Origin of the sequence: Azospirillum lipoferum (assembly GCF_024170005.1) — a bacterium.
Taxonomy (GTDB): domain Bacteria; phylum Pseudomonadota; class Alphaproteobacteria; order Azospirillales; family Azospirillaceae; genus Azospirillum; species Azospirillum lipoferum.
The window spans coordinates 1-56,133 of sequence record NZ_JALJXJ010000025.1 but is presented as its reverse complement, the minus strand read 5'-3'; the positions used below and the strand labels follow the sequence as shown (position 1 = coordinate 56,133).

The 56,133-nt window shown below is 68.4% G+C and carries 54 protein-coding genes and 2 pseudogenes (1 of these 56 only partly in view); 33 read left to right on the top strand and 23 right to left on the bottom strand.

The genetic code is table 11. The features are described 5' to 3' along the window. Positions 1-58, top strand: the 3' portion of a protein-coding gene (locus J2848_RS33975; protein ID WP_149235544.1) for a DUF2249 domain-containing protein. 473 nt of this gene lie to the left of the window's left edge; only the last 58 of its 531 coding nucleotides appear in the window; its start codon lies off the left edge, out of view; the stop codon is at positions 56-58. A gap of 105 nt (positions 59-163) precedes the next feature. Continuing rightward, a complete protein-coding gene (locus J2848_RS33970; protein WP_149235543.1) occupies positions 164-1,066 on the top strand; it encodes an SDR family oxidoreductase in 903 nt (300 codons plus the stop codon). Between the two features lie 12 nt (positions 1,067-1,078). Here J2848_RS33970 and J2848_RS33965 read toward each other — a convergent pair whose 3' ends face one another. Beyond that, a complete protein-coding gene (locus tag J2848_RS33965) occupies positions 1,079-1,231 on the bottom strand; it encodes a hypothetical protein (protein ID WP_170307310.1) in 153 nt (50 codons plus the stop codon). A gap of 217 nt (positions 1,232-1,448) precedes the next feature. Between J2848_RS33965 and J2848_RS33960 the strand changes: the two genes are divergently transcribed. The 8 genes from J2848_RS33960 to J2848_RS33925 all read left to right on the top strand — a co-directional run bounded on the left by J2848_RS33960 (position 1,449) and on the right by J2848_RS33925 (position 9,474). Beyond that, a complete protein-coding gene (locus tag J2848_RS33960) occupies positions 1,449-1,874 on the top strand; it encodes a VOC family protein (protein WP_149235542.1) in 426 nt (141 codons plus the stop codon). A 111-nt stretch (positions 1,875-1,985) separates the two neighbouring features. Continuing rightward, positions 1,986-2,483, top strand: coding sequence for a hemerythrin domain-containing protein (locus J2848_RS33955; protein WP_149235541.1), 498 nt, complete (start codon positions 1,986-1,988; stop codon positions 2,481-2,483). Between the two features lie 346 nt (positions 2,484-2,829). Continuing rightward, positions 2,830-5,019 carry a glycosyltransferase family protein gene (locus J2848_RS33950; protein WP_170307309.1) on the top strand — a complete coding sequence of 730 codons (2,190 nt, stop codon included), beginning with the start codon at positions 2,830-2,832 and terminating at the stop codon, positions 5,017-5,019. A 14-nt stretch (positions 5,020-5,033) separates the two neighbouring features. Further along, positions 5,034-6,332 carry a glycosyltransferase family 4 protein gene (locus tag J2848_RS33945; protein WP_170307308.1) on the top strand — a complete coding sequence of 433 codons (1,299 nt, stop codon included), beginning with the start codon at positions 5,034-5,036 and terminating at the stop codon, positions 6,330-6,332. Continuing rightward, positions 6,332-7,129, top strand: coding sequence for a methyltransferase, TIGR04325 family (locus J2848_RS33940; protein WP_170307307.1), 798 nt, complete (start codon positions 6,332-6,334; stop codon positions 7,127-7,129). Before J2848_RS33945 ends, J2848_RS33940 begins: the two co-directional genes overlap by 1 nt. Continuing rightward, positions 7,126-7,557, top strand: coding sequence for a hypothetical protein (locus J2848_RS33935; RefSeq protein WP_149235538.1), 432 nt, complete (start codon positions 7,126-7,128; stop codon positions 7,555-7,557). Before J2848_RS33940 ends, J2848_RS33935 begins: the two co-directional genes overlap by 4 nt. A gap of 34 nt (positions 7,558-7,591) precedes the next feature. Further along, complete coding sequence (locus tag J2848_RS33930) at positions 7,592-8,695, top strand: DegT/DnrJ/EryC1/StrS family aminotransferase (protein WP_149235537.1); 1,104 nt, start codon at positions 7,592-7,594, stop codon at positions 8,693-8,695. Continuing rightward, positions 8,692-9,474 (top strand): class I SAM-dependent DNA methyltransferase, encoded by a 783-nt coding sequence (locus J2848_RS33925; protein ID WP_149235536.1) that lies wholly within the window; start codon positions 8,692-8,694, stop codon positions 9,472-9,474. Before J2848_RS33930 ends, J2848_RS33925 begins: the two co-directional genes overlap by 4 nt. A 6-nt stretch (positions 9,475-9,480) precedes the next feature. Here the strand turns inward: J2848_RS33925 and J2848_RS33920 are convergent, their stop codons facing one another. Next, entirely contained in the window at positions 9,481-10,299 is an 819-nt protein-coding gene (locus tag J2848_RS33920) for a sulfotransferase domain-containing protein (protein ID WP_149235535.1), read from the bottom strand. Between the two features lie 281 nt (positions 10,300-10,580). On the opposite strand from J2848_RS33920, the gene J2848_RS33915 reads away from it, so the two are divergent. Genes J2848_RS33915 through J2848_RS33905 form a run of 3 tightly spaced genes read left to right on the top strand, consistent with a single transcriptional unit; the run spans position 10,581 to position 13,820 of the window. Continuing rightward, complete coding sequence (locus tag J2848_RS33915) at positions 10,581-11,843, top strand: tetratricopeptide repeat protein (protein WP_149235534.1); 1,263 nt, start codon at positions 10,581-10,583, stop codon at positions 11,841-11,843. A 17-nt stretch (positions 11,844-11,860) separates the two neighbouring features. Beyond that, positions 11,861-12,784 carry a radical SAM/SPASM domain-containing protein gene (locus J2848_RS33910; protein WP_149235533.1) on the top strand — a complete coding sequence of 308 codons (924 nt, stop codon included), beginning with the start codon at positions 11,861-11,863 and terminating at the stop codon, positions 12,782-12,784. A 52-nt stretch (positions 12,785-12,836) separates the two neighbouring features. Beyond that, a complete protein-coding gene (locus J2848_RS33905; RefSeq protein ID WP_149235532.1) occupies positions 12,837-13,820 on the top strand; it encodes a hypothetical protein in 984 nt (327 codons plus the stop codon). 40 nt (positions 13,821-13,860) lie between these two features. Here J2848_RS33905 and J2848_RS33900 read toward each other — a convergent pair whose 3' ends face one another. Continuing rightward, on the bottom strand, positions 13,861-14,079 hold the full coding sequence (locus J2848_RS33900) for a hypothetical protein (protein WP_211103365.1): 219 nt from the start codon (positions 14,077-14,079) through the stop codon (positions 13,861-13,863). A gap of 425 nt (positions 14,080-14,504) precedes the next feature. On the opposite strand from J2848_RS33900, the gene J2848_RS33895 reads away from it, so the two are divergent. Continuing rightward, positions 14,505-15,740 (top strand): hypothetical protein, encoded by a 1,236-nt coding sequence (locus tag J2848_RS33895; RefSeq protein WP_149235531.1) that lies wholly within the window; start codon positions 14,505-14,507, stop codon positions 15,738-15,740. A gap of 56 nt (positions 15,741-15,796) precedes the next feature. Here the strand turns inward: J2848_RS33895 and J2848_RS33890 are convergent. After that, a pseudogene (locus J2848_RS33890) lies at positions 15,797-16,093 on the bottom strand (transposase); the annotation flags it as partial. Positions 16,094-16,287: 194 nt separating this feature from the next. On the opposite strand from J2848_RS33890, the gene J2848_RS33885 reads away from it, so the two are divergent. From J2848_RS33885 to J2848_RS33845, 10 genes are all read left to right on the top strand, one after another. Continuing rightward, the gene (locus J2848_RS33885; protein WP_170307306.1) at positions 16,288-16,425 is read left to right on the top strand and encodes a hypothetical protein; all 138 of its coding nucleotides are present in this window, start codon (positions 16,288-16,290) and stop codon (positions 16,423-16,425) included. Positions 16,426-16,526: 101 nt separating this feature from the next. Continuing rightward, positions 16,527-17,204, top strand: coding sequence for a ubiquinone anaerobic biosynthesis accessory factor UbiT (ubiT, locus tag J2848_RS33880; RefSeq protein WP_149235530.1), 678 nt, complete (start codon positions 16,527-16,529; stop codon positions 17,202-17,204). Positions 17,205-17,210: 6 nt separating this feature from the next. Then, positions 17,211-18,209: a ubiquinone anaerobic biosynthesis protein UbiU gene (gene ubiU / locus J2848_RS33875; RefSeq protein WP_149235529.1), complete on the top strand. Its 999-nt coding sequence runs from the start codon at positions 17,211-17,213 to the stop codon at positions 18,207-18,209. 13 nt (positions 18,210-18,222) lie between these two features. Then, positions 18,223-19,119, top strand: a complete 897-nt coding sequence (gene ubiV, locus J2848_RS33870; protein ID WP_149235528.1) for a ubiquinone anaerobic biosynthesis protein UbiV — start codon at positions 18,223-18,225, stop codon at positions 19,117-19,119. A 456-nt stretch (positions 19,120-19,575) separates the two neighbouring features. Continuing rightward, positions 19,576-19,884 (top strand): hypothetical protein, encoded by a 309-nt coding sequence (locus J2848_RS33865; protein WP_149235527.1) that lies wholly within the window; start codon positions 19,576-19,578, stop codon positions 19,882-19,884. Positions 19,885-20,529: 645 nt separating this feature from the next. After that, a complete protein-coding gene (locus tag J2848_RS33860) occupies positions 20,530-21,216 on the top strand; it encodes a DUF1826 domain-containing protein (RefSeq protein ID WP_149235526.1) in 687 nt (228 codons plus the stop codon). Continuing rightward, positions 21,203-21,334: a hypothetical protein gene (locus J2848_RS36065; protein WP_281288686.1), complete on the top strand. Its 132-nt coding sequence runs from the start codon at positions 21,203-21,205 to the stop codon at positions 21,332-21,334. Before J2848_RS33860 ends, J2848_RS36065 begins: the two co-directional genes overlap by 14 nt. After that, positions 21,331-22,101, top strand: a complete 771-nt coding sequence (locus J2848_RS33855) for a metal ABC transporter ATP-binding protein (RefSeq protein ID WP_246194515.1) — start codon at positions 21,331-21,333, stop codon at positions 22,099-22,101. Before J2848_RS36065 ends, J2848_RS33855 begins: the two co-directional genes overlap by 4 nt. Next, positions 22,098-22,982, top strand: coding sequence for a metal ABC transporter permease (locus J2848_RS33850; RefSeq protein ID WP_149235524.1), 885 nt, complete (start codon positions 22,098-22,100; stop codon positions 22,980-22,982). Before J2848_RS33855 ends, J2848_RS33850 begins: the two co-directional genes overlap by 4 nt. A gap of 41 nt (positions 22,983-23,023) precedes the next feature. After that, positions 23,024-23,947, top strand: a complete 924-nt coding sequence (locus J2848_RS33845; RefSeq protein ID WP_149235523.1) for a metal ABC transporter solute-binding protein, Zn/Mn family — start codon at positions 23,024-23,026, stop codon at positions 23,945-23,947. 36 nt (positions 23,948-23,983) lie between these two features. Here the strand turns inward: J2848_RS33845 and speB are convergent, their stop codons facing one another. From speB to J2848_RS33820, 5 genes are all read right to left on the bottom strand, one after another. Further along, on the bottom strand, positions 23,984-25,033 hold the full coding sequence (speB, locus tag J2848_RS33840; RefSeq protein ID WP_149235522.1) for an agmatinase: 1,050 nt from the start codon (positions 25,031-25,033) through the stop codon (positions 23,984-23,986). 40 nt (positions 25,034-25,073) lie between these two features. Continuing rightward, on the bottom strand, positions 25,074-25,871 hold the full coding sequence (locus J2848_RS33835; RefSeq protein ID WP_149235521.1) for an ABC transporter permease: 798 nt from the start codon (positions 25,869-25,871) through the stop codon (positions 25,074-25,076). Continuing rightward, a complete protein-coding gene (locus J2848_RS33830) occupies positions 25,871-26,722 on the bottom strand; it encodes an ABC transporter permease (protein ID WP_149235520.1) in 852 nt (283 codons plus the stop codon). The genes J2848_RS33835 and J2848_RS33830 overlap by 1 nt, the downstream gene beginning before the upstream one ends. After that, entirely contained in the window at positions 26,719-27,819 is a 1,101-nt protein-coding gene (locus J2848_RS33825; RefSeq protein WP_149235519.1) for an ABC transporter ATP-binding protein, read from the bottom strand. The genes J2848_RS33830 and J2848_RS33825 overlap by 4 nt, the downstream gene beginning before the upstream one ends. Before the next feature lie 124 nt (positions 27,820-27,943). Next, complete coding sequence (locus tag J2848_RS33820; protein ID WP_211103364.1) at positions 27,944-29,044, bottom strand: ABC transporter substrate-binding protein; 1,101 nt, start codon at positions 29,042-29,044, stop codon at positions 27,944-27,946. Positions 29,045-29,290: 246 nt separating this feature from the next. Here J2848_RS33820 and J2848_RS33815 point away from each other — a divergent pair, with 246 nt between their 5' ends. From J2848_RS33815 to J2848_RS33780, 8 genes are all read left to right on the top strand, one after another. Continuing rightward, the gene (locus tag J2848_RS33815; RefSeq protein ID WP_149235518.1) at positions 29,291-30,199 is read left to right on the top strand and encodes a LysR family transcriptional regulator; all 909 of its coding nucleotides are present in this window, start codon (positions 29,291-29,293) and stop codon (positions 30,197-30,199) included. Positions 30,200-30,301: 102 nt separating this feature from the next. Beyond that, positions 30,302-31,018, top strand: coding sequence for a GntR family transcriptional regulator (locus tag J2848_RS33810; RefSeq protein ID WP_149235517.1), 717 nt, complete (start codon positions 30,302-30,304; stop codon positions 31,016-31,018). Between the two features lie 44 nt (positions 31,019-31,062). Then, on the top strand, positions 31,063-31,914 hold the full coding sequence (locus J2848_RS33805; RefSeq protein WP_211103363.1) for a transporter substrate-binding domain-containing protein: 852 nt from the start codon (positions 31,063-31,065) through the stop codon (positions 31,912-31,914). Positions 31,915-32,042: 128 nt separating this feature from the next. Then, positions 32,043-32,708: an amino acid ABC transporter permease gene (locus J2848_RS33800; RefSeq protein ID WP_149235516.1), complete on the top strand. Its 666-nt coding sequence runs from the start codon at positions 32,043-32,045 to the stop codon at positions 32,706-32,708. A gap of 12 nt (positions 32,709-32,720) precedes the next feature. Beyond that, positions 32,721-33,386 carry an amino acid ABC transporter permease gene (locus tag J2848_RS33795; RefSeq protein ID WP_149235515.1) on the top strand — a complete coding sequence of 222 codons (666 nt, stop codon included), beginning with the start codon at positions 32,721-32,723 and terminating at the stop codon, positions 33,384-33,386. A gap of 26 nt (positions 33,387-33,412) precedes the next feature. After that, positions 33,413-34,255 (top strand): amino acid ABC transporter ATP-binding protein, encoded by an 843-nt coding sequence (locus tag J2848_RS33790; protein ID WP_149235514.1) that lies wholly within the window; start codon positions 33,413-33,415, stop codon positions 34,253-34,255. 73 nt (positions 34,256-34,328) lie between these two features. Continuing rightward, positions 34,329-35,252, top strand: coding sequence for an aminotransferase class IV (locus tag J2848_RS33785; RefSeq protein ID WP_149235513.1), 924 nt, complete (start codon positions 34,329-34,331; stop codon positions 35,250-35,252). Positions 35,253-35,300: 48 nt separating this feature from the next. Beyond that, positions 35,301-37,079: a chloride channel protein gene (locus J2848_RS33780; RefSeq protein WP_149235512.1), complete on the top strand. Its 1,779-nt coding sequence runs from the start codon at positions 35,301-35,303 to the stop codon at positions 37,077-37,079. A 50-nt stretch (positions 37,080-37,129) separates the two neighbouring features. Here the strand turns inward: J2848_RS33780 and tatA are convergent. The 10 genes and pseudogenes from tatA to J2848_RS33730 form a co-directional block, all read right to left on the bottom strand. Further along, positions 37,130-37,270 (bottom strand): annotated as a pseudogene (gene tatA, locus J2848_RS33775) (twin-arginine translocase TatA/TatE family subunit); the annotation flags it as partial. 17 nt (positions 37,271-37,287) lie between these two features. Next, positions 37,288-38,277 carry an FAD:protein FMN transferase gene (locus J2848_RS33770; protein ID WP_149235510.1) on the bottom strand — a complete coding sequence of 330 codons (990 nt, stop codon included), beginning with the start codon at positions 38,275-38,277 and terminating at the stop codon, positions 37,288-37,290. Then, on the bottom strand, positions 38,277-38,810 hold the full coding sequence (locus J2848_RS33765; protein WP_149235509.1) for a nitrous oxide reductase accessory protein NosL: 534 nt from the start codon (positions 38,808-38,810) through the stop codon (positions 38,277-38,279). The genes J2848_RS33770 and J2848_RS33765 overlap by 1 nt, the downstream gene beginning before the upstream one ends. Continuing rightward, positions 38,810-39,634: an ABC transporter permease gene (locus J2848_RS33760; protein WP_149235508.1), complete on the bottom strand. Its 825-nt coding sequence runs from the start codon at positions 39,632-39,634 to the stop codon at positions 38,810-38,812. Before J2848_RS33760 ends, J2848_RS33765 begins: the two co-directional genes overlap by 1 nt. Then, on the bottom strand, positions 39,631-40,569 hold the full coding sequence (locus J2848_RS33755) for an ABC transporter ATP-binding protein (RefSeq protein ID WP_149235507.1): 939 nt from the start codon (positions 40,567-40,569) through the stop codon (positions 39,631-39,633). Before J2848_RS33755 ends, J2848_RS33760 begins: the two co-directional genes overlap by 4 nt. Continuing rightward, positions 40,566-41,957, bottom strand: a complete 1,392-nt coding sequence (locus J2848_RS33750) for a nitrous oxide reductase family maturation protein NosD (RefSeq protein WP_149235506.1) — start codon at positions 41,955-41,957, stop codon at positions 40,566-40,568. The genes J2848_RS33755 and J2848_RS33750 overlap by 4 nt, the downstream gene beginning before the upstream one ends. 187 nt (positions 41,958-42,144) lie before the next feature. Next, positions 42,145-44,106, bottom strand: coding sequence for a TAT-dependent nitrous-oxide reductase (gene nosZ, locus J2848_RS33745; RefSeq protein ID WP_149235505.1), 1,962 nt, complete (start codon positions 44,104-44,106; stop codon positions 42,145-42,147). Between the two features lie 85 nt (positions 44,107-44,191). Continuing rightward, positions 44,192-46,534, bottom strand: a complete 2,343-nt coding sequence (locus tag J2848_RS33740; protein ID WP_149235504.1) for a NosR/NirI family protein — start codon at positions 46,532-46,534, stop codon at positions 44,192-44,194. A 192-nt stretch (positions 46,535-46,726) separates the two neighbouring features. Further along, complete coding sequence (locus tag J2848_RS33735) at positions 46,727-47,611, bottom strand: ParB/RepB/Spo0J family partition protein (protein ID WP_246194513.1); 885 nt, start codon at positions 47,609-47,611, stop codon at positions 46,727-46,729. Next, entirely contained in the window at positions 47,601-48,614 is a 1,014-nt protein-coding gene (locus tag J2848_RS33730) for an AAA family ATPase (RefSeq protein WP_149235503.1), read from the bottom strand. The genes J2848_RS33735 and J2848_RS33730 overlap by 11 nt, the downstream gene beginning before the upstream one ends. Before the next feature lie 235 nt (positions 48,615-48,849). On the opposite strand from J2848_RS33730, the gene J2848_RS33725 reads away from it, so the two are divergent. Further along, a complete protein-coding gene (locus J2848_RS33725) occupies positions 48,850-50,295 on the top strand; it encodes an MATE family efflux transporter (protein WP_149235502.1) in 1,446 nt (481 codons plus the stop codon). A 19-nt stretch (positions 50,296-50,314) separates the two neighbouring features. On the opposite strand, the gene J2848_RS33720 is transcribed toward J2848_RS33725, so the two are convergent. From J2848_RS33720 to J2848_RS33705, 4 genes are read right to left on the bottom strand one after another with little or no spacing between them, the layout of a single operon-like run. Continuing rightward, positions 50,315-52,921 (bottom strand): putative bifunctional diguanylate cyclase/phosphodiesterase, encoded by a 2,607-nt coding sequence (locus J2848_RS33720; protein WP_149235501.1) that lies wholly within the window; start codon positions 52,919-52,921, stop codon positions 50,315-50,317. Positions 52,922-52,955: 34 nt separating this feature from the next. Next, positions 52,956-54,698 carry a methyl-accepting chemotaxis protein gene (locus tag J2848_RS33715; protein WP_246194511.1) on the bottom strand — a complete coding sequence of 581 codons (1,743 nt, stop codon included), beginning with the start codon at positions 54,696-54,698 and terminating at the stop codon, positions 52,956-52,958. Continuing rightward, complete coding sequence (locus J2848_RS33710; RefSeq protein ID WP_246194510.1) at positions 54,695-55,213, bottom strand: DoxX family protein; 519 nt, start codon at positions 55,211-55,213, stop codon at positions 54,695-54,697. The genes J2848_RS33715 and J2848_RS33710 overlap by 4 nt, the downstream gene beginning before the upstream one ends. Further along, complete coding sequence (locus tag J2848_RS33705; protein ID WP_149235500.1) at positions 55,210-56,034, bottom strand: HvfC/BufC N-terminal domain-containing protein; 825 nt, start codon at positions 56,032-56,034, stop codon at positions 55,210-55,212. Before J2848_RS33705 ends, J2848_RS33710 begins: the two co-directional genes overlap by 4 nt. Positions 56,035-56,133: the final 99 nt, after the last annotated feature.

Sequence of the window (56,133 nt, the reverse complement as noted above, 5' to 3'; positions counted from 1 at the left end):
GTATGAGCGGCTGCTGGCCCGGCGCAACGGGTCCTGCTGCGGCGGCATGTGCGGCTGAGCACCCTCTGGGCCAGAAGGTCAGGGTTGCGGCAACCATTCCCGTCCCGCCCGGTTCTGTGTGTGAGGCATCGCCGCTTCGCACACGCCGGATCAGGAGACAGCCATGGACCGCAAGGACGACACCGTCACGCCGCAGGACCCGCGCGGCAAATATCCGCGCCCGCCCTTCAACGGCCAGTCGCAGCCCTGGCCGGGGCTGGCACGCGACATGGACCCGCCGCCCGACCATGGCGAGACCAGCTACAAGGGCTCCGGCCGGCTGGCGGGGCGCAGGGCGCTGATCACCGGCGGCGATTCCGGCATGGGCCGGGCCGCCGCCATCGCCTATGCCCGCGAGGGCGCCGACGTCGCCATCAACTATTTCCCGACCGAGGAGCCGGACGCCCAGGACGTCGTCGCCCTGATCGAGGAGGCCGGCCGCAAGGCGGTGGCGATCCCCGGCGACCTGCGCGACGAGGCCTTCTGCCGGAAGCTGGTGGACGATGCGGTCGCCGGGCTGGGCGGGCTGGACATCCTGGTCTGCAACGCGGCGCGCCAGCAGGCCTTTCCGTCGATCCTCGACGTCAGCAGCGAGGAGTTCGACGCGACGATGAAGACCAACATCTATGCCCCCTTCTGGATCATCAAGGCCGCCCTGCCCCACCTGACGCCGGGATCGGTCATCATCGGCACCACGTCGGAACAGGCCTACGACCCGACGCCGGATTTGTACGCCTATGCCCAGACCAAGGCGGCGACGATGAACTACGTCAAGTCGCTGGCCAAGCAGCTGGCGGAAAAGGGCATCCGCGTCAACGGCGTGGCCCCCGGACCGATCTGGACCCCGCTTCAGGTCAGCGGCGGCGCCAGCCAGGAGAAGCTGAAGCAGTTCGGCAGCCAGACCCCGTTCGGCCGTCCCGGCCAGCCGGCCGAACTCGCCAGCATCTATGTCCAGCTCGCCGCGGAGGATGCCAGCTTCACCACCGGCCATGTCTATGGCGCCGCGGGCGGCAGCGGCCAGCCGTAACGGGGGCCGGCCCTATCCCATCATGTCCTCGCCGGACCGTTGGCGGCTGGATTGGGCGCTCCTTGCCCCGGCGATATCCGACGGCAGGGCGGCACAGAGATCGAATCCGGCCAGCAGACCCAGGCTGAGGAGTGACGTGGCGGCGGTGATGCAGAGGATGGTCATGGGATCGCTCCGTCCGAAGAGGCTCACATCTCGGTGCCGTCCATTTGCCCGAGGGCGGTTGGCGGCGTTGGAGCGATCCTGGGCGAATTTCAGTCCCGCTGCTGTGAGGGGCGCCACAGGCCGGTTCAAGTCGGATCGCTCCTTGAGCCGGCCGGCGGTCTTATAATAAAATCCGCCACCTGATATTTTTAAGTCCTTAGATTTGTAAGGAATTCCGATGGTGGATACTGCACCAACTCTGAACGGCGTGCTCGAGACCGGCCTCTATGTGGACGACCTTGCAAAGGCTCGTGCCTTCTATGAGGGCATCGTTGGCCTGCGGGCGATGTCCCTGAGCGACCGGCTCGCCGCCTATCCCGTCGGACCACGGAGCGTGCTGCTGCTGTTCCAGAAGGGGCTGACCGACCAGCCGCTCGACACGCCCGGCGGGACGATCCCTCCGCATGGCGGGAACGGACAGCTTCATTATGCGTTCGCCATCTCGGCCGATCAGGTGGATGGCTGGCTGGCAAGGCTCGCGGACCATGACGTCGCGGTCGAAGGCGACGTGTCCTGGCGCAAGGGCGCGCGCAGCATCTATTTCCGCGATCCCGACGGGAATCTGCTGGAACTCGTGACGCCCGGGCTGTGGGAGAATTACTGACGGACGCTGGCGGAAAGTTGTTTACGGTGGCGCAACGATGCCGGACCCGCCCGCCGGCATGCTGGCTTCAACGCCGCCCAATCAAGGGCGGCACCGGTTGGAGACAGCATCATGACCAAAATTGCCCTCAACACCGCGCTCTACCGCGACCACCATGCCAATGTCGGCCAACTGGTCGGCCGCATCGAGGCGCTGCTTGCCTCACGCTCGGTGGAAACCGACCCGGCGGCGCTGATCGCCACGGTACGGGAGCTGTTCGGCATCTTCGCCGTCCACCTGTCGCTGGAGGACAGCGCGCTCTATCCCCGGCTGCTGGCCCATCCGGACGCCGCCTTGCGCGGCACGGCGGCGCGGTTCCAGGCGGAGATGGGCAATCTGCGGGCGCGGTTCGACCAATACCGCACGCGCGTTTCCGGTCATAGCGTGCGCCAGTCGATGGCGGGCCGTGTCACTGATCGAGCGGGCGCCGTGCCACGCGCTGGAGTTGATCAGGCCACGTCGCATACGCACCGCTTCTTAACTGTTTTGTGCAACCGGCGGCGATCGATACACGATGAGCCATCTTCTCCATGCCTATTGGTTTGCCCGTGGAGGAGCGCAACAGGTTGACCGCCCCCACGCTCACCCTCAGAGATCACGTGCTGCCTCACTGCGCCGTCCTCGCCCCTCACCTCCATCATGACCCGCCACTTCATCGCGCCCTTGGCTCGCTGACATCCGAGCGCCCTCCGCCATTCGCCCCCAGGTTTGCGACGGCTTCATTTGCCACGGCGGCACGAGCGGCGGAGGAATGACCCATGTATTTATCTTTTATTAACAGGCCGGCACCGAGCATGGTCGTACACCCACAGTTTCCCCGGCCGCCGATCCGGCCCAACAGGTGAGAGCACGCCCGGTTCATGCAATCGATGCATCCCGCCGCGATTCCTGCTGCGGACAGCGCGAGGGTCGCGCGGTGACTGGCAGGCGTTCCAACGGCGTGCTGCGCGTCGCGCTGTTCGAACCTTTCGCCATAGATGCCGAGTGGGCCGAGCGCGAACTGTCCTTGCGAATGCTGTCTGCCCTGGGCGCCAAGGGCTGGGAAGCCGCCATGGTCCGTCGCGCGGCGGAGATCGAGAGTTTCGATCCCGATCTGGTCATGTCGCTGCATCCCCAGGTCGCGCCGAAGCTGACCGGGCACCTGACCATGGCGTGCGACTGGAACCCGCCGCAGCTTCACGCCTCGCACCGCTTCTTCGCCCAGAACGAACGGTCGTATGACGGCTGGCTCACCGCCAATGAGGGGATGCGGCGGCGGATGGCGGACCTGTTCTGGCCGACCGCGCGCCCGCTGCTGACCGCCCCGATGTATCCCAGCTCTCCCGCACTGGCGCTGGAACCGAGACTGGGTCCGGACAGCCGGCTGTTCTACATCGGCTCCAACTGGGACGGCAGGCGCTTTCCGCTGATGCTGAGCCTGCTGGCAAAGGAGGGCGTGCTGGCGCTGCATGGCCGCCGCGACCGGTGGGAGTATATGGCCGATGCCTTCGCCGGCGAGTTGCCGTTCGACGGGCATTCGGTGATCGAGCGTGCCAACGCCTGCGGGATGGGGCTGTGCCTGCATCTTCAGCCGCATGTCGAAACCGGCATCCCGAACATGCGCATCTTCGAACTGTCGGCCGCCGGGGCGCTGACCATCGCCGGCCATCATCCCTTCATCATGGAGGCGTTCGGCGACAGCGTCCTTTATGTCGACACCGCCGCCGGCGAACTGGAGACGGCCGAGCAGATCCTCGCCCATGTCGCCTGGGCGCGGGCCAACCCGGCGCGCGGCCGGGCGATGGCGCGGGACGCGCAGGCGATCTTCCTGGAGAAATTCAGCCTCGAGGTGCTGTTCGATCCCCTCCCCGAGCTCGTGGCCGACGCCCGGCCGAGGCTCGGCCTGACGCCGGCCCGCAGCGGAGCGCCGCCGGTTCCCGTCGATCTGGTGCTGCCGGTGGAGGAGGACGGGTGGGACGACGCTCTCCAACGGCTGGAAGCGGTGGCCGGGCAGACGGCCGGCCCTGTCGGCGTGGTGCTCGTCCTGCCGGACGGCATGCGGGAGACCGTGCCGGACAGGCTCGTCCGCCGGCTTGCCTCCCTGCGCGTCCTGGCGATGGCGACCGCTCTGCCGTCGGGATCCCGCCTGTGGGCCGGTCTGCGGGCCGCGGAGGCCGGGTGGGTCGGCATCCTGCCGCCCGGGGCGCGACCCTTTCCCAACCATGTCGCGGCGCTGCTGGCCGCGGCGCAGGACCTCGGCGTCGACGCCGTCCATGGCGGGGCGCTCCAGCCGATGCTGCCGGAGGAGATGGTGGAGCTTTACCAAGCGGAACTGCGGCCGACCGCCATCGGCTTCGACGCCATCGACGCCACCAGCCCCGCATCCACCGCGGCTACCCTGCATCCGGCGAGCCTGCTGGTGCGGCGGGAGCGTCTTAAGGCCATCCTGCGCCGCGATCCGGAGCTTGGCGGCGCGGCGGCGGCCTTCCTGGCCCATCGGGTCGCCGCGCAGGCTCCCCTGGGATGCAGCGGCCTGCTCACCCTGCGCGCCGCCGAGCGGGCGGATGCCGGGCTGGCGGCAGAGCAGGAGCGGCTTTGCCGCCTGACAGCCCTCACGCCCGCTCCGTCCACTGCCACGGCCGCACCGTCGCCGCCTCCGGAGCAGGTGACCTGCTACTTCGACTTCGATCCGAAATTCGCCGCGCGCCTGCCGCGCCTGTGCCGGGATGCGGACTTCGCGGCCCTTCCCGGCGACCGGCCCATCTACCTCTACGGCGCGTCGCGCGGCGGGCGCATCCTGCAGATGGCGCTCGGCAAATGGGAAAACCTGACGCTGGCCGGCTTTCTGGACGGGATGCGCAAGGGCAAGGCGTGGGACCTGACCGTGACGACACCGGAGGCCGTCGCCGACGTGCTCCGCGATGCGACGGTCATCATCTCCAGCCAATATGTCTCGGAGATCGCCAAGCGCCTGCTGCGGGTCGGTATCGCCGATCCCTACAACGCCTACCCGTTCATCGTGCAGCATATCCGGTCGGAGGCCCAGCGGAAGGCCCGGTCGGAGGTGGAGCAGCAGTTGCAGGACGCATCCGTGCATCCGTCCGAAGAGCCATCCCGCCGGGGCTGAAGAGGAGTGGGACCATGCGCGTCGGCGTCTACAGAGGGTTTCCCGCATCGGCGGGAGGTGGCTTCCAGTACGAGGCGTCCCTGCTGGACGCCCTGTCGGACCTGACCCCGCAGGTCCTCTATGATCTGGTCTGCGTCAATCCCGCGGGGGAAAGCCTGCGCGGGATCCTGCAGTCCCGCCATCTCCATTACGGCCGGATGCCGATCCTGCCGCTGGGCGATCTGGACATCCAGCAGGGGCCGCCCGAATCCTATCTGTCCACCGATGGCGAGGGTGGGCGCCCGCCACCCCCGACGGAAGAGATCGTGCTGAACACCGCCATGGGACGGGCCCTGCGCGAGGAAGACGTCGACCTTCTGCTCACCCTCCACCCGTCGCTGATCGGGCCGGAGGCGCTGATCCCCTTCATCGTGCCGATCCATGACCTGCAACACCGCCTCCAGCCGGAGTTCCCCGAAGTCAGCGCCGACGGAATCACTGCCCTGCGGGAACAGGCCTACCGGACGATCTGCCGCTACGCCACCCTGGTTCTGGTCGATTCCGAGGCGGGACGGCAGGACGTGCTTCGCTTCTACGGCGACCTGATCGACGGCGACCGCATCCGGGTGCTGCCCTTCTTTCCGCCGGTCCGCCGGTCCCGCCCACCGACGGAGAGGGACCTCGCCAGGGCCCGGACTCGGTACGGCCTGCCGGAGCGTTATTACTTCTATCCGGCGCAGTTCTGGATGCACAAGAATCACCGCCTGATCGTCGAGGCCCTCGCCCGTCTTGCCGATGATGGCGACGCCGCCGTCAGGGTGGTGTTCGCCGGAAGCTACACGGAGAAATGGCGGGCGCGGAATTTCATCGATGTGATGGCCCTGGCGGACAGGCTGGGGGTACGCGACCGTATCCACTATCTCGGCTTCGTACCCGACCGCGACATGCCGGCGCTCTACAGCCTGTCGGCCGGGCTGGTCATGCCGACCTTCTTCGGTCCCACCAACATGCCGCCGCTGGAAGCCTGGAGCTTCGGCCGGCCGGTCATCGTCAGCGATCTGCCCAGCATCCGCGACCAGCTCGGCGACGGCGCCCTCTACATCGATCCGCGCGATGCGGCCTCGCTGGCCGGCGCCATGCGCAGGCTGTGGCATGACGACGCCCTGGCGGCGACCCTGGCCGCCAACGGCGCCCGCCGCCTTGCCGGCTACCGGCATGAGGATTTCCTGGCGCTTCTGCGGAGCATCCTGGATGAAGCGGTGGATCGTGTCCGCACCCGCCGCACTCCCGCCTATCCGATCGCATGGCCGCAAGAAGCCGGGGGAGTGGGGTGATGGGCCTGTTCAGCGGCATCTACGGCGACCATGCCGCTGCCCGGCCGGGCACCCGGACCTACGACGACCCGCGGGTGGTGGCGAGGCTGGTGGAGGCGCGGTCGGCGTTCCGCTGGGACGGGGTGCTCGCCCCCCTGTACCAGCAGCTTGCCGCCGCACTCCTGGCCGCAGCGACGCGCGGGGGAGGCTTCGACGGCCGGCTGAGCGTCTGCGATTTCGGTGGCGGGCTGGGAAACGGGCATGCCGTGCTGTCCGCCATCCTGGGCGAGGCCGTCCGGCTGGAGTGGGACGTGGTGGAAACCCCGGCCCTGGCGCAGGCCGGCAATGAGCGCTTCGCCGGCGGCGGCCTGCGCTTCCATGACTCGCTCGACGCGCTGGAGGGTCGGGTCCACGACCTGATCCTGGTTTCGGGCGTGCTGCAATATCTGCCCGATCCGCAAGCGGTTTTCGCCCGGCTGGCGCACCGGCCGCACCGCCACATGGTGATGAACCGCTTTCCCGTCCGGCAGGCGGCGGAGCCGGTGGCCGCCGACCTCTGCACGGTGCAGGATCTGGCGCTTCTCCAGCCCGGGGTGTCGGTGCCGCACTGGTGCTTCTCCGAGGAGCGTTGGCGTCGCATCATCGGCGCCACGCACGCCACCGTCATGCGCTGGAGCGATGATTTCGACGGGCGGCACGGGCTGGACGACGGCAGCGAGCTGTCGTTCATCGGCATGCTGCTGTCCCGCCATCCCGCCCCAGGGCCCGCCCCAGAGCCCGCCCCGAGCCCCGCACCAGCCTGGATGCCGCCGCCATGATCGAAACCATCGACCATGACGGCCGCACCCTGGCGATCATCGTCCGCGCCGAATTCCGCGAGCCGGGCATCACCTTCTTCACACCGTCCAGCTTCTCGCAGCAGCTGGCCTTCATGCGCCACCCCGCAGGAAAAGCGATCACAGCGCACCTGCACAACCCGGTGCATCGGGAGGTCGATTACACCCAGGAGGTTCTGCTAATCCGGCGCGGGCTTCTGCGGGTCGACTTCTACGACGGCGACCGGACCTATCTGCACAGCCGGCTTCTGCGGGCCGGCGACGTCATCCTTCTCGCGTCGGGCGGACACGGTTTCCAGGTGATCGAGGAGGTCGAGATGGTCGAGGTCAAGCAGGGGCCCTTCGCCGGTGCCCCCGACAAGAGCTGCTTCGACGGCGCCGGCCCCGAGCGGATCGTGATGGAACAGTGAGCGCCGCCAGCCGGCAGGGAAAGGACAAGTCTCCGTGATCGTCGTGAGCGAGCCGTTGCTGAACGGCAGGGAACTGGATTACGTCCGTGAAGCGGTCGAGACCGGCTGGATCTCCTCGGAAGGCCGGTTCATCGCGGAATTCGAGCGCCGCTGGGCCGAGTATTGCGGCGCGGCGCATGGCGTGGCCATGTCCAGCGGCACCGCCGCCCTCCAACTCGCCATGCGCGCGCTCGATCTGGAGCCGGGGTCTGAGGTCATCCTGCCGAGCTGCACGATCATCTCCTGCGCGGTGGCGATCATCGAGGCCGGCTGCGTGCCCGTGCTGGTCGACAGCGACCCGGAAAGCTGGTGCCTCGACCCCGATCAGGTCGCGGCGAAGATCACGCCGCGCACCCGTGCCATCATGCCGGTCCATCTCTTCGGCCATCCCTGCGACATGACCCCGCTGTGGGAACTGGCGGAGCGGCACGGGCTGCACATCGTCGAGGACGCCGCCGAGGCGCACGGTGCCGAATACCGTGGACGCCGTTGCGGCGGGCTGGGAACGCTCGGCTGCTTCAGCTTCTACGCCAACAAGATCGTCACCACCGGCGAAGGCGGCATGGTCGTCACCAACGATCCCGCCCTCGCCGACCGGCTGCGCTCGCTGCGCAACCTGTGTTTCCGCCGCGACCGGCGCTTCCTGCACAGCGAACTGGGCACCAATGCCCGGCTGACCAATCTCCAGGCCGCCATCGGTCTGGCCCAGGTCGAGCGCATCGGCGACCATATCGCCCGCAAACGCCACATCGCCGCGCAGTATGGCGCGCGGCTGGCCGGACTGCCGCTCGCCTTGCCGGTCGAGCGCCCCTGGGCGCGCAGCGTGTACTGGATGTACGGGATCGTGCTGGATGACGCGGTGCCGTTCGACGCGGCCGAATGCGCGCTCCGCCTGCGCGCGCTCGGGGTGGACAGCCGCCCCTTCTTCCTCGGCATGCATGAACAGCCGGCCCTGCTGGAGCGCGGCCTGTTCCGCGGGGAGCGCTATCCGGTGGCGGAAAGGCTGGCGCGGCGGGCGCTGTATCTGCCGTCCGGCCTCACCCTGTCCGACACCGATCTGGAACTGGCGGCCGACGCGGTGCGGGAGGTGCTGGCATGAGCGGCATTTTCGGACCCGCCTACGCGGCGGTCTATGACGCGCTGTATGGCGAGAAGGATTATGCGGGCGAAACCGACCTGATCGCGCGCCTGTTCGCCCTGCATGCGGACGGCCCCGTCGCGAGCGTGCTGGACCTCGGCTGCGGGACCGGTGGGCATGCCCTGCCGCTGGCGGCGCGTGGGCTGCGCGTGACGGGGGTGGACCGTTCCCCGGCCATGCTCGCCCGCGCCCGCGTGAAGGCGGCGGAGATCACCTCAGCGGCCGTCGCCCCGCCCGAGTTCATCGAGGCCGATGTCCGGACGCTTCGCCTTGGTCGGGTCTTCGATGCCGCGATCATGATGTTCGCCGTGCTCGGCTATCAGCAGGACGACGAGGCGCTGCTGGCCACGCTGGCCGCGGTCCGGCGCCATCTGCCGCCGTCCGGCCTTTTCCTCTTCGACATCTGGTACGGCCCCGCCGTCCTCGCCCAGCGGCCGGGAGATCGGGTGCGGATGATTTCCCAGGCGGACGGGCGGATTCTCAGGACCACGCGGTCGGACCTCGACATCCGGGCCCAGATTTGCCGGGTCGACTTCCATGTGCTCAGGCTTGCCGGCGACCGGATCGTCGGCGAGGACCGGGAGACGCATGCCATGCGCTTCTTCTTCGACCGGGAACTCGGTCTGGCGCTTGCCGCCTGCGGTTTCCGGCTGGAGGCGCTCCGTGCCTTTCCGGACGTCGGCCGCGAGCCGGACGAAACGACATGGACCGTGATCGGTGTCGCGCGCGCCCTGCCGTGACGCCGGTCAGCCCGCCGCCGCGCCGGCGCCGGGGAAATAGGTGGACAACTCGGTACCGAAAATCCGGTCGGCCAGCGCCCGTTCCTCACCGGTCAGCAGGGTGGCGTAGCAGTCGCGATGGCCTTTGTTGACGAAGCGGCGCCCACCTTCATAGCTGCGCGCGAGTTCCGGCCGGTAGAAGACGCCGGTGCGCCGGTTGCGGACCTCCTCCGCCTCCAGCGCGGCCATCGCCGCCATCCCGCTGCGTTCGACCGCCATCGCCTGCCGCTCGGCCGGAACCGGCAGGTCGAGGAAACGCAGGATGGCCGCCAGTTCACGGCTGGGGTGGTCGACCAGATCGGTGTAGGTGACGAGATGCACCGGGATTTCGCTTTGGTCCATCCAGGAACGGACATGCCGCAGCCAACTCCCGGCAACCTCGAACTCCTCCCCGCCGGTCGCCAGCCAGCGATGGACGAAGTGACGGAACGTGGTGCCGTCGGTCGGATTGCCGTCCCCGTCGGCGCCGGTCATGCCGGGGTTCAGGAACCGGCGGTAGTCCCACGCCGACATCATGACGTCGACGGGGTGACGGATCAGATACACCGCCTTGGCCGTCCGCCGGACGCCGGGTCGGCCCGGTGCGAACGGGAAATGCGACTTGATGATCCGCCGCCCCTCCGGAGCGGCGAACCGCAGCGCCGGCCATGCGTGGATGTCGATCACGTAGGTCTTTTCGAGGTCGCCGATGTCAGCCACGTCGCCGAACAGGCAATGGAACATCAGGAATCCGAGATATGTCACTCCCGACTTCGGGAAGGCCGAAAGACTGATCAGGTCCCGCATGGATCGCCACCTCTCCACACCAGCTTCCAACCTCTCCCGACATCCTAAAAGAGAATAATATCAAAATCTACACAACCGAATTATCCGTCCAGTCTTCGCAAGAACCGGAAGATAACATTCATTTCTACAATCTCAAATTGCGATATCATCGTGTAGGATAATTCAGCCGCTGCGTTTCCGATAATTAATTATACGGGGCGGAATTTCCCTGATCCATTGAAATGCATAAAATGCTAAGCTTTTGGTGTTTTCCATCGTTGTGAAGGTGGACGAGGATACGGATGATCCGACCGGCATCGTCATTCCCAGGCGACACGACTGAGGAGGAAAACGGGTTCGACGGGTTCGCCGTCGGGAATTGGCGGGAGGAGATCCGCCGGTCCACCCTGTCCCATTACCATCATCGGATGGGTTTGGCGCTGGAGGCTTCTGGAGACCGCGATGCCGCCCTGAGGGCGTACGGACTGGCGGTGGCGGTGGATCCGGGCCGTTACGCGTCCGTGCTGCGCCTTGGCCGCCTGCTGCAGGAGGCCGGCGACCTGGAGCGCGCGCACTCCGTTCTGGCGCATGTCGATCCGGCCCATGGCGACGACCCGGATGCCCTGGCACGGGCGCTGGTCGACGAGGCGGAGGCCGCCAGGGACGACGGAATGACCGACGACGCGCTCGCCCTCATGGCCCATGCCATCGCCGTCAGCCCATGCGCCGCCTCCCATCTGCCCGATCTCACCGTCGAACTGGCCGGCCAGCTCCGCAACCGTCATGAGGATGCCTTGCACTGGTGCGACCTTGCGGCTCCCCATGCGCTGGACCTCTACGGCCTCCACCATCAGCGGGGCTTTTCCCTGCTTCTGCTGAACCGGCCGGACGAAGCGAGGCAGGAATTGGCGGCCTCGATCATGCTGGCGCCGGACCGGATACCGTCCTGGTATGTGCTCGGCCAATATCATCGGCTCCGCTTCGAAACCGAAGCCGCACTGGCGGCTTACCGGTGCGTTTGGGAAAGCGACCACGGTCTGCGCTGGTGGGCCGGTCTGATGATCGCGCAGACACTGCTGTCTGACGGCCGGCTTGGTGAAGCGATGGCCGCCTGCGACGCCGTCCGCCTGCGGAATCCCGATATGGAGTGGGCGATCATGATCCGGGGACTGGTGCAAATCCATGCGGGAGACCTCAACGAGGCTGCCCGTGCCTTCGACGGGGGCCGGCTGAACAATCCCGATACGGCAAGGGGACGCGTCTTCCGCGGCATACTTAGGCTTGCATGCTGCCGGCCACAGGCGGCGCTGGAGGATTTCGACGGCGGGCGCGGGGACTTCGTTTGCCTTGCCCTGCCCCGCCTCGGGCGGGCGCGGGCGCTGTTGGAGTTGGATGAGGAGGAGGAGGCATGCCGCTTGATAGGCTTGGCGGTGAAGGAGGAGGGCCAATGGGTCGCCGCCACGCTGCGGCTGCTGGGATCGCTCGGGCAGGCACTGGTTCCGCTCGTCGCCATCGTGGGGGGCGAAACCTCTCCCAAGGTCGCCATCGGTGAAATGCCGAATTGACGACGGACGCATTGACGATGGACGCACTCGCCCCGCTACCCACCGCCATACCCGGCGACCCGACGGTGCTCGACACGCCCTTCTCGGTTTTCAACATCGAGCTGACCAACCGCTGTCCCTTCAGATGCGTCATGTGCGCGCGCACCGGCAACATGACGCGCCCGCAGGGGATGATGGACTTCGGCCTGTTCCGCAAGGTGATCGACGAATATGTCCAGGAGAACCCGAAACAGGCGGCGAAGGCCGATTGCTGGCTCCACCATTTCGGCGAAAGCCTCGTTCATCCGGATTTCGACCGCTTCGTCGCCTATGCCTCGGCACGCGGCGTGTCCGCTGCCCTGTCGCTGAACCCACTGATGCTGAAGCGGCCGACGGCGTTGGCGCTGCTACGTGCCCGTCCTGCCAAGCTCTATCTATCGATCGACGGCCATGACGATGCGTCGTTCGAACGCATCCGCGGCGTCGCAGGTGCCTATGACACCTCGGTCCGCAACCTGCTCGATTTCCTGAAGCTCAAGAAGTCCTTCAAATCCAAGGTCCAGGTCATCGTGTCGATGATCGATTTCGGCCTGAACGGCGACAGCATCGCCCGGAAACGGGACTACTGGTCGAGCCTCGACGGGGTCGACGCTTTCTTCGCCAAGGAGTTCGTCACCTGGGACGGCAACGCGCCGGACGTGAACATCCTTGCCGGCAACCGGCCGCCGCCGCAGGACCACGTCACCTGCCGCTTCCCCTGGAGCAGGTTGACCGTTACCTGGGATGGCGATGTCGTGCCCTGCTGCTACGACTATGACAAGCGCTATGTGCTGGGCAACGTGGCGACGCAGTCGCTGAGGGAGATCTGGAACGGCGGGCCCATGCGGTCGCTGCGCCGGGAATTCCTCGACAACCGTGTCTCCAATCCTCTGTGCCAGAATTGCGATTACCTTCGGGCCTGACCCGCATCCGCCCCCATACGCAAAGCCACGACACGCAAAAAGGACGCCGCCGATGTCTGCCGAACTAGAGGATCTGGTTCCTCTCTTCCGTGCTGGACGCGCCCTGGCCTGGGACCATCACCGCCAGCAGCAGCGTTCGGCGGAGCGTCAGCTTCTGCTGACCGCCCGCGCTCTGGGCGAGTCCCTGCGCGCGCGCAAGAGCATTCCCCACCTGTCCGACGTCGAGTTCACGGTGTTCTCGCAGACCGGCGAGGACGGCATCATCGAATGGCTGATCCAGAACCTTCCAGTCCGCTCCGAGAGCTTCATCGAGTTCGGCGTACAGGACTATACGGAGAGCAACACCCGCTATCTGATGCGCAACCGCAACTGGCGGGGGCTCGTCCTCGATGCGAATGTGACGCACATCGAGGCGATCAGGAACGACGGGATCTATTGGAAGCACGATCTGGTCGCAGAATCGGCGTTCATAACGAAGGAAAACGTGAATGACCTGCTGTCACGCAGCGGCCATGGCAATGAAATCGGTCTGCTGAGCATCGACATCGACGGCAACGACTATTGGGTATTCGATGCGCTCGACGTGGTTCGTCCGGACATTGTGATATGCGAATACAATGCGGTCCTGGGCGACATGCATGCTTTGACGATCCCATACGATCCTGCATTCCAGCGCTCCATCGCTCACCCTTCCTGGCTTTATTTCGGCGCCTCGATCCGGGCGCTCGAACAGGCGGCGGCGCGCAAGGGCTATGTGCTGGTCGGCAGCAACGGGGCCGGGCACAACGCCTTCTTCGTCCGTGGCGAGCTTGCCTCCCATCTGTCGATCGGGGACCGGAGCGCACGCCCCTCCCTCTTCCGGGAATCCCGGGCCGAGGACGGGGGCCTGTCCTATGTGGGGGGAGTGGAGCGGGCCGCCCTGATCGCGGACATGCCAGTGCTCGACCTGGAAACCGGCCGGACGGCATCGCTGGTCAGCCATGGACAACTTTACAGCCGCGACTGGCAGGCCCGGATGGGAGGCCGCCGCGGGTGACTGCGCGCTCTTTCCAACCGCTTCGCCAAGGTGAAGGGCATCAGCCCGGGGGAAGCAGGCCCCGGGCGCAGGCACGATCCAGCAGGTTCTTGACCGAGGCTGCCGCCCAGTTGCGCCCGCCGCGCGGTGTGGTCTCCCGCATCGCCTCCAGTTGGGCGCCGATGGCCCGCAGCGATAGCTTCGGGTTGGCCCGGCCGATGCCACGCGACAAGACGCCAAACCGCTCCCTTGCCTTGTGCCCTGTGATCAAGGCTGTCATGGAAGCAGGTCGCACTGGGACAGTGACCGCACCGCTCAGGATTGTTCGCTTGTTTTCAATGGGATGAAGCAGCCGCGGAAGCTCGCAGGGCGGACTTTTCGCACGAACTGCGGGCATTTCATTCTGCCGGAGCGGAAATGCGGTCCTGAAGGGGGTGCCGGGAGGGTCTGAAGGACGGAACGTGTCCACCGATTCCGGTGTGAGTCCAGTGATCCTGGGCAAAAATTCAGCCGCTTTCCGTGATTTCTGGAGCCTGCCCAGCGATCCCGGAAAACCGACACCTGAGGGTCCATCGGGGGATAAAGCCCTGATTAAGTGCATTATCAGGCGGTTATCAAAAGCCAGATTTTCCTGATGTCGATGTCAGTGCAGTTAGCAAAGATCGCTGCAACCATCTATCCTGGCGCGGCTTTTCCGGAGCCGCGATGATCCTCCTCTCTCTCCTCCCTGCCCTGCTCGCCGCCGAACGCGCGCTCGGCCGCCTCGACCAGGCGCTCGCCGAGCCGGCGCGGCGCCGGCGCCTCGCCGCCGATGCCGCCCGCCGCGCGGCCGCCGCGGTGATCCGGCTCGACGGCCACCGCCTCGACGCCCACGACTTCCAGCGCGCCCTGGCCGCGCCGGAGCACGCCCGGGGCGAGGCTGCCCGCGCCGCCCTGCTGGTGCCGCTGTTCGCCCAACTGCCGGCCGGCCTGACCACCACTCTGCCGCCGGAGTGTGGAACCGTCCAGCCTAAGGTGCTTCCAACCGCAGAGGAGGCCCCGGCCGATGTCGTGGCCGCGGTGCGCGCCTCGATTGCCGCACTGGAGGAGATTGATTTCAGGGACGGTGAAGGCCTGAAGGAGCATGAAGGCGACGCCGCCGTCGCTACCCCACCGCCGCTGCTCACGCCCTGGACCCGACCCTGGCTGGACGAGTTGCACCGGCGCTGGAGCATCGCCCAGGGTGGCCGCCCGGTCGGTCTCGGCGAGGCCCGCGCCGCCGATGCCGGTCCGGCGCTGGAGGCGGTGGCCGAGGCCCTGGATGCCGCGCCCGGCCTGCTCGGTGCGGCGGCGGCGATCCGCGCTCTGGCGTTGCGGCCCGACCCGGGAGCGCCGCAGCGCCGCGGTCCGGACGACGATGCCGAGAGCGCCGCCTTGCGCGCTGCGGTCGCGGCGGAGCGGCCGCCGACCTCCTGGTGGAGCGTGGTGGTGTGGCTCGCCGCCCCCGACCTGATCCGCGAGGCCTGCCGCCTGCATCATGCTGGACCGCCGCTGACGGCGGCCCTCGCCCGTGACGTCACCGGCTACCGGCTCGCCCTGGCCGGGACCGAGGGCGCCTGGACGCGCTGGGTCCTCGACGGCATTCCCGAGCTGGTGGCGCATGAATTGGAACGGCTGCGTCACCTCGATCTGCTGCAGGAGCAGTGGGAGGCGCGGCTGGCCGCCACGCCGCGGCGCAGCAGTTCGCGCCTGCCCGACGTGCTGGACTGGCTGCACGACCGTCCGGCCTTCACCATCAGCCGGGTGGCGGGCGAGCTGAAGGGACGATGCGGTCTGTCGCTGCGCGGGGTGCATCTGCTGGTGGAGCAGCTCGCCAAGGCCGGCGTGGTGCGCGACATCGCCGACCGCGGCGGCGAGCGGGTCTGGGCCTGCGATCTCAGCTTCCTGCCGCCCGGGCGCTGACTGGATCGAAGGGACTCGGTAGGCCATCGTCCCGTCTACGATAGGGCTTCTCGGAACCCGACCGAGGCCACTACGATGTGCCGCTTGCGTCCGTTGATCTTCTTGCCCGCGTCGTAGCCACGCTCCCGGGCGGCGGGAGCCTTCACAGATTGACTGTCCACAACCCCGGCGCTCGGACCGGCCTCGCGGCCAGCCCGTTCACGGTCGATCATCAACGTCACGTCTTGGACCGTCTGAAACAGCAAACGTCGCAGCAGATGCCGGAACCACCAATACACCGTCTGCCACCGTGGGAAGTCCTTCGGTAAAAGCCGCCAGCTGCAGCCCGTCCGGGCCAAGTAGCGCAAGGCGTTAAAGCCAGAAGGCTCTTTGAGCGTCTTGGCAGCAACGGGATCGCTGTTTTGATTAAACACATTGGTTTCACATTAAAACAAATATCTCCGCGCCCTTTCCGGCTCCCGGTTGTGGCGAACCACTTCATGGTTCCCACGAGTGCGTTATATGGGTGCTCTCGTAACACTTTATGGTTCCATCCAGACCCCGGCCGGTGGCGGTCGCCAAGGACCCGGCCGCCTTCGTCCGCGAGACGCGCGGGGTGGTCGCCGCGCTGAAACACCGCATCGGCCGCGAGGACCGCGAGCTGTATGACCTGATCGACCGCGCCGGACTGGCCAGTGCGGCCTGACGGCGGGCTTTTCCAAGCTTGAACTTGACCGAGGTCAATGACGTCAGGCGGTTACCGGCTTTCATGGGCAGCGGAATGACCGATGAGGAGGGAAGCCGCCCATGCGCGATCCCGATGTCGCACAGACTGTTTCCGTTTCCAATCCCCTCGCCGGCGAGCGTGCCCGCCGGTTCGAGACCGGGCTGAGCCGGGCCGGGCTGGGGCTGGTGCCCAGGCTGGGGCGGCGGGCCAGTGACGCCCTGCTGGCCCGGCTGCTGCGGCTGCTGGCCGACCGGCATCCGCGCGCCTTCGAGGCGTTGCGCGGGATGCCGGACGCCCGCGTGCTGATCGAGCCGGTGGACGCGCCGGTGGCCCTGCTGATGCGCGTCGGTCCGGAATTGTCGCTACATGCCCTGCCGCGCGGGGCCGATGGTGTTGGTGAGGCGGGGGCGGCCGATGCCGTCGTCCGCGGACCCTATGCCCGGCTGCTCGACCTGCTGGAGGGGCGGATCGACGGCGATGCGCTGTTCTTCCGGCGCGAGCTGAGCATTTCCGGCGACACTGCGCTGATTCTGGCCCTGCGCAACACGCTGGACGGCGAGGAGGAGATGGATCTGGTGGCCGACGTCGCCTCCATCGCCGGGCCGCTGGCCCGTGTGCTGCCGGTGCTGCGGCGCAATGCCGGGCCGGTGCTGGACCGGATCGAGGCGGCGCGCCGGCTGCTGCCGCCGCCGCTGCGCCGCGGGATCGAGCGGGTGGAGGCGCGCATCATCGGGACGCTGCCCGGATCGGGAGCGTAAGGAACCATGGACAATTTCGAGCTGATCTGCCCGGCGGGGACGCCGGCCGCGCTGCGCGCCGCCGTCGATGCCGGGGCCGACGCCGTCTATCTCGGCTTCCGCGACGAGACCAACGCCCGCAATTTTCCGGGGCTGAACTTCACCCGGCAGGATGTCGCCGACGCGGTGGACTACGCCCATGCCCGGCGGGTGGAAGTCTATGTCGCCATCAACACCTATCCGCAGGCGGGCAATCTCGGCCCCTGGCAGAAGGCGGTGGACGATGCGGCGCGGCTGAGGGTCGATGCCGTCATCATGGCCGATCCGGGGCTGCTGGCCTATGCCGCCAAGCGCCATCCCGACCTGCGGCTGCACCTGTCGGTCCAGGCCTCGGCCGCCAATGTCGAGGCGATCCGGCTGTACCGCGACACCTTCGGCGTGCGGCGCGTCGTGCTGCCGCGCGTGCTGACGGTGCCGGAGATCGCCAAGCTGAACGCCGAGATCGACATCGAGACCGAGGTGTTCGTCTTCGGCGGCCTCTGCCCGATGGCGGAGGGGCGCTGTTCGCTGTCCTCCTACGCCACCGGCCTGTCGCCCAACAAGCAGGGCGTCTGTTCGCCGGCCAACCATGTCCGCTATGAACAGCGCGGCGGGGCGCTGGCCTCGACGCTGGGCGGCTTCACCATCAACGTGTTCGGCGAGGGCGAGCAGGCCGGTTATCCGACGCTGTGCAAGGGCCGCTTCGTCGCCGGTGCCGGGGCCGGGGGAGCGCCGGCCTATCTGTTCGAGGAGCCGACCAGCCTGAACGCCATGGATCTGCTGCCGGAGTTGAAGGCGGCCGGCGTGCGGGCGCTGAAGATCGAGGGGCGGCAGCGCGGCAAGGCCTATATCGCCGCGGTGGTGCGCGCCTATCGCGAGGCGCTGGAGAGTTTCGCCGCCGGGCGGCCGGTGCCGCACATCGATCTTCAGGCGATGGTCGAGGGCGGAACCCAGACCACCGGCGCTTACACCCGTGCGTGGCGATAAGGAGTTTTTCGAAATGACTGCGTCACTCACTTTGGGGCCGGTGCTGTTCAACTGGCCGGTTGACCGCTGGCGCGACTTCTACGCCCGCATCGCCGACGAGGCGCCGGTGGACACGGTGATCGTCGGCGAGATCGTCTGCTTCAAGCGGGCCCCCTTCTTCGCCGAGGCGATGGGGGACGTCATCGAGCGGCTGAGCGCCGCCGGCAAGACGGTTTGGCTCGCCAGCCCGATCCTGGTCGGCAGTGAACGTGAACGCGCGGCGATGCGCGATCTGGTGGAATCCGACGCCGGTCTCGTGGAGGCGAACGACATGGGGGCGCTGGCCCTGCTGGCCGGGCGTCCCCATGCGGTCGGGCCGACGATCAACGTCTACAACGAGGCGACGTTGGGCTGGATGGCCGGGCGCGGGGCGGTCGCGGTGTCGCTGCCGGCCGAACTGCCGGCGGCGACCGTCGCGGTGCTGGCCAAGGCCGGGCGGGAACTGGGGGTGGAGACGGAGGTGCAGGTCTGGGGGCGGGCGCCGCTCGCCATCTCGGCCCGCTGCTATCACGCGCGCGCCCATGGGCTGCACAAGGACGGCTGCCAGTTCGTCTGCGGCAACGACCCGGACGGCATGCCGGTGACGACGATGGACGGCCAGCCCTTCCTGACCGTCAACGGCACGCAGACGATGTCGCACGGCTGCCTGTGCCTGGCGGCGGAGTTGCCGGCGCTGGTCGAGATGGGGGTGAACCGCTTCCGCCTGTCGCCTCAGGCGATGGACATGGTCCGGGTGGCCGAGGCGTTCCGCGCGGTGCTGGACGGCCGGCGCGACGGGGCGGAGGTCGCCACGGAACTCGGCGGGCTGATCGACGCGCCGCTGGTCAACGGCTTCTACCACGACACCGCCGGGGCGCTGCGGGTGGCGTGAGAGGGGTACGAGACGCGCGCAGGCCGGGTCCGATGATCGTCTCCGGCCAAGGGGCGATCCCTTACCCGCAGGACTCCCTAATCACCAGCCTGCCGATCTGTGCCCCAACGCCCTGCCGGGCCTTGGGGCATCCTTACAAAGAGGACAAAGGGCGCCAAAAAGTCCGGGTTCTGTCGGTCTTGATCGGGGCTGAAGACCAGCAAGGTCCACCATCATAGCATCGTGTCCCAGACGCAGGCAGCCTCCAGGACAGCTTACTCACTTTCGTATCGTTATCCAGGAATGATGGCGGTTCTCATGTACTGATTGATGCACTGGCGTGACAGCTTGGCTCACCAGCATGACGCCCACTTTTGGGGTACCAAGCCAGAGAAAAGGTGCCGCACGGGATATGCCGTTGACCGGAATGAGTGCATAACCCATTTTTTAGTTCTTCGGATCGGAAGGACCGCAACTATGTCGAGCAGGCTTACGCGCGTCTCTGAAGTCTTGGGAATCATTGGCTTCTTTCTCGCTCTGCCAGGCTCATTGGTTGATGTTCGGACGCTCTACAGCAACACCGTGTCTACATGGAAAGCACCCGTAGTGGCGGAAGATGCTGGGCCGCACGGTGCCGGTGGCGCGCAAACGCCGATCGAGTTGAGCGCAGCTGTTGCTGAACAACCGAAGGAACCGAGGAGAGATGTCGTTAATCAGTCGAAGGTGACAACAAAGGATGTTGTGACCATCGCCGACCTTAGGGCTGCCCGCTTCATTATTCGTTGATGTGCACCCCGCGCCCCGACGGGCTTCGTGAACCGCAGCGTGGAGAGCGGGACGCGCGACGCCAAAGTCATCGATCGCAGCGTCACGCACGATCGCCATGTTTTCACAACCGGGGCACGGTTGGACGCGAACGAGGTGCTGGCGGTCGTCCTCCGTTTCCAAATACCATTCAAGATCGTCTGATGCATCGCTGGTTGCAAGTGTCAGCGGGTTGACTAACTGTTCGGCGCTCGCCGCCTGACTAGCAAGTTGGAAGCTGGTGACGGGGATGCGGGTCGTATCCCGAGTGAGCGCATGGTCGGGGTGGCGTCGGAGGTAAGGCTGCCACGTACGCACAACGCCAGATCGATGCCTTCCTCGATCAGGCCCATCGCACGGTCAGTGGGATCACGGCGCTCTGCGTCTTTCTCGATGGGCTCTCCGAAGAATTTCGCCGGACGAGCGGCCAAACCGCATTGTGATTGATGCACTCGATGCTGGGTTGGCTCTTTGAGCGATGCCTCGCGTTCGACGAAGTGGTCCGGTGGCCCCCTCATCTCGCCCAAATAGGGTTTGCGCTGACAGGACAGGCGGAGTGAAAGCGTGCTTGCATTATATGTAATGATATAACATTACTGGTGCGACACTTCCTTCCGCCGTGGTCGCATGTCCAGTCTCTCCCAGTCCCCGGCCCAATCCCCTGCCGCCATCTTCCCCTGCCCGGCCGCCGGTCTGGACGGACAGGCTCATGTCGCCGAATGCCGGACGGCCGACGCGCTGTCCGCCATCCGGCGCCCCAACGTCAATCTGGCGGTCTGGCGCCGGCCGCTCCCGGCCGGGATCGCTGCGCAGAGCGCGCGGGCGGCGGCGCATGGCCTGTCCTGCCATCTCGCCACCTCGCCCGAGGAGGCCGCCGACGACCTGCTGGCGGCGCTGCCGCCCCGCCGGATCGAGGGGCCTTTGCTGACCGACATCGTCGGTCTGGTGCGCCTCTATGCCGACATCGTCGGATGCACGGCGCTGCGGCTGCGGCTGGACAGCCTGTCCGGCGACGGCTGCCGGTTCTTCCATGTCGATTATGTCGGCCTCCGCCTGCTTTGCACCTATCGGGGCGCCGGAACCCAATGGCTGCCGGACGGGGCGGTGATCCGCTCGGCGCTGGGCCGCGGCGACAATGAGGCCGTGCAGTCCGATCCCGGCCGGGTCCAATCCTTGCGCGCCGGCGACGTCGCCCTGCTGAAGGGCGAGGGATGGCCCGGCAACCGCGGGCGCGGCCTCGTCCATCGCTCGCCGCCCGCCGGCCGGTCCGGCGCTCCCCGTCTGCTGCTGTGCATGGACCATGATGAGCACTGACCGTTTCCGCTCGCCCCTGGCGGTGTCCGCGACGACCCGGATCGCCGTGGCGGTCCTGCTGTGCGCCCTGCTCTGGCTGACGGTGGCCTGGGTCCTGGAATGGGGGGCGGCAACGTGACGCTGTCCTTCCCCGACGCGACGGCGGCTCCGCTGGTCCGGCTGACCGACCTGACGCTGGGATACCGCCGCCATCCGGCGGTCCATCATCTGAGCGGCGGCTTCCGCGACGGCTCGCTGACCGCCGTGGTCGGTCCGAACGGCGCCGGCAAGAGCACGCTGCTGAAGGCGATGGTCGGCGCGCTGCGCCCGCTCGACGGCCGGGTGACGCTGCATGGCCTGACCGCCGCCGACATCGCCTATCTGCCGCAGCAGGCCGAGGTCGAGCGCGACTTCCCCATCGACGTGCTGGACACCGTGCTGCTCGGGCATTGGCGGCGGGTCGGGATTTTCCGGTCCATCGGCGGCGCGCTGCGGGGCCAAGCGGAGGAGGCGCTGGCGGTGGTCGGCCTGTCCGGCTTCGAGCGGCGCCCGATCGCCGCCCTGTCGGCCGGCCAGTTCCAGCGCGTGCTGTTCGCCCGCATGCTGCTGCAGGATGCCCGCCTGATCCTGCTCGACGAGCCCTTCACCGCCATCGACGCCAGGACGACCGCCGACCTGCTCGACGTCGTGCGGCGCTGGCATGGCGAGCGGCGCACCGTGATCGCCGTCCTGCACGATCTGGAGCAGGTCCGCGCCCATTTCCCCGAAACGCTTCTGCTGGCGCGCGAGCCGATCGCCTGGGGCCGCACCGCCGATGTTCTGGCTCCGGCGAACCTCGTCCGTGCCCGCGCGATGGCGGAGGGTTGGGACGACAAGGCCGGGCTCTGCCGGAGGACCGTACCATGACCCTCTACGAGTTCGCGGTGGATCCTTTCCTGGAGTTCGCCTTCATGCGGCGGGCGCTGGCCGCCTGCCTCGCCCTGTCGCTGGGCTGCGGTCCCGTCGGCGTCCTGCTGGTGCTGCGGCGGATGAGCCTGATGGGCGACGCCATGTCCCATGCGGTGCTGCCCGGTGCCGCCATCGGCTTTCTCGCCGCCGGCCTGTCCCTGTGGGCGATGGGGATCGGCGGCTTTCTCGCCGGGCTGGCGGTGGCGCTGCTCGCCGGGCTGGTGTCGCGGGTGACGGCCTTGCGCGAGGATGCCAGCTTCGCCGCCTTCTACCTGATCTCGCTGGCCGGCGGGGTGCTGATCGTCTCGCTGCGCGGCAGCAACGTCGACCTGATGCATGTGCTGTTCGGCACCATCCTGGCGGTGGACGATGCCGGGCTGCTGCTGGTCGCCGGCATCGCCAGCGTCACGCTGCTGGTTCTGGCGCTGCTCTACCGGCCGCTGGTGGTGGAGTGCTTCGATCCCGGATTCCTGCGGGCGGTCGGCGGATCGCGCGGCCGGCTGGGCGCGCTGTGCCACCTCGTCTTCCTGGTGCTGGTCGTCCTCAACCTCGTCGGCGGCTTCCAGGCGCTGGGGACGCTGATGGCGGTGGGGCTGATGATGCTGCCGGCAGCATCGGCCCGCTTCTGGGCGGAAGGGATCGCCACGCTGGCGCTGACCGCCATGGCGCTCGCCTTCGCGTCGGGCATCGGCGGGCTGCTGCTGTCCTTCCACCTCAACCTGCCGTCCGGACCCTCCATCGTCCTGGTGGCCGGGGCCGGCTATCTGCTGTCGCTGGCGCTCGGGCCGGTCGGCAGCCTGCGCACGCGCTGGTTCCCTGGCCGGCATCTGGAAGCCTGACCCCCCTCCTCCGCTTTTCATCTTCCCAAGGAGAACCACCGATGAAACGTCTGTTTGCCGTCCCGCTGGCGGCGGCGCTGGCGCTGTTCGCGCTTCCGGCCCTGGCCGAGCCGGTGAAGGTGGTCGCCACCTTCACCATCCTCGGCGACATGGTCCGCCAGATCGGCGGCGACGAGGTCGCGGTGACGACCCTGGTCGGCCCCGACGGCGACGCCCATGTCTATGAGCCCACCCCCGCCGACGCCCGCGCGCTGGGCGCCGCCAACCTCGTCGTCGTCAACGGGCTGGGGATGGAGGGCTGGATCGACCGGCTGGTCAAGGCGTCCGGCTACAAGGGGCCGGTCACCGTCACCAGCACCGGCGTCAAGCCGATCGCCGGGGAAGAGGAGCATGACGGCCACGGGCACGATGATCATGACCATGGACACGGCGCCTTCGATCCGCATGCCTGGCAGTCGGTGGCGAACGCCAAAATCTATGCCGACAACATCCTGAAGGGCCTCGTCGCCGCCGCGCCGGACAAGGCCGCCGTGCTGCGCGCCAACCATGCCGCCTTTGAAGCGAAGCTCGACGCGGTGGAGGCGGAGATCAAGGCGGCGCTGAAGCCGATCCCGCGCAAGGACCGCAAGATCGTCACCTCGCACGACGCCTTCGGTTATTACGGCAAGACCTATGGCGTGACCTTCCTCGCCCCGGTCGGCATGTCGACCGAGGCGGAGGCGTCGGCCGGCGACATCGCCAGGATGATCCGCCAGATCAAGAAGGAGAAGATCAGGGCGGTCTTCGTCGAGACCATCGCCGACCCGCGCCTGCTGGAGCAGATCACGCGGGAGACCGGGGCGCGCATCGGCGGGCGGGTCTATTCCGACGCGCTGTCGGCGGCCGACGGGCCGGCCGCGACCTATGTTGACATGATGCGCCACAACCTGCAGCAGTTCACCAGGGCGCTGGCGCCTGCCTCGTGAAGGCAAGGCAGGGCGCTTGCGGCCTCGGCCGGCAGGTCAGCCCCGCCGCTGCTCCAGCGCCTTGACGGCGAGGCACAGGATCTCGAACAGCATCTGCGCGCCGGCCTGGGCGGTGGTGGTGTTGGCGTCATATTGCGGCGCCACCTCCACCACGTCGCCGCCGATAACGTCGAGCCCGGCCAGCCCGCGCAGAAGCTCGATCGCCTCCCGCGTGGTCAGCCCGCCGACCTCCGGCGTGCCGGTGCCCGGAGCGAAGACCGGGTCGAGGCAGTCGACGTCGAAGGAGACATAGACCGGCCCGTCGCCGACCACCCGGCGGGCCTGCTCGATCACGGCGGGAATGCCGCGCTGCGCCACCTCCTCGGCATGGATCACCGTCATGCCGGAATCGTAGGAGAACTCCCACAGATATTCGGAGCTGCCGCGGATGCCGATCTGCACCGTGCGTTCCGGGTCGAGCACGCCGTCCAGCACCGCCTGACGGAACGGGCCGCCATGGTGGAACTTCGATCCCTCATAGGGGCCGCTGGTGTCGCAATGGGCGTCGAAATGGATCATGCCGACCGGCCGCTCGCGGCCCAGCGCCTTGAGGATCGACTGGCTGATCGAATGGTCGCCGCCGACCGACAGCGGGATCACGCCGGCATCCAGCACCTTGCCGTAGAAGCTCTCGATGTCGTGGTGACAGGCCTCCAGGTCGAAGCGGCTGGACAGCGGCACGTCGCCGACATCGGCCAGCCGGCAGGCCGCCGACGGCACCATGTGCAGTACATGGTTGTAAGGGCCGATCCGCTCGATCGTCCGCAGCGCCCGCGGGCCGAAGCGGGCGCCGGACCGGTTGGTCACGCCCAGATCCATCGGCACGCCGATCAGCGCCACCTCCAGCCCGCCGAAATCCGGCAGGGCGGCGGCATCCGGATCGTACGGCGCGTTCAGCAGGGTGGGCACGCCGGAGAAGGGCTGTTTGCGCCGTCCGCCGGAGAATTGCAGGGCGGCGACCTGCTTGAACTCCGGCGAATGGATGTCGGCGCCGCCGCTGCCGCTGTATTTCTCGCGCAGACGGTTGAGCTTGTCCGGATCGATCATTTGAAAAACTCTCCTGTCGGAAGTCAGTCTTGCCGGCCAATCAGTCGGGCTTGATCCAGGCGCCCAGCAGGCGCGGCAGGTCGCCGAAGCGGGCGATCAGCCCGAAGACGGCGGCGGTCAGCAGCACGAACAGAACGGTGACGGCGGCCATGGTCGGCGTGTAGCCGTAGCGCAGGGCGTTGAAGATCTTGATGGGGAGCGTTTCCAGCGTGAAGCCGGCGACCATGTAGGCGACGATGTATTCGTTGAGCGACAGCACGAAGGCGAAGGCGAAGCCGGAAATCATGTAGGGCCGCACCAGCGGCATCACCACCGTCCGCAGCACCGTGTGGTCGTCGGCCCCCATGGTCGAGGCGGCCTCGACAAAGCTGCGGTCCACCGCGCCGAAGCCCAGCGACAGGGTGACCAGCGGCAGCGTGACGAAGAAGATGGCGTGGCTGACCACCACGGTCCACGGCTCGCCATACTGGCCGGCGGTGGACCAGAAGCTGAGGAAGCCCAGCGCGGTGATGACCGGCGGCAGGATGAAGGGGGCCATGCCCAGCACCTCGAACGCCCGCGCCCAGGGCGCCCGCCAGCGCCAGATGAACCAGGCCAGCGGAAAGGCGATGGCGACGGCCAGCGCCGCCGACAGCGCCGCGACCACGAGGCTGGCGATCAGCGCCCCGCGCCAGCCGGGATCGGTGAAGATCTCGGCATACCACGCCAGCGACAGGCCGTTGGGCGGGAAGTCGAGCGAGCGTTTGGCGTTGAGCGACACCCCCGCCACCACCAGGATGGGTGCGGCCAGGACGAGACCGATCAGGCCGGCCATCAGGCTGTTGAGCCAGCGCAGCATCACGCCTCCTCCTTGCGTCCGAACAGCAGGGACAGCCCGACCAGCGCCAGACTGACCAGCACCAGGAAGACCGCCATCGCCGCGGCGAACGGCATGTTGGACTGGTAGATCGCCTGATCGGTGATCAGCACCGACAGGGTCCAGTGCTGCGGCCGGCCCAGAAGCTGCGGCAGCAGATAGCAGCCGAGAGCGAAGACGAAGGCCATGATCAGGGTGGCGACGATGGTGTTGCGCTGGGACGGCACCACCACGGTGAAGAAGGCCTTCACCGGCGAGGCCCCCAGCGTCCGCGACGCCTCCACCAGCGCCGGGTCGAGCCGGGCGAGCGCCGGATAGAGCACCAGCACGGTATAGGGGAAGGCCTGATAGACCATGCCGGCCAGCAGCGCGCCGAAGCTGGGCGACAGCGATTGCGGCTCCGCCATCAGCCCGACCGCCACCAGCAGATTGGTGATGCCGGCGGTGCGCGACAGCAGGGTCGACCAGGCGAAGCCGATGATCACCTCCGACAGCGACAGGATCGACAGCAGGAAGACCAGCCAGCGCACCTGGGCCGCCCGCGGCAGCCGCGCCAGCCGGTAGGTGAAGGGGAAGCCGATGCCGACCGCCACCACGGCCACCAGCGCCGCCAGCTCCAGCGAGAAGGACAGCACCCCGCCGAAGAAGGCGCTGAGGAAGCGTTCGTAATTGGCCAGGACCAGATCGGGCTCGTAGAAGCCGCCGGGAATCCGGCGGGCGACGCTGACCGCGATCATCAGGCCGAAGGGAATGACGAAGAAGACAACCAGCATCAGCGCCGGAAACAGGATCGGCGCGTGCTCGCCCAGGCTGCGGGGGGCGCGGCGGATCATGACGGCCGCTCCCCGGCGGTTCCGCCTTCCGGCGGCAGGACGACGCAGGCTTCGGCAGGGATTTCGACGATGACGGCGGCACCCGGCTCGACCGCCGGACGGTCCTGCGGCCGGGTCAGCGCCACGATCTCCCGCCCGGAAACGTCGATGCGGAACTCGACGCTGGCGCCGAGATCGCGGACGAAGGACAGGGTCCCGGCCAGCCGGTTCGCCACGGCGCCCTGCCCGCTCCCCTGCCCGCCGGATGCGGTCGCCGGATGCAGCAGCACCTCCTCCGGCCTGACCGACAGCAGGGCGCGGCCATGCGGCGGCAGACCGTCAAGGACCAGCTCGCCGCCCGGCACGCTGGCGCGGCCGGGGGCCGTCACCTCGCCCTCCAGCAGGTTGGTCATGCCGATGAAGTCGGCGACGAAGGCGTCGGCCGGCCGGCGGTAGACCTCCATCGGCGGGGCGGCCTGACGGATCCGCCCTTCCGACATCACCACCACCAGATCGGCCATGGTCATCGCCTCCCGCTGGTCATGGGTGACGACGATGGTGGTGATGCCCAGCCGCCGCTGAAGCTGCTTCAGCTCGATCTGCATCGCCTCGCGCAGCTTGGCGTCGAGCGCCGACAGCGGCTCGTCGAGCAGGAACAGCTTCGGTTCCAGCGCCAGGGCGCGGGCGATGGCGACGCGCTGGCGCTGGCCGCCCGACAGGCGCGACACCGGCCGGTCGGCCATGCCGGGCAGGCGCACCAGCTCCAGCAGGCTGTCCGCCTTGCGGCGGCGCTCGTCGGCGGGAACGCCGCGGATGCGCAGCGGATAGGCGATGTTCTCCCCGGCGCTGAGATGAGGGAACAGGGCCAGCGACTGGAACACCATGCCGAAATCCCGCTTGTGGGCGGGGGTCGCAGTGATGTCGCGGTCGTCGATCAGCAGCTGGCCGCCGGAGGGTTCCTCCAGCCCGGCGATCATCCGCAGGAGCGTGGTCTTGCCGCAGCCGGAGGGCCCCAGCAGGCAGACGAACTGGCCATGCGGGATGCGCAGGCTCGCCCCATGCACCGCGGTGAAGCCGCCGTAACGCTTGGTGAGACCGTCGAGAACGAGGGCGGACATGGCGGGCCTTCGGATTGTTCGGAAAGGACGGAGCCCTTCCCCCGGCCTTTTGGATTTCCGTGCGGTCGCTTCAGACGTGTCCGTCTGAAGCGACCGCACGCGGGGGGAGAAGGGCGCTCGCGGGTCAGCCCACGATCATTTCTGTCCATTTCTGGTTCAGCCAGTCGGCCTTGGACACATAGAGGTCATAGCGCGGAACGATCGGCGTCAGATCGGAGGAGACCGCGGCGAACTCCTTGTCCGTCAGGTCGGTGGCCGAGCGGTCGATCGTCGGCGAGGTGCCGACCTTGCGCGACAGCAGCGCCTGGATCTGCGGCTGGCACATGTAGTCGATGAAGACATGGGCCAGATCGCCGGCCTTGGATGCCTTGGACACCGCCCAGCTGCCGGAATCGAGGATGCCGCCCTCCTTGGGGAAGGTGGAGCGCACCGGATGGCCGTCGGCGGCGGCCAGACCGGTGACGTCGTGGTAATATTGCCCCATCGGGATCTCGCCGGACTTCAGCGCCGCCTCGAACTGCGCCTCGTCGCGGTACCACAGCTTCACATTCTTCTTCAGCTCGGCCAGCTTCTTGAAGCAGTCGAGCTGGCCCTGCTCGCTGTCGAGATGCTTGGAGCCACCGAAGAAGGTGGCGGCGGTCACGTCGAGCAGGAAGGAGTTGGAGACCAGCGCCAGCAGGCCCAGCTTGTCCTTGTTGGCCGGATCCCACAGCGTCGCCCAGCTTTCCGGGGCCTGGGGATAGCTCTTGGTGTTGGTCACCAGGGTGATGTACCAGGACACAGCACCGACGCCCGACAGCCGGCCGTCGGGATATTTGTTGATCAGCGCCGGCTTGACCTTGGTGGCGTTCGGCAGCCTGGCGGGATCGAGCGGCGCCCACAGCTCGGCGGCCATGCCCTTCAGCATCGCCACCTGGGACATCATCGACACGTCGGCCGGGGCCTGTTTGGCACGGGCCGCCTGTTCAAGCTGGATCAGCCACGCCTCGCCCGTCGGTTCGGCCACCGCCTCCACCGCGATGCCGGTCGCCTTGGTGAATTCCGGGAAGATGTGCTTGTCGAAGCTGTCCTTGAAATAGCCGCCGTAGACCCCGACCTTCAGCGACTTCGATTGCGCCCGGACGATGGAGGGAAAGCCCACCGCGGCGGCGGCGGCAAGCCCGCCCGCACCCGCCAGCACCGCCCGCCTGCCCAGTCCGCTGCCCACTCCTGCACCGATCTTCATAGCGTGTCTCCGTCTCGTCGTTGGTCAGCCCCGATGGAGGGCGGGCGAATCCGGCAGTTCGAATACCGGTGGGGAGACGGCGCGGCAGCACCCTGCCCCGCCCGGCCCAACCCGGCTGGAATTGCATGGTGGAATTAGACGGCGACTTTGCGTTCCCACACATCCGGAATTTTTTGTATCTTACTTCGACAGGAGCCGAAGTAAGACCGGCCCAGCCCCCATTCAGGCCGGAGGATCGCCGATCGCATGAGCCGGATGACCATCGAGACCGCCGATCTGCGGCTCTTTCGCCTGTTCATGACGGTGGTGGAGGCCGGTGGCTTTACTGCGGCGCAAGGCGAACTGAACCTGTCGCTCTCCACCATCTCCACCCATTTCGCCGAGCTGGAGGGGCGGCTGGGGGTGCGGCTGTGCCGGCGCGGCCGCTCCGGCTTCAAGCTGACGGAGGAGGGGCAGTCGGTCTATGACGAGCTGCGGCGGGTGTTCGACACGCTGGACCGGTTCGGCGCCCGGGTGCGGGGGCTGCGCGACCGCCTGACCGGCACCCTCACCATCGGGCTGGTGGACAACACGCTGACCGACCCGAATTTCCCGCTGGAGCGGGTGATCACCCGCTTCGCCGACGCCGCGCCCGAGGTCAACCTCGCCATCGCCACCCGGCCGCCCAACGAGTTGCTGCGCGACGTGGTCGGCGGCGAACTGCATCTCGCCATCGCCAGCTTTCCGCGGATCGTGCCGGGCCTCTCCTACATCGACCTCTACACGGAAACCAACCTGTTCTATTGCGGAGCCGGCCACTCCCTGTTCGACCGTCCGGACGAGATGGTCGATCTGGACGAGGTGCGCCGCCACCGGCTGGTGGCCCGCAGCTATTGGGGGGCGCGCGACATCAAGATCTTCGCGATCAGCGCGCCGCATGCGACCGTCAGCGACATGGAGGGAGCCGCCCGGCTGATCCTGTCCGGCCGCTATCTCGGCTATCTGCCCGACCATTACGCCGCCCCCTTCGTCCAGGCCGGACGGCTGCGTGCCCTGCTGCCGCGGGTGCTGTCCTATCACTCGCCGTTCCAGATCGCGGTCCACGGCGACCGGGCGAGGACGCCGGTGGTCGATCTGTTCATGACCCTGACGCGGGAGGAGATCGCCGGCCGCTGAACCCCGTCCGGTGATCGCAGTCCGGTTGCAGGACAATGCCGGTTGACAGGTCGGCCTGCCCGGCTCACATTGTCAACAATCGACTGTCTATGGCGAGGATGCATGTTCGGCGGATCGAAGGACAAGGCCGGGGGATCGGTCCTGGCGCGCGTGCCGAAATCGACCTTCCGCGCCCACATCGCGGACGGGTTGCGGGCCGCGATCCTGAACGGCGACATCGAGCCCGGCGCGCAACTCGTCGAGACCACGCTCGCCGACCAGTTCGGCGTCAGCCGCGGCCCCTTGCGCGAAGCGATGCGGCAGCTGATCGACGAGGGGCTGCTGATCGCCGTGCCCTACACCGGCACCCATGTCGTCGGCCTGTCGGTGGATGACGTGCGCGAGATCTATTCGATGCGCGTCACCCTGGAGATCTTCGCCTTCGAGCAGATCTGGGCACGGCGGGATCAGGCGTTCCGCCAGGGGCTCGTCGCCCGCCGCGACGCGCTCACCGCCTGCATCGACGCCGAGGACGATGCCGCCAGCATCGTTGCCGAGCTGCAATTGCACGGCTTCGTCTATGAGGCGACCGGGCACAAGCTGCTGATCCGGACCTGGGAGAGCATCCGCGGGCGCTTGCAGCTGTATTGGGCGGCGCACCACCGCGCGCACGGCATCCGCGGCCCGCGCCGCGACGGCCACGACCGCTATGTGGCGATGGCGCTCTCCGACGATTTCGACGCGCTGAAGTCGGAAATCACCGACCACATGGCGCGTGGCGGCCGGCAGACCGAAGACTTCCTGCGGGGCCGCGAGGCCGGCGCGGCCAAGCACGCCTGACCGGATCCACAAAAAGACGACGAACAGACAGAGGAGGCTTAGAGATGACCATCAACCAGGGGAAAATGGGCCGCAGGACCCTGCTCGGCCTTGCCGCCGGTGCCGCTGTCGGATTGTCGGTGTTGCCGGCGCTCGCGGCCTCGCCCTCCACCCTGGACAGGATCAAGGAGAGCAAGCGCCTGCGCATCGGCGTGACCTCGGCCGAGCCCTGGTTCTTCAAGGATCCGATGACCGAGACCTGGACCGGCGTCGGCGTGGCGATGGGGCAGCGGCTGGCCGCCAGCCTTGGCGCCACTCTGGTTCCGGTGGAGACGACCTGGGCCAACGCGGTGGGGGCGCTCCAGGCCGACCAGATCGACCTGATGTTCGTCCTCGACCCGACCGAGGAGCGGCGCAAGGCGATCGACTTCCCCGATGCCCCGCTGTTCTATTATGCCATGGGCGCGCTGGTCGCCGGCGATTCCACCATCAAGAGCTGGGCGGACATCGACAAGCCGGGCCTGCGCATCGGTGTGACGCTCGGCACCTCGCTGGACAAGAATGTGACCGCGATGGTGAAGCAGGCGGCGATCAACCGCTTTTCCAACAATGACGAGACCATCGCCGCCTTCGCCGCAAAGCGCATCGACGTCGCCGTCCAGTTCCATCCGGCGCTCGTCGTCCAGCAGACCCGCCTGCGGCTGGGCAAGGTCATCCTGCCCGAACCGGTGGAGCCGGTGGCCACCAGCGTCGGCCTGCGCAAGGAGGAGAACCCGGCCTTCCGCGACTGGCTGGACGGGCAGCTGAAGACGCTCTACGCCGACGGAGTCCCCGACCAGCTGTTCGCCGGCTATCTGAAGTCGAAGAACGTCGATGCCTCGAAGATCCCGGGCCTGATCAAGGAAGCCTGGCGCTGAGCGGCGGCAAGGCCATTGGAATTTGCTCCCTCTCCCGCCTCTCGCACAAACTTCGTTTGTGCTGACGGCGTCAGGCGGATCGAAGATCCGCTGAGAGCCCCGGGAGAGGGCGATACTGAGGACGCCGCATGAGCTATCAATGGGATTTCTCGCCGGTCCTGACGCGATGGCCGCTGCTGCTCGACGGTCTGCTCAACACGGTGAAGATCGCCGCCATCGCCATCGTCTTCGGCGTCCTGGTCGGGCTGGTCCTGGCTCTGCTGCGGCTGTCGCCGCGCCGCTATCTGCGCCTGCCGGCGGCGGCCTTCGTCGAGTTCTACCGGAACACGCCGCCCATCGTGCATTTCTTCTGGTTCTTCTATGCCCTGCCGGTGGTGCTGAACATCAGCCTCGACCCGCTGGTCGCCGCCGTGCTCGCCCTGTCCACCCAGTCCGGCGCCTTCTATGCCGAGGTATTCCGCGGCGGCATCCGCTCCATCGAGCGCGGCCAGTGGGAGGGGGCGAAGGCGCTGGGCATGACCCACACGCAGCTGATGCGGCGCATCGTGGTGCCGCAGGCGGCGACGCGGATGATCGCCCCCTTCGTCGAACGCTCCTTCGAACTGATCAAGACCACGGCGCTCGCCTCCACGCTGGCCTATGGCGAGCTTCTCTATCAGGCGATGATGGTGAACAGCGAAACCTTCCGGCCGCTGGAGGTCTACACCACCGTCGCCCTGCTCTATCTCGTGCTGCTGGTCTCGTGCAGCGCGCTGGCCCGGGTCGCCGAAGCGCGGCTGACCGCCTACCGCTGAGGAGACGGAGAGATGGACTACGCCTTCGACTTCGCCCTGGTGGTGGAGACCTTCCCGATCCTGATGCGCGGCTTCGTAGTGACGCTGGAGCTGTGGCTGCCCAGCCTTGCCATCGGGCTGGCCGCCGGCCTCGTCCTGGCGCTGGCCCGGCTGTCGCGCAGCCGGCTGCTGCGCGGCGGCAGCCTCGTCTACATCGAGCTGTTCCGCGACACGCCGGTGCTGATCCAGCTGATCTGGTTCTACTACGCCTTCCCCATCCTGATCGGGGTGCAGCTGTCGCCCTTCACGGCGGCGCTGCTCGGGCTGGCGCTGAACAGCTCGGCCTATGGGGCGGAGATCTTCCGCGGCGGCATCCAGTCGATCGCCCGCGGCCAGTGGGAGGGGGCGAAGGCGCTGGGCATGCGGCGTGCCGACGTGCTGCGCCGGATCATCCTGCCGCAGGTCTTCAAGCTGATGCTGCCGGCCTTCACCAACCGCGCGGTGGAGGTGGCGAAGATGTCGTCGCTCGCCTCCGTGCTGTCGGTGCATGAGTTGATGTATCAGGGCCGGCTGCTGAGTTCGACCTACTACCGCCCCTTCGAAATCCTCACGACCGTGGCGGTCGTCTATTTCGTCCTGATCTATCCGGCCACCTTCCTGTCGATGACCCTCGAACGCCGCATGGCCGGCAAGGGCTGACCGTCATGCAAGCGGAGACTCCCTCCATGCCAGATCCCATACTGCCGGTGTCGATCCCGTCGGTCTCGCCGGTCCCGGCGGCGCCGCCGATCCTCCAGGTGTCCGGCCTCCACAAATGGTTCGGGCCGCTGCATGTGCTGCAGGGGATCGATTTCTCCGTGGCGGCCGGCGAGCGCGTCGCCATCATCGGCGGCAGCGGATCGGGGAAGAGCACCTTCCTGCGCTGCCTCAATTTCATGGAGATGCCGACCGCCGGCCGGATCGCGCTCGACGGCACGCCGCTCGGCCGTGCTGTCGGCAAAGCGGCCCCTGGCAAGCCGGACGAGGTGCGCTATCCCGAAAGCGAGCTGTGCCGGGTGCGCGAGCGCGTCGGCATGGTGTTCCAGCAGTTCAACCTGTTCCCGCACATGACCGTGCTGGAGAACGCCATGGAAGGGCTGGTAACCGTCAAGCGGATGAAGAAGGCGGAGGCGCGCGAGCGCGCCCTGCGCGAGCTGGACAAGGTCGGGCTGGGCGGCAAGACCGACGTCTATCCCGGACGGCTGTCCGGCGGCCAGCAGCAGCGGGTGGCGATCGCCCGCGCGCTGGCCATGGAGCCGGAGATCCTGCTGTTCGACGAGCCGACCTCCTCGCTCGACCCCGAGCTGGTGGGCGAGGTGCTGCGTGTCATCCGGCAACTGGCGGAGGAGGGGCGGACCATGCTGCTCGTCACCCACGAGCTTGGCTTCGCCTATCATTTCGCCACCAAGGTGATCTTCCTCGCCGACGGCGTCTTCCACGAGGTCGGGACGCCGGACGAGGTGCTGAAGCACCCCCGGCAGGAGCGCACGCGCGCCTTCCTGGAGCGTTTCACCGAATTTTCCTTCTGAGAGCATCTTAAAAAAATCAGGCGGCGCAGCACCGGCTGGCAAGGCCGGCCGCTGCCGGGAAAGGGTACATACGATGGTTTCGAACAGCGCGGTCAGCCAGACGAGTTCGCAGGGTTATGTCGACGACAGCCGCAACGACGAGGTGCTGATCTATGTGAACGGCGCGTTCTTCCCGCGCGACGAGGCCAAGGTCTCGGTCTTCGACGCCGGCTTCGTGCTGGGCGACGGGGTGTGGGAAGGGCTGCGGCTGGTCAAGGGCCGCATCCTGGCGCTCGACGACCATATGGACCGGCTCTATGAGGGCGCCAACGCCATCCAGCTCGACATCGGCATGACGCGCGAGGAGCTGGTCGGGGCGATCCAGGCCACGCTGGACCGCAACGGCATGACCGACGGCGCCCATATCCGCCTGATGGTCACGCGCGGCCGCAAGAAGACGCCCAACCAGGATCCGCGCTTTGCGCTGGGGCAGGCGACGATCGTCATCATCGCCGAATACAAGGCGCCGAAGCCGGAATCGAAGGCCAAGGGGCTGACGCTGTTCACCTCGACCATCCGGTGCAGCGGCCCCGACGTCTTCGACCTGCGCCTCAACTCGCACAGCCGGCTCAACTTCATCCAGGCGCTGATCCAGGCGATCAATGCCGGGGCCGACGAGGCGCTGATGCTCGACCCGCACGGCTTCGTGGCGAGCTGCAACTCGACCAACTTCTTCGTCGTCCGCAAGGGCGAACTCTGGACCTCCACCGGCCGCTTCAACTTCAAGGGCATCACCCGCGCCAAGGCGATCGATCTCTACCGCAAGGACGGCGGCACGGTGCGCGAGCACGACTTCACCCTGGCGGAAGTGTATGGTGCGGACGAGGCCTTCGTCACCGGCACGCTGGGCGGCATCACCCCGGTGGTGCGGATCGACGGCCGGCGGATCGGCGACGGCAAGCCGGGGCCGATCACCGCGCACATCGCCGAGCTGTATGCCCGCGCGATGCTCGGCTGACGGCGGGGCCGTCCACACCCCCCAACGCCGAAGGCGGCGCGCCGACGCATGTTCCAGTCGCTGAAAGCCAAGCTGTCGCTTCCGGAAAAGCAGGGCACGGGCATCAGGGCCCCGGCCTGGCTGCGCGCCTTCGTGCGCGGCGACGAGATCTGGCTGGCGGTGCTGGCGGCCGGAATCGGCATCCTCGCCGCCTGTTTCGTCGCCGCCATCGTCACGGCGGTGCAGTCGCTCCATCACGTCCTGTTCGCGGTGGAGGGTCACGACGTCAGCGGGGCCGCCGCCGTCGATCCCTGGCGGGCGATGCCGGTCCCGGTCGTCGGGGGCTGCCTGATGGCGGGGCTCGGCTGGCTGCTCGCCCGGCTCCCCCGCCTGTCCATCATCGATCCGGTGGAGGCGAATGCGCTGCATGGCGGGCGCATCCCCATCCACGGCAGCCTGCTGCTGGTCCTGCAAACCATGCTGTCCAACGGCTTCGGCGCCTCGGTCGGCATGGAGGCCGGCTATGCCCAGGCCGGCGCGATGGTGGCGTCCAAGCTCGGCCGCATCTTCCATGTCCGGCGCGGCGACCTGCGGACGCTGGTCGGCTGCGGCACCGCGGCGGCGATCGCGGCGGCCTTCGACGCGCCGCTGACCGGCGCCTTCTATGCCTTCGAGCTGGTGATCGCCAGCTACTCGATCTCCACCCTGGCGCCGGTCGGCGTCGCCGCCATGACCGGGGTCGGTGTGATGCGGCTGATCCTGCCGCAGCCGTCCTTGCAGGTCGGCTTCGCCGGCAGCCTGGGGGCGGCCGACTATGCGCTGGTCTGCCTGATGGGCGTGCTGTGCGCCCTGCTCGGCATCGCCATGATGCGGACGGTCGCGCTGGTGGAGGCGGTCTTCAACCGCAGCCGCGTGCCGGTGTGGGCGCGACCGGTGGTCGGGGGGTGCTGCATCGGTCTGCTGGCGCTCGCCACGCCGGCGGTGCTGTCGTCGGGCCATGGCGCGCTGCATGTCGGTTTCAACGCCTATTACACCGCCCCGGCCCTGCTGGCGCTGATCGGGCTGAAGGCACTGGCCTCGGCGATTTCCATCGGGTCGGGCTTCCGCGGCGGCCTGTTCTTCGCCTCGCTGTTCCTGGGGGCGATGCTGGGCAAGCTGGTCGCCATCGGCTGGATGCTGGCGGTCGGGCTGACCATCCCCGCGGTGGTGATCGGCATCGTCGGCATGTGCGCCATGGCGACCGCCGTGCTCGGCGCGCCGCTGACCATGGCCTTCCTGGCGCTGGAGGTCACCGGCAGCCTGCCCCTGACCATTGCGGTGCTGGCCGCTGCGGTGGTGTCGTCGATCACCGTCCGGCGGGTCTTCGGCTATTCCTTCGCCACCTGGCGCTTCCATCTGCGCGGCGAGTCGATCCGCAGCGCCGCCGACATCGGCTGGATCCGCGACCTGACGGTGGGGCGCATGATGCGCAAGGACGTCCGCACCGTGCGCGACGACCAGACGCTCGCCCAGTTCCGCCGCAATTTCCCCCTGGGGGCGACGCAGAGGGTGATCGTTGTCGACCATGCCGACCGCTATGCCGGGATCGTCTTCGTTTCCGATGCCTATCGCGAGACGGCGGAGACGGCCGAACTCGCCGATCTCATCCGCCTGAAGACGGAGGTGCTGCTGCCCAACGTCAACATCCGCGAGGCGATGAAGAGCTTCGCCACGGCGGAGAGCGACGTGCTGGCGGTGGTCGACGGCACCGAGCGGATGCGGGTGATCGGGCTGCTCACCGAACAGCACGCGCTGAAGCGCTATAACGAGGAGCTGGACGGGCGGCTGCGCGAGGGCGGCCTGCTGTGACGATCGGGGGGCCGGTGCCGTCTTTACGCGCTGAGGTCGGACCCGTTCGCTTCCCCGTCCTTCAGGCCGGCCTTGAAGCTCCGGATGCCTTTGGCGAAATCGCCCATGACCGACGGCAGCTTGCCGGCGCCGAACAGCAGCAGGACGACCAGCAGGACGACGGCCCAGTGGAACAGGCTGAAGCTTCCCATGACGATGATCCGTTCTTTCAGGCGGGCAGCCGCAGGATGCGGCCGTCGGGACGGGTGAAGCGGGCGGTGACGCCGGGATAAGCCGCCAGGATAGCCATGGCGCGGTCCGCCGGCACCACCGACAGGGCGGTGGACAGGGCGTCGGCCGTCGTGGCATCGGCGGCCTGGACGGTCACCGCCAGCCAGTGGGCGGCGCAAGCGCCGCTAGCGGGGTCGAACAGGTGGGTGAAGCGGCCGGCGGCGTCGAAGCGGGTGCCGTAGCCGCCGGACGTCGCCATCGCGCCGTCGGTGAGTTCGACCGTCGCCGTGCTGCGGTCGGGGTTGGTGGGATCGGCGAGGCCGACGGTCCAGGGGCGGCCGGAGGGGTGATGGCCGAGAGCGCGCAGTTCGCCCATGTCGACCAGGACGTTGCCCATGCCTTCGGCCTTCAGGCGCTCGGTCACGCGGTCGGTGATGTAGCCCTGGGCGATGCCGTTCAGTGTCACCGCCATGCCCTTTGATGCGAAGGCGACGCGGCCGGGCTCCACCTGCAGGGCGTGGACGTCGACGAGTGCGCGGGCGGCGCGGACGGCATTCTTCGGCGGGCCGGCGGGGTCGGTGTTGTCCCGTTCGAAATGGCCGGCATAGAGCTGCCACAGCGGCTGCACCGTGGGGTCGAAGGCGCCGCCGGTGCCGCGGCCGAAGGCGGCCGCTTCCGACAGCAGGCGGACGAGGTCGGCGGGTGGGGCGTCCAGCCACCCGTCGCGGTTCAGGCGCCGCAGGGCGGAGTCGGGGCGATAGAGGCTGAAGACGCGCTCCAGCCGAGCGACCTCCTCCAGGCTCAGCGCGATCAGGCGGTCGGCCTCGGCAGGATCGGGGTGGGCGATGGTCAGGCTGGCGTCGGCGCCGAGCGCCACGCCGCGCCAGACCCGGACGGGAACGCCTTCCGCCCGCAGCAGGCGATGCGGCAGAAGCGACAGGCCGGCGGCGGCGGCACCGATGGCGAGGAAGCGGCGTCTGGTCAGCATCACTGCTCTCCCTCGGCAACACTGGCGGCGGGCGGGGTGAGGATCTGGTCCTCATGCACGTCGGCGAAGCGCAGGATGGTGCCACCGTTGGCCTGGGCGAAACGCTCGGCGGCGGCCCTGTCGGAGAAGGGATAGGGCTCCGCCTCGCCCATGCCGCCGCGCAAGCGGCTGCCCAGCACGTACCAGGCCTGGCGCGCCTCGACCCAGACGGTCATGTCGGGGGCGGTGGGGTCCTTGGCCTTGGCGATGTCGGTGACGTAGATGGCGCGGATTTCCTTCGGCTCCTCCGGCAGCATGGTGAAGGCGAAGGTGTCGCGGACGGAGGACAGCCAGATCGGCCGCTCGGCGCCCTTCACCAGGATCTGGCCCTTGGGGCCGGGATGGTCGGCCAAATTCATGCCGCAGTAATGGCCGATGGCGTCGGTGGCGAGCGTGACGGGCGGCGGCGGCGCGACCTCCGCCTTCTCCTGCTTGCAGGCGGAGAGCGGTGCCAGGAGAGCGGCGGCGAGAAGGAGGGTTCGGAGGGTGCGCATCAGATCTGCTTCCTCGAAAAGAGGGCGGCGGCCAGCGCCAGCGGGGTGGCGATCCAGCCGGCCATCACCGCCAGCAGCAGCGGGACGGACAGCTGGACATGGGCGGCGAGGCCGGCGGTGCCGGCGAAGGCGCTGACGCCCTTGAAGCCGGTCAGGTTGAACAGGCGGTAGGCATCGGCCGGGTTGGCGAGCAGCAGCCAGTTCAGCGCCTCCACCCCCAGGCCGCTGCCGCTGGCGAGGATGCCGAGCAGGGCCATGTCGTAGAGCAGGACGAAGCAGAGCCAGACCGCCACCGCGATGCCGGCCGCCGTGCCGCGGTCGCGGACGATGGTGGAGGCGAGATAGCCGAGTGCCGTGAAGGCGGCGCCCAGCATCACGCTGGACCCGATCATCGCGGCGAAGGCGCGCCAGCTCTCCGGCCCGATGGCGGTGCCGCCCATGGCGAGCGCCACCCCGGCGGCGCCATAGCCGACCACGGTCGCCAGCGCGATCACCGCGGCATGGCCGAGGAACTTGCCGAGCAGAAGCTGCCAGCGCGCCACCGGGTAGGACAGCAGCAGCGTCATGGTGCCGCGGTCGATCTCCCCCACCACCGCGTCGAAGGACAGCAGCAATGCTATCAGGGGAAGGAGGAAGATGGTCAGGCTCGACAGGCTGACGATGGTGACCTCCACCGGGCCGACGCCGACCGTGCCGGTGGGGACCGAGCCGAGGAAGCTGAGCGTCAGGGCAAGTGCGGCCATCAGCAGGGTGGTGGCGACGGCCCAGCGGTTGCGGGTGGCCTCGCGCAGTTCCTTGCCGGCGATGATCAGGAGCGTGTTCATTCGGCGGCCTCCCGGCGCAGGAAATGGGCGTACATCTCGTCCAGGCTGGGCTGGACGATCTCGATGTCCTCGATGGCAATGTTGGCGGCCGGGCTCTCGCAGGCGATGCGGCGCACCAGACCGACCTTGTCGTCGTTGGCGCAGGCCAGTTCGACCACGCCTCCGGCCAGACGGGTCAGGGCGGCGCCCTCCCCTACCCGCGCCGCCAGTGCGTCGATATCGTCGGTCGGCAGGGTCAGGCGGATGCGGACCGGCAGCCGGGCGAGGCTGCGCAGGGTGGCGAGCGAGCCGTCGGCGACCTTGCGGCCGCGGTTCATCACCACGACGCGGTCGGCCTGCCCTTCCAGCTCGGTCAGGGCGTGGCTGCACAGCAGGATCGTGGTGCCTTGGTCGCGCAGCTCGGCGACGATGGCATAAAAGCTCTGGCGCAGCGCGGGATCGAGGCCGGTGGTCGGTTCGTCGAGGAACAGCAGCTTCGGGCCGCCGAGCAGGGCCTGGGCCAGGGCAAGACGCTGGCGCATGCCCTTGGAGTAGGTCGAGACGCGGCGCTTGATGGCGGCGGGTTCAAGGCCGACCTTTTCGAACAGCGCATCGTTGTCGCAGCGGGAGGCGCCCTTCAGCCGGGCGTAGAAGTCCAGCGTCTCCCGCCCTGTCATGTTGGGGTGGAAGGCGACGTTCTCCGGCAGGAAGCCGATCTGGCGGCGGATGGGGGAGCAGGCGGCACTGGCCGGGTCGCCGCCCAGCACGCGGATGCGGCCCTCCGTCGGGGTGGTCAGGCCGAGCATCAGCTTGATGAGCGAGCTTTTGCCGGCGCCGTTGTGGCCGACCATCGCCACGCATTCGCCGGGCGCCAGCGTCAGGTCCACGCCGCGCACCGCCTCGGTCTCGCCATAGCGCTTGGTGACGCCCTGCACCTCCGCGGTGAAGTCGGTCATGGCTGTTTCCTTTCGGCAGTCGGGCTTTGGAGGGCCGGGCTTTGGGCGGTTTGGATTGAGGCGGGCATGGGGGGTGGCGTCATCAGCGGGGCGCTGTCGATCACGCCGCCGGGGTGCAGGGCCGGGAACTGCTTCTGCGCCCAGCGGATCACCTGGACGCCGGGGCTGTTCATCAGCAGCTTGGCCGCCGGGTATTCCCACATCACCCGGTCGACCACGTCGTTGGGGCGATAGGGCTCGTCGGAGATGCCGTCGCCGTTCAGGTCGAAGGCGGCATTGTCGGACCAGTAGTTGCCGCGCCCGTTCTCCGACCAGTCGAGATAGCGGGTGCCGACATATTTGACCTGGGTGCGGTTGCCGATGAAAGCGTTGCCGGTCAGGCTGTTGCGCTCCGACCCGGCGGTGAAATGGACGCCGATCTCGCAGCCGTCGAACCGGTTGCCGGTGAAGCGGTTCTTGTTGGCGTTGTAGATGAAGACGCATTTCCAGGTGCCGCTGCGCAGCCGGTCGCTCATCGCCTCGCTGTCGCGCGGGATGTCGGTGTCGGGCAGCGCCTCGCCGCTGTCGGACAGCGCACCGGCGAAGCGGCCTTCGATCACGTTCCCTTCGATGCGCGCGCTGTTGGCGTTGTTCAGCATCAGGCCGTGTTCGCGGTCGGCCTTGGAGCGGTTGTTGCGGATCAGCAGGTTGTTGGAGAACATCACCGCATAGCCGACATTGTTGGCGACGGAGACGTTGTCGGTCAGCTCGGAATCGTTGGTGTACATGTAATGGACGGCGAACCGGACATGCTCGAACCGGTTGCCGGCGAAGACGTTCCTGCGGGACGAGGTGGTGAACAGCCCGTCGCGCCCCTCGCGCACGCTGTTGTCGAGCACGCGGGTGCCCGGCGCATTCCACAACTGGATGCCGTTGCCGCGTTCGGACACGCGCAGGTCGGTGCGGCCGACGATGTCGTTGCGGCGGACCAGGCTGTCGGCGGCCCCCCAGATGTAGACGCCGATCAGATTGTCGCGCAGGCGGTTGTTCTCGACGATTGCACCACGGGCTTCCTTGCCCAGGAAGATGCCGGCGTTCTGGTCGATCAGGCTGAGGCCGGAGTTGCGGATCTCAAGGTTCCGCAGGGTGACGCTGGGGGCTTCCACGGTCAGCGTGCTGCCGGTGCCCTGCCCGTCGATGACGGCACCCGGTTCGCCGGTCAGGGTGACCGGGGTGCGGATGGTCAGTGGGCCGGGATGGATGCCGGCGGACAGCACCAGCGTGTCTCCGGGAGCCGCGGACGCCAGCGCCGTCTCCAGGCCGCCGGGGGCGACCGTCGCCGTGGCGGCGAGCGCCGGGGCCGGCAGGGCCAGGGCTGCGGCGAGGAGTGTCGCGGTGCGGAGGAGCATGGGAGGAGTCCATCGGTGGGGGGATCCCCTCTCCCCCCCGGGGAGAGGGTTAGGGTGAGGGGGACGCGCGGCGAGAATTCGCTAGGATCGGAAGCTACTGCGCACCAAGCGACGCCACGCGGTGCATCCCCCTCACCCCGACCCTCTCCCCGGGGGGGAGAGGGGGATTTGGGAGAGCTTCAGGCGATCAGGTCGAGGACGGCTCGACGATCATGCGGCCGGCCATCTCCATGTGCAGGGCGTGGCAGAACCACTGGCAATAGTACCAATGCACGCCCGGACGATCGGCGGTGAAGGTCACCGAGGATGTGGCCTGCGGGCCGACCTCCATGCAGACGCCGTAGTTGGTGATGCTGAAGCCGTGGGTCAGGTCGTCGATGTCGTCCATGTTGGTCACATAGACGGTGACCTCGTCGCCCTGCTTCACGGTGAAGTCCTCCAGCCCGAAGGCCGGGGCGCGCTGCCACATGTAGACGCGGACCTTCTTGCCGTCGCGGATGACCTTGGCGTCATCCTCCAGCACCACGCCGTCCTTCTTGGCCTGCTGGCGCGCCTCTTCCCACATCGGGTCGTTGCGGTCGTAGACCGAGCGCGGGTTCACCTTGGAGCGGTGGACGATCAGCGTGTCGTGCGGCTCGGCGAAGGTGGGGCCGTCATGCACCAGCTTCATCTCGTCGCCGGAGATGTCGATCAGCTGATCGTTCTCCGGCTTCAGCGGGCCGACGTTGAGGAAGCGGTCCTTGGAGAATTTGTTCAGCGACACCAGCCACTTGCCGTCGGCCTCCTTGGTCTCGCCCATCGAGCTGTGGTTGTGGCCGGGCTGGTACTGGACGTCCAGCTTCTGGATGATGGGATCGACCTTCTCGCCCTTGAAGGCGCGACGGGCCTTGTCGATGTTCCACTTCACCAGCTGGCTGTCGAGGAACAGCGTGGTGTAGGCGTTGCCGCGGCCGTCATAGGCGGTGTGAAGCGGGCCGAGGCCGAGCTGCGGTTCGGCGACGACGACGTCGCGCGGCTTGATCTTGTCGTCGAACAAATCGTCCAGCAGGCGCACGTCGAAGACGGTGACGGTCGGCGACAGCTTGCCGTTGACGGTGACGTGGATGCCGTCGGGGGCGGCGTTGATGCCGTGCGGGTTGGCCGGTACCGGGATGTAGCGGGTGTAGGGGCTGCCGTGGCGGCCGTCGACCACCGGCACGCCGTTCACCGCCTGGATCTTGCCGGCCTTCACCGCTTCGTCGATGCGCTTCAGGTTGAAGACGACGACCCAGTCCTGCTCGCCGCTGGTCATCTCCGCCGCGGTGACGCCCTCTTCGGAATCGTAGCAGGTGGAGAAGGCGTATTTGCCCTGATAGTCGGCGTCGGTGTTGTCGAGGTTGCCGTCGACCCAGACCTGCCACGCGATCTTCATCGTGTCGCCGTCGATGGCGGTGAAGTGCGACTTGTAGGCCTTCGGGTTGGTCAGGTCGCGGCCGTCGTTCGGGGTCGGCACGCGCTGCTCGCCGTTGGCGAAGACATAGCCGGTGCGTGGGTAGCGCTGCGGGCGCAGACCGTGGATGGCGGCGGCGTTGGGGATCTCGATGATGGTGTCGGTCTTCATGATGTCGCAGCGGATGCGCGCGACACGGGTGTTGGCCTTGTCGTTGATGAAGATGTAACGGCCGTCATAGGTGCCGTCGGTGAAGGACATGTGCGGGTGGTGGGCGTCGCCGTTCAGATAGATGCCGCCGCGCGTCTCCAGGAACTTCCTGGTTTCCGGCAGCATATGCTCGGTCAGGATCTTCCGGCTCTCGTTGGTCATGCCCCAGCCGGTGGCGGAGCAGCGGTTGAACACCGGAATGCGCATCAGCTCGCGCATCGACGGCAGGCCGAGGATGCGGACTTCGCCGGAGTGCCCGCCGGAATGGAAGGCGTAATATTCGTCGAGGTCGCCCGGCTTCACCTCGGCGTTCAGGTGGCCGGCCTGGGCGTTGGTGGCGGCGTTGGCGGCCATCGCTTCGGTGGCGCCGAAGAGCGCGCTGCCCGCGATGCCGCCGGCGGTCGCCCCGCCCACGGCGCCGGTCAGGCCGGCAAGGGCCGCCGCCTTCGCCGTTCCGCCCAGAAGGGCGCGGCGGTTGACGCCTGCGCTGTTGTTGGTCTCGCTCGACATGGTGTGCTCCTTCGCTGCCCCCGCCTGGGGGGTGTCATGGGGCCCGTTGCGACCGGGTCCCGTTATCGGGGTGAGGGGATGGCGGTCAGGTTCCGTGCGGCCGGATCGTCAGCCGCCCGGTGGCCGGGTCGGCGGTCGCCACCGTGCTGCGGGCACTGGCTTGCTGGAGGGCTTGCTGGGCGGCTTGCTTTTCGGCCGCCAGCTTGGCCTCGGCGGCCTGCCACTTCTCGCGCTTCTGCCGCTTCTGGATCATGACTGGGCATTTGTGGTCGTGGTGGTAGAGCATCTGGCAGTGCAGGCACTGGATGCATTCGTTGGGGTTGATCGAGCCGTCGGGGTGGATGGCCTGCACCGGGCATTCGTTGCCGCAGCGCTGGCACGGGCTGCCGCAGTCCTTGTAGCGGCGCAGCCAGTCGAACATCCGCAGCCGGCCGGGGATCGCCAGCGCCGCCCCCAGCGGGCAGAGATAGCGGCAGAAGAAGCGTTCGATGACCAGGCCGGCCGCCAGCAGCGCCACGGCGAAGGCGACGAACCACCAGTCGCGGATGAAATGCAGGATGATGGCGGTCTTGAACGGCTCGATCTCCGCCGCCTTCTCCGCCGTGCCCAGCGATTGCAGCGACAGGCCGAACAGCAGCAGGAAGAGGATGTATTTGATCGGCCACAGGCGCTGGTGCAGGGCGAAGGGCACGGTGATCTGGCGGATGCCGATCCGCTTCGCCGCCTTCGACGCCAGTTCCTGAAGCGCGCCGAACGGGCAGAGCCAGCCGCAGAAGGCGCCGCGGCCCCAGAACAGCAGCGACGCCGCCACCGAGAACCACAGGATGAACACCAGCGGGTCCATCATGAAATAGTCCCAGCGGAAATCAGTGCGCAGCGCGTTGGCGAAGGTCAGGACATTGACCACCGACAGCTGGGCCGTGGCGTACCAGCCGAGCCAGACCAGGGTGAAGACCAGATAGGCGGTGCGGACCCGTTCATACAGCTTCGGGCGTCTGGTCAGCTGGTCCTGGAAGAAGAAGATGCCGGTCAGCAGCAGAATGGCGGAGGTCAGCACCGCGATGTCGGCCTGCCGGTTCTGCCAGATGCGCTGCCACAGGGGAGTTTCGGCGGCCTCCTCGGCCTCCGCCGCACCGGCGGCCTGGATGGCGGGGCTGTGGCTGGCGGACTGGTCGATTGCCGGAGCTGCCGGGGCGGCGCCAGAGGGGGGCGGGGCCGGCTGTTCGGTCTTCAGGAATTTGTCGGGCGGCTGATAGCCGAGGTCGAAGGTGACGAACACCTTGTCCAGTGCGGCGATGGCGCGCTGGACCAGAAGCTGGAGGCGCCAGGGCTCTGCCGGGTTGAACTCGGTGCCTTCCGGCAGGACGAACAGACCGATTTCCGGGAAATCGGGGGCACCGGCGGCGGCGACGCTGCCCATGCGCTTGTGCATCTTGTCGCGGAAGCGGATCGAGCCCTCGTGCTGCACCATCTCGACGCGGTCGAAGATGCCGCCGCGGACATAGCCCGACCCCTTGAAGGAATAGCGCCCCTGCCCCGCCACCCACACCGCCTGCTGGCCGGGTTTCAGCCGCTTGGTCAGCGTCTCGTATTCGGCATCGCCCAGCAGCGAGCGGCCGATGGTGGGAATGGTGACGAGGGCGGCGTAGAGGTCGATGAAGGTCTCGTCGGGGCTGCCGGCCTCGGCACGGGCGATGGCCTCGGCCCTGCCGGTCTTCTCGAAGGCGGCGTTCACCTCCCCCACCGTCAGGGTCAGGCGGCGGACCGAGCCGTCGCCGATCAGCGTCGCCCAGTCCTCCACCGCGTCCCTGGTCAGGTCGACGGACCTGGTGATGGCCGGGGTGCTGTCCGCCCCAGCCTTCCCCAGCGCCTGCATCACCTTCTTGCCGGAGCGGATGATGGAGTCGCCGATGACCATCACCGTCACCGTGGCGCCCGACACGATGTCGACGGGCGGGCTGGCGGCGCTCTGGGTGGCCAAGGTCAGCACGTTCTTGCCGACATAGCCGTTGATGAAGCCGTTGATGCGGGCCGGGGGGATGCCGATCAGCACGATCGGCTCGTGGTGGTCCATCAGCCGGGCGCCGGTCACCGTGCCGTCCGCCGTCAGGCCGACGACCACGTCGATGGGGCGGCCGGAATAGCCGGTGGTGTTGACGAAGTCCGAGGTGAGATAGGCGTGCCCGACCACGGTGTCGCCCTTGTAGACGGGGACCGTGGGGGTATTGACCGATTGAGAATTGGGGGTGGGAGCGCCGAAACGGTCGGCGCCGGGGACGAGGTCGGAGGGTTGCAGCTTCGCCAGATAGGGCAGCAACCGGCCGCTGTCGGCGGCCTCGGCCGTGGCAAGGCCGGTCAGCAGCAGCAGGAGGGCGACGAGCGCCGATCCCACCCAACGTTGTACGCGCCTGATCCTCACGACGGCCATCCTCCGGCTTTCGCCCCCTCGGCATCGGGGCCTGGGCGACAGGAAAGCGCAGAGCGGCGCGGCCGGTCTTGACCGCGGTCAAGACCGGTGGGGAAAGTTTTAGATCGGCAACTTGTAATGGAGAAGCGGGGAGGGCGATTGTCCCCGGTCGGAATCCGACCACCGCGATGGGTGGTCGGATTCCGACCGGCTTTACTTCCCGGCGCCGGCCAGGATGGCGTCGATGGCGGTGCGCATGTCGGCAAGCGCCTGACGGTCGGTGTCGGACAGCGGCTGCGGTTTCGCCTGGAGATCCTGCAACACGTCGCGGGCCTGGAAGACCGGCTTGGCGGCCCGCGCGGGCAGGGCGCTGGACGCGATGCCGGCGGGAGCGCTGACCGGCTCGCGCCTGGACGGACCGGAGGAGGGCGCCGCAGGGGAGGGCAGGGGACCGGCCTCGGCGCGCTTCAGCTTTTCCCAGGCGCGCAGCTGCTCGGTCTGGTCGTCGATGGCGGCCAGCGCCTCCAGCTTCGCCTTGGTCGGGCGGAGCTGGGAATAGTCCTCGCGGATCGCCGGGGCCAGGCGCTGAAAGGACAGCATCATGGTGACGTAGGTCTTCTTGCGGCCCAGCGCTTCGGCCAGCTGACGGTGGGAGTAGCCGTGCCGTTCGGCCAGCCGGGCCAGCGCATCGGATTCCTCCAGCGGGTTCAGGTCGCTGCGCTGGAGGTTCTCGACGATGGCGATCTCCTCGTCATCGTCGCCGGTGAACAGGATGCCGAAGATGGTCTCCCGTCCCAGCAGACGCATCGCCCGCAGGCGGCGTTCGCCATAGACCAGCTGCCACTGGTCGTCGGCGGTCTGGCGCACGCCGATCGGCTGTTGCAGCCCGTGCCGCTCGATCGAGGCGGCCAGCCCACGCAAATCCTCCTCGTCGAACTCGCGGCGCGGCTGGTTCGGATTGGGGGCGATGCGGTCGACCGGCACCTCCACCAAATGCGGCGCATGGCGGCTGAGGCCGAACAGCGCGTCCTTCATCCTGGCTGCTGCGGTGGCGCTCTGCGCCGGCTTGGTTGCCTTGCCGAGAAGACTACGCGACACGGTCGACCTCCTTGATGCGGGCGGTGCGTTCCTCGGCCAGGGCGGCGGCGACATCACGGTAGACGGCGGCGCCGGCCACGTCCGGCATCGCTTCCACCGCCGCACGGCCGACCGAGGTCGCCTGGGCATAGACCGACGCCTTCGGCACCGGATCGAACACCCGCAGATGCGGGCCGTACTGTTCGTGGATCTGTTCCAGAACCTCGCGGTCGTTGCGTTCCCGCTGCTTGAAGATGGTCGGGACGATACCGAGCACGCCAAGGGCGGTGTTCATCCGCCGGCGGATCTTCGCGACGTTCTCCAGCAGGAAGGCCATGCCGAGCAGGCTGAACTTCTCGGTCTGGCAGGGGATGACCGCGGTGTGGGCGGCGACCATGGCGTTCTTGGTCAGCTCGCCGATGTTGGGCGGCGTGTCGATGATGATGAAGTCGAAGCTGCGCTTCGCCGCGGCGATCTTCTCCTTCATGATGAAGTCGCCGCCGGCCTCCTTGCCCAGTTCCACCTCCGTCTCCGCCAGCCGGATGGAGGAGGGGGCGACGCGCAGGCCGCTTTCCGGCACGGTGACCAGGATGTCGTCCAGTTCCAGGTCGCCATGCATGACGTAATAGAGGGTCTTGCCCTCCGTCTCCATCGTGTAGGAGTCGATGCCGAGATGCTGGGTGGCGTTGGCCTGCGGATCGCAGTCGATCAGCATGGTCGAATAGCCCTTGATCGCCAGGGCCGACGCGATGTTGACCGCCGACACCGTCTTGGCGCAGCCGCCCTTCTGGTTCGCCACGACGACGACCAGCGCCGGGCCGCCCAGCTTTTCAGGCTCCGGCCCATTGATTTCACGTGTCATCAGCGCATCGACCGCCGTCGGGATGCGTTCCGCGTCATTTTCCCAGCGGCTGATCTTCTGCTTGTCGTAGCGGCGTTGCAGCCGTTCGTTCAGCCAGACGGCGAACTCGGACTGCGACAGTCCTTTCGCTTCGCGATGGGTCCGCAACTCGTCGCCCTTCACCGTCCCCTCCTCAGCATGAGCCGGGCGGGAGGGTAGGGGTAGATGCTACAATGGTCAAGGAAGCCGTGGCGGTGCGTGGCTTTTGGGGTGCGCCGATGCCGGCGCCGGCATCGGCCGCAGCCATGCCCCGGAGGAAATGATGTCGGTCCGGCTCGAAGCGGTTTGCCGTCGGCGTCGGCTTGCGGCACTGTGGCCCGCGGGCCGGCAGGGAGCCGCCGAGCAGGAGACCGATCCGATGGCCGAAACCGCCGCAGGCCGCTTCACCACCGGTTCCCCGATGCGCCATGTGATGGTGATGACCGCCACCGGATCGGTCGGGCTGATCGCGGTGTTCGCGGTCGATCTGCTGAACCTGTTCTACATTTCGCTGCTGGGTCAACGGGAACTGGCGGCGGCGGTCGGGTTCGCCGGCACCGTCCTGTTCCTGCAATCGTCGCTATGCATCGGGCTGTCGATCGGCTCCGGCGCGCTCGTCGCACGCGCGATCGGCGGCGGCCGGCGGGCGGAGGCGGCGAGGTTGGCGGGGTCCAGCCTGATCCTCACGGCACTGGTCGCCGCACTGGTCGGCCTCTTGACCCTGCCGTTGCTGGGGCCGGCGATGGATCTGCTGGGCGCCAGGGGAGCCACCAGGGATCTCGCGGTCGGCTATCTGACCATCCTGTCGCCGACCCTGCCGCTGCTCGGCCTCGGTATGGGCTGTTCGGCGGTGCTGCGGGCGCTGGGCGATGCGCGCCGCGCCATGACCGTCACGCTCTATGCGGCGCTGTTCACCGCGGCGCTGAACCCGGTCCTGATCTTCGGCCTGCGGCTGGACCTGACCGGGGCGGCGGTGACAGTCGTGCTGTCGCGCTGCCTGCTGGCCGCCATCGGCTGGCACGGCGCGGCGCTGGTGCATCGGCTGGTCGCCGCCCCCGGCTGGGCCGGGCTGCTGAAGGATGCCCGGACGCTGGCCGGCATCGCCGGTCCGGCCGTGCTCACCAATCTCGCCACCCCGATCGCCGGCGTCTACGTCACCACCAGCATGGCCCGCTTCGGCGATGCCGCGGTCGCCGGGGCGGCCATCGTCGACCGCATGGTTCCGGTCGCCTTCGGCACCATCTTCGCCCTGACCGGGGCGGTCGGACCGATCCTGGCGCAGAATCTGGGGGCCGGCCGCCCCGACCGGGTGCGGGCGACCCTGTGGGCCAGCCTGGGACTGATCGTCGTCTGGGTGCTGGCGGTCTGGCTGGGTCTGTTCCTTGCCCGCGACTGGGTGGTGATCGCCTTTTCCGCCAAAGGCGTGTCGGCCGAACTGGTCCGCCTGTTCTGCACCGCCGTGGCCGGCGGGTTCCTGTTCGTCGGCTGCCTCTTCGTCGCCAACGCCGCCTTCAACAATCTGGGCTTCCCCCTGCTGGCGACTGGCTTCAACTGGGGCAGGGCGACCTTGGGGACCATGCCGTTCGTGGCGGTCGGCGGCTGGCTGGCCGGGGCGCCGGGCGTGCTGATCGGGCAGGCGGCGGGATCGGTGCTGTTCGGCCTCGCCGCGGTCTGGGTGGCGTTCCGGGTGACCGGGCGGCTCGGCCAGACACAGCTGGGCGGGACCGGGGGCGGCCCGGCACCGGAGGCGGTGGCGGTGCCAGCCGGCGTTCCGCTGTCCGGCAAGGCGGCCGCCGCGCTGGCGGTGCAGGTCAACCGGCCGTAAGGCGGCACTCCGCCTCGTGCTATGCGGCGCTCAGCAGCAGCGCCTCGGCGTCGGCCACCGACAGCGGGCGGGCGAACAGGTAGCCCTGGGCGTAGTCGCAGCCGATCCGGGTCAGGACCGCCCGCTCCTCCTCCGTCTCGACGCCTTCGGCGACGACCTCCAGCCCGATGCGGTGGGCCAGCTCGACGATGCCGCGCAGCAGCGATTCCTGCCGGGGATCGCTGCCGAGCGCGCTGACGAAGCTCTTGTCGATCTTCACGACGTCGAAGGGCAGGCGGCCGAGATGCGACAGCGAGGAATAGCCGGTGCCGAAATCATCCATGCACAGCGCCACGCCCAGCGCGTGGAAGCGTTCCAGGATGGCGTGGGCCTGATCGTGGTCGGCGACGGTCATGCTCTCCGTCACCTCGACCTTCAGCCCGCCGGCGCGGCCGTCGGCGAGATACGCCAGCATGTCGTCGACATAGCGTTCGTCCCACATCTGGCGGGCCGACAGGTTGACGTTGACGGTCAGGGCAGCACCCCCCGCCATCCCGCGCCAGCGGGCGAGCTGCTCCACCGCCCGTTCCAGCACATGGCGGCCGAGCGGCAGGATCTGGCCGGTCTCCTCGGCGATCGGGATGAACTGGGCCGGGCTGACCAGACCGAGGTCGGGATGGCGCCAGCGCACCAGCGCCTCGAACCCGGTCAGCCGTCCGTCGGGGAGCGAGACGATCGGCTGATAGACCAGGAAGATGTCGCCGGCCTCCAGCGATGGGGTCAGGTCGCGTTGCAGGCGGCTGCGGATCAGGATCGCCTCGCGCAGGGAGGCGTCGAACAGCACGGTGCGTCCCTTGCCGTGCTCCTTGGCCCGGTAGAGCGCGATGTCGGCGTCGCGCAGCAGGCTGTCCGGATCGTGGCTGGTGCCGTCGTCAACCGCCAGACCGATGCTGAGCCCGACCCGCAACTCCATGCCGCCGGCGCAGAGCGGGCGCTGGAAGGCGGTCTCCAGCGCCTGGGCGCGGGCGATCGCCGCCTCCTGCCCGGCGGGAATCGCGACGACGAACTCGTCACCGCCCAGCCGGGTGACGAACTCCCCCGCGTCCAGCAGGCCGGCGATCCGCTCCGCCGTCGCGACCAGAACGCGGTCGCCGACCGCATGGCCCAGGCTGTCGTTGAAGACCTTGAAGCCGTCGAGATCGAGGAACAGCAGCGCCAGATCACTGCGGCCGGTGTCCTCCGTCCCCTGCCGCTCGCGCAGCCAGCGGATCAGATAGGCGCGGTTGGGCAGGCCGGTCAGGAAATCGTGGGTGGCCTGATGGACCAGCCGCGCCTCGTAGGATTTGCGGTCGCTGACATCGGCGGCGGAGCCGGCCAGCCGCGCCACCCGGCCGTCCGGACCGGCGGCGACGATGCCGTGCAGATGGAGCCAGCGGGTGCCCTCCTCCCGCTCCGTTTCCTCCTGCCTCCTCCGGTCCGGCGGCAGGACGCGGAACTCCACGTCGAAGCTGGCGCCGTCCGCGCCATGCTCCCCCTGACGGATCGCGGCGAGCACGGCATGCCGGTCGTCGGGATGGATGTGGGCGAGCAGGGTGGAAAGGCCGGGCTCTCCATCATCCGCCGGCAGACGGAGCATCTGGCGCAGGCGGGGCGACAGGTAGAAATCCCCACTCTCCAGGTCCCAGTCCCACAGCCCGTCGTTGGTGGCGGCGGCGGCCATGGCATAGCGGCGTTCGCTCTCGCCCAGCCGGCGGGTCTTCTCCTCGATGGCGGTGAACAGGTCGCGCAGGGCGGCCCGGCTGTCCTCCAGGCTGCGGCCGAGCAGGCCCAGCTCGTCGTGCCGGAAGCCTGATCCGGTTCGCCGGCCCCAACCCCGGAAAGGGCGGTCGAGGTCGCGGCGGGCCAGCCGGCGGGCGTCCTCCACCAGACGGCCGAGCGGACCGACGATGCGGCTGCGGGTGAACCACACGGCGGCCCCGGCCAGCGCCAGGACGAGCACGGCGATGATGCCGCCGCCGACCGCCATCAGCCGTTGCAGGGCCTCGATGTCGGTCAGGGTGGCGGCGGTCAGCCGGGCGCGCTGCGCGCTGAGATGGCTGTTCAACGCCGCCAGCCCCTTCACCGCGTCGCGGCGGCAGGCGTCGAACGCCTCCGGGGGGATGGCCGCCGCCGGATCCTCCATCTGCACCTGGATGGCGTCGAGAAAGGCGGCGATGGCGGCGATGGCCCGCGCCTCGTCCTCGCTGGGGGTGACCATGTCGCGGTAGATCGCCAGATTGGCCCGCGCCAGGGCCAGGGACCGGTCCAGCGCCGCATGGTCGCCGACTGAATGGTCACCTGGACCCGTCTGCGTGCCCTCGCGGAAATGGTCGATGACACCGCCCAGGCCGAGATGCCCGCGTACCTCCGACAGGGCGTCGGACTTGGTGGCGGCCTGCAGATCGTAATCGCGCCAGCCGTCGGCCACCGCGTCCATGCCGCGCATCAGTTGCAGCCCGACCGCCAGCATCACGGCCAGACAGACGACCAGAGCCGCCGCCAGCAGCAGCGCCGAGCGGGCGATGGTCAGGGTCCGGCGGTTTGCTCCGGGGATGGCCTGTGGGCCGCTACCGATGACTCCGGAGTCTTCACTGACGATGTCGGTCACGCCGGCCTTCCCTCTTCCCCGGAACCACTAGAAATCACGCGCGCAACGCCTGGGAGAAGCTGTGCGCCGCCCCCTCCAGCCGCTTGGTCTCGCTGCCGAGCGATTGTGCGGAGGAAAACATGCTTTCCGCAACCATTCCGGCCTGTTCGGCAGCCTGCGCAACCTCGGAAATCGCGGCGCTGACCGCGCCGGCCGATCCTGCGGTCTCCTGGATGTTGCGGGCGATCTCGCGCGTCGCCTCGTCCTGCTGGGTGACGGCGTCGGCGATCTCCTGCGCCATGCGGCAGACCTGCTCCAGGCTGCCGCCGATTCCCTGGATGGCGCCGACCGCGCCGTCGGTGGCGCTGCGGATCGTCGCGATCTGCTGGGTGATGTCCTCGGTCGCCCGGGCGGTCTGGTTGGCAAGGTTCTTCACCTCCTGCGCCACCACCGCGAAGCCCTTGCCGGCTTCCCCGGCGCGGGCGGCCTCGATGGTGGCGTTCAGCGCCAGCAGGTTGGTCTGGCTGGCGATGGCGTTGATCAGCCCGACCACCTCGCCGATGTGCTGCACCGCCTCCGCCAGGCTGGCGACGGTGGCGGAGGAGCGGTCGGCCTGTTCGACCGCCGCCGTGGTCATGGCGACCGAGCCCTGCACCCGCTGGCCGATCTCGGCGATGGAGGCCGACAGCTCTTCGGTGGCGGCGGCGACCGCCTGGACGGTTCCGGCGGTGCGGGCGGCGGCGGCCGAGACCTCCTGCGTGCTGCCGATGGTCCGGCTGGAGGAGGCGGCCAGATCCTGCCCGGTGCGGTGAAGCGTGCCGGCCCGCCCGGTCAGCGTGGCGGCCAGCGTGCCGATCTCCGCCTCGAAGGAGCGGAGGTCGCGTTCCAGCGTCTCCCGACGTCGGCGGGCCTCTTCGGCCTCGGCGCGCTCGCGGTCCCCGGCGGCGCGCAGCCGGACCAGCCCGTCGCGGAACACGTCGACGGTGCCGGCCATGGCGCCGATCTCGTCGCGGCGGCCGACCAGCGGCACGGTGCTGTCCAGATCGCCGCCGGCCAGACGCTGCATGTAGGCGGCGAGCCGGGCCAGCGGGCGGACGATGCGGTGATGGGTGAACCACAGGAACAGCCCGGCGATGGCAACCAGCAGCACCAGCGCCACGCTGCCGCCGGTCAGCACCGTGCCGTTCAAGGTGGCGATGCCCTGGCGGTTGGCTTCGCCGAGGGCGGCGCGCGCCCGCGTCAGCTCGCCGTTCAGCGTCCGTATGGCCGCCACCGCCGGCGCGGTGTCGAGTGCGGCGGTGCGGGCCAGCCGGTCGAGCAGGGGCCGGTCGAGCGGGGTGTGCGCCGCCACCGCGGCCTCGGCCTCCGTCAGCTTGGCGTCCAGCTGCGCCATCGTCGCGGCGATGCTGTCGAGCGCCGCGCCCTCGGCGGCGCTCAGCTCGCCGGCATAGCGGTAGACCTCCAGATTGGCGGAAGCGGATTTCAGGCTCTGCCGCATTTCGGCGGCGCGGGCCGGGTCGCCGGTCAGCAGATAGTCGCCGAAGCGGTGGATCACCCCGCCGAACCCCAGCGCCCCGCGCAGGTCGGACAGGGCGTCGGCCTTGGCCGCGGCCCCCAGGTCATAGGCGTTCCATCGTTCGTCGACCTGCCGGATGCCCTGCACGGTGACGGTGCTGACCGCCAGCACCAGCAGAAGCACGGCGACCAGCCCGGACGACAGCAGCCAGCCGAGCCGGGCGATCTGCCGGTGTGCGGGAGCCGGAAAACTGTTCTGGAAACTGTTCTGGGCAGTGGTCATGGCCGGTCTCCCGTCTGGCGGCGGCTGATACGAAGGAGCCAATGGTCGACCGACAGCCGCCCGCCGCCGCGAAGGATCAGGCCGCTGAGCAGCAGCATCCAGAAATAATGCTGCGGGTTGCTGAAGGCCGGGTTCGCGGCACCCAGCACGAACTGGATCACCAGCGCCATCGCCAGCAGCGGCAGCGCCGCCAGCCGCGTCGCCAGCCCCAGAACCAGCAGGACCGGCATGGTCAGCTCGGTGGCGGCGGCCAGCAGGGCGGCGACTTCCGGCGGCAGCAGCGGCACCCGGTATTCCTCCTGGAATAGGAAGAGGGTCGCCGGCCAGTCGCCGATCTTCTGCAGGCCGGAGCGGAAGAAGATCGGCGCCATCGTCAGCCGGACGGCGAGGTCGAACAGAGGGACCGCATGGCGGTCGAGCCATCCGGCGGTCTGGTCGCGGAGGTCCGACAGCTGGGCGAGCCGGGCGGGGAGTGGCCAGCGTTGTGCCCAGGGGCTTGCGTTCGATGACGTCATGGGGCGTTCCCTTCGCGTCCGGTGAGGGAGGGTTGCCGGTCCAGCGCGAAGCCGGCCAGCAGCCGGTTCTGCAACAGCAGCGCCAGCAGGGATTGGAGGTCGGCGTCGGCAGCGGTCTCGTCCCCGGCGGCCTCGTCCAGGGTGGCCCCGGCCAGCAGCCCGGCGGCGAGCGCGCCGTCGGCCGCGGTCAGCCGGGTGCAGCGCACCTCGCCGCCGGCGCAATCGCCTTCGTCGCCCGGAACGCGGCCGATCAGGACCGCTTCCGGCTGCGGCGCCGGCACCGTGGCGCCATCCTTCCACAGCGCATGGATGTTCCAGTCTGAGCGCACCAGCCGCAGCGACGGGTGCGGCGCCAGCCGCAGGGATCCCGCCTGTTCCGGCGGGATGGCGGCCAGCCGGGCGAGGTCGAGCGGTTCGGCGTCGGCGGCGAACAGCGCCTCGTGCATCGCCCAGTCGAGCCGGGCGAGGTCGGGCACCCAAGCCGGGATGCCGTCGGGCAGGATTTCGGCAGCCGTTTCAGGGTCGGCCAGCCAGTCGGCGAAGCCGGCGCCGTAGCTCCACAGCATCGGCAGGCGGGGCGGGGCCTCCGCCGCGAAGCGGCAGGCGAGCATAGTGAAGCTCTGCTCGTCCAGGGCCCGGCGCAGGGTGGGGTGGGCATGGCCCAGGACGGCGGCCAGCGACCCCATCACGGTGTTGCGGTAGACCGCCAGCCGTCCGGCCGGCAAATCCGGACGCAAGGCCCCGGCGACCGCCGGGTCGCCGCGCAGCAGATAGGCGGCGAAATCGCTCTGGAGTTTCGCAAGTTTCGCGTCAGCCGGCACAATGGGCCTCCTGTCTAAGACGGTTCAGGTATTTTGAAGGCGGCGGGTGGCATTCCGCGGGCCTCCAGGGACAACAGATCCCGTTTCCCGGACTGGAAG

Bases quoted from the DNA above. Each gene is read 5' to 3' on its own strand.
- J2848_RS33970 (WP_149235543.1), top strand. From the start codon at position 164: ATGGACCGCAAGGACGACACCGTCACGCCGCAGGACCCGCGCGGCAAA.
- J2848_RS33965 (WP_170307310.1), bottom strand. From the start codon at position 1,231: ATGACCATCCTCTGCATCACCGCCGCCACGTCACTCCTCAGCCTGGGT.
- J2848_RS33960 (WP_149235542.1), top strand. From the start codon at position 1,449: ATGGTGGATACTGCACCAACTCTGAACGGCGTGCTCGAGACCGGCCTC.
- J2848_RS33955 (WP_149235541.1), top strand. From the start codon at position 1,986: ATGACCAAAATTGCCCTCAACACCGCGCTCTACCGCGACCACCATGCC.
- J2848_RS33945 (WP_170307308.1), top strand. From the start codon at position 5,034: ATGCGCGTCGGCGTCTACAGAGGGTTTCCCGCATCGGCGGGAGGTGGC.
- J2848_RS33940 (WP_170307307.1), top strand. From the start codon at position 6,332: ATGGGCCTGTTCAGCGGCATCTACGGCGACCATGCCGCTGCCCGGCCG.
- J2848_RS33935 (WP_149235538.1), top strand. From the start codon at position 7,126: ATGATCGAAACCATCGACCATGACGGCCGCACCCTGGCGATCATCGTC.
- J2848_RS33925 (WP_149235536.1), top strand. From the start codon at position 8,692: ATGAGCGGCATTTTCGGACCCGCCTACGCGGCGGTCTATGACGCGCTG.
- J2848_RS33920 (WP_149235535.1), bottom strand. From the start codon at position 10,299: ATGCGGGACCTGATCAGTCTTTCGGCCTTCCCGAAGTCGGGAGTGACA.
- J2848_RS33915 (WP_149235534.1), top strand. From the start codon at position 10,581: ATGATCCGACCGGCATCGTCATTCCCAGGCGACACGACTGAGGAGGAA.
- J2848_RS33910 (WP_149235533.1), top strand. From the start codon at position 11,861: ATGGACGCACTCGCCCCGCTACCCACCGCCATACCCGGCGACCCGACG.
- J2848_RS33905 (WP_149235532.1), top strand. From the start codon at position 12,837: ATGTCTGCCGAACTAGAGGATCTGGTTCCTCTCTTCCGTGCTGGACGC.
- J2848_RS33900 (WP_211103365.1), bottom strand. From the start codon at position 14,079: ATGACAGCCTTGATCACAGGGCACAAGGCAAGGGAGCGGTTTGGCGTC.
- J2848_RS33895 (WP_149235531.1), top strand. From the start codon at position 14,505: ATGATCCTCCTCTCTCTCCTCCCTGCCCTGCTCGCCGCCGAACGCGCG.
- ubiT (WP_149235530.1), top strand. From the start codon at position 16,527: ATGCGCGATCCCGATGTCGCACAGACTGTTTCCGTTTCCAATCCCCTC.
- ubiU (WP_149235529.1), top strand. From the start codon at position 17,211: ATGGACAATTTCGAGCTGATCTGCCCGGCGGGGACGCCGGCCGCGCTG.
- ubiV (WP_149235528.1), top strand. From the start codon at position 18,223: ATGACTGCGTCACTCACTTTGGGGCCGGTGCTGTTCAACTGGCCGGTT.
- J2848_RS33865 (WP_149235527.1), top strand. From the start codon at position 19,576: ATGTCGAGCAGGCTTACGCGCGTCTCTGAAGTCTTGGGAATCATTGGC.
- J2848_RS33860 (WP_149235526.1), top strand. From the start codon at position 20,530: ATGTCCAGTCTCTCCCAGTCCCCGGCCCAATCCCCTGCCGCCATCTTC.
- J2848_RS36065 (WP_281288686.1), top strand. From the start codon at position 21,203: ATGATGAGCACTGACCGTTTCCGCTCGCCCCTGGCGGTGTCCGCGACG.
- J2848_RS33850 (WP_149235524.1), top strand. From the start codon at position 22,098: ATGACCCTCTACGAGTTCGCGGTGGATCCTTTCCTGGAGTTCGCCTTC.
- J2848_RS33845 (WP_149235523.1), top strand. From the start codon at position 23,024: ATGAAACGTCTGTTTGCCGTCCCGCTGGCGGCGGCGCTGGCGCTGTTC.
- speB (WP_149235522.1), bottom strand. From the start codon at position 25,033: ATGATCGATCCGGACAAGCTCAACCGTCTGCGCGAGAAATACAGCGGC.
- J2848_RS33835 (WP_149235521.1), bottom strand. From the start codon at position 25,871: ATGCTGCGCTGGCTCAACAGCCTGATGGCCGGCCTGATCGGTCTCGTC.
- J2848_RS33830 (WP_149235520.1), bottom strand. From the start codon at position 26,722: ATGATCCGCCGCGCCCCCCGCAGCCTGGGCGAGCACGCGCCGATCCTG.
- J2848_RS33825 (WP_149235519.1), bottom strand. From the start codon at position 27,819: ATGTCCGCCCTCGTTCTCGACGGTCTCACCAAGCGTTACGGCGGCTTC.
- J2848_RS33820 (WP_211103364.1), bottom strand. From the start codon at position 29,044: ATGAAGATCGGTGCAGGAGTGGGCAGCGGACTGGGCAGGCGGGCGGTG.
- J2848_RS33815 (WP_149235518.1), top strand. From the start codon at position 29,291: ATGAGCCGGATGACCATCGAGACCGCCGATCTGCGGCTCTTTCGCCTG.
- J2848_RS33810 (WP_149235517.1), top strand. From the start codon at position 30,302: ATGTTCGGCGGATCGAAGGACAAGGCCGGGGGATCGGTCCTGGCGCGC.
- J2848_RS33805 (WP_211103363.1), top strand. From the start codon at position 31,063: ATGACCATCAACCAGGGGAAAATGGGCCGCAGGACCCTGCTCGGCCTT.
- J2848_RS33800 (WP_149235516.1), top strand. From the start codon at position 32,043: ATGAGCTATCAATGGGATTTCTCGCCGGTCCTGACGCGATGGCCGCTG.
- J2848_RS33795 (WP_149235515.1), top strand. From the start codon at position 32,721: ATGGACTACGCCTTCGACTTCGCCCTGGTGGTGGAGACCTTCCCGATC.
- J2848_RS33790 (WP_149235514.1), top strand. From the start codon at position 33,413: ATGCCAGATCCCATACTGCCGGTGTCGATCCCGTCGGTCTCGCCGGTC.
- J2848_RS33785 (WP_149235513.1), top strand. From the start codon at position 34,329: ATGGTTTCGAACAGCGCGGTCAGCCAGACGAGTTCGCAGGGTTATGTC.
- J2848_RS33780 (WP_149235512.1), top strand. From the start codon at position 35,301: ATGTTCCAGTCGCTGAAAGCCAAGCTGTCGCTTCCGGAAAAGCAGGGC.
- J2848_RS33770 (WP_149235510.1), bottom strand. From the start codon at position 38,277: ATGCTGACCAGACGCCGCTTCCTCGCCATCGGTGCCGCCGCCGCCGGC.
- J2848_RS33765 (WP_149235509.1), bottom strand. From the start codon at position 38,810: ATGCGCACCCTCCGAACCCTCCTTCTCGCCGCCGCTCTCCTGGCACCG.
- J2848_RS33760 (WP_149235508.1), bottom strand. From the start codon at position 39,634: ATGAACACGCTCCTGATCATCGCCGGCAAGGAACTGCGCGAGGCCACC.
- J2848_RS33755 (WP_149235507.1), bottom strand. From the start codon at position 40,569: ATGACCGACTTCACCGCGGAGGTGCAGGGCGTCACCAAGCGCTATGGC.
- J2848_RS33750 (WP_149235506.1), bottom strand. From the start codon at position 41,957: ATGCTCCTCCGCACCGCGACACTCCTCGCCGCAGCCCTGGCCCTGCCG.
- nosZ (WP_149235505.1), bottom strand. From the start codon at position 44,106: ATGTCGAGCGAGACCAACAACAGCGCAGGCGTCAACCGCCGCGCCCTT.
- J2848_RS33740 (WP_149235504.1), bottom strand. From the start codon at position 46,534: ATGGCCGTCGTGAGGATCAGGCGCGTACAACGTTGGGTGGGATCGGCG.
- J2848_RS33725 (WP_149235502.1), top strand. From the start codon at position 48,850: ATGGCCGAAACCGCCGCAGGCCGCTTCACCACCGGTTCCCCGATGCGC.
- J2848_RS33715 (WP_246194511.1), bottom strand. From the start codon at position 54,698: ATGACCACTGCCCAGAACAGTTTCCAGAACAGTTTTCCGGCTCCCGCA.
- J2848_RS33710 (WP_246194510.1), bottom strand. From the start codon at position 55,213: ATGACGTCATCGAACGCAAGCCCCTGGGCACAACGCTGGCCACTCCCC.